At 66.0% G+C, this 56470-nt stretch carries 51 protein-coding genes and 5 pseudogenes (2 of these 56 only partly in view); 32 read left to right on the top strand and 24 right to left on the bottom strand.

The annotated features are described in order from the left end of the window. Both KHC24_RS04715 and KHC24_RS04710 read left to right on the top strand, forming a co-directional pair. A pseudogene (locus KHC24_RS04715) lies at nucleotides 1-1039 on the top strand (type IV secretory system conjugative DNA transfer family protein); its annotated part reaches 76 nt to the left of the window's first position; the annotation flags it as partial. 5 nt (nucleotides 1040-1044) lie between these two features. After that, nucleotides 1045-1491, top strand: a complete 447-nt coding sequence (locus KHC24_RS04710) for a CopG family transcriptional regulator (protein ID WP_213359786.1) — start codon at nucleotides 1045-1047, stop codon at nucleotides 1489-1491. A gap of 183 nt (nucleotides 1492-1674) precedes the next feature. On the opposite strand, the gene KHC24_RS04705 is transcribed toward KHC24_RS04710, so the two are convergent. Continuing rightward, nucleotides 1675-2586, bottom strand: a complete 912-nt coding sequence (locus KHC24_RS04705; protein WP_213359782.1) for a LysR family transcriptional regulator — start codon at nucleotides 2584-2586, stop codon at nucleotides 1675-1677. A 163-nt stretch (nucleotides 2587-2749) separates the two neighbouring features. On the opposite strand from KHC24_RS04705, the gene KHC24_RS25530 reads away from it, so the two are divergent. The 4 genes and pseudogenes from KHC24_RS25530 (at nucleotide 2750) to KHC24_RS04690 (ending at nucleotide 5808) form a co-directional block, all read left to right on the top strand. Continuing rightward, a complete protein-coding gene (locus tag KHC24_RS25530; RefSeq protein WP_309299366.1) occupies nucleotides 2750-2965 on the top strand; it encodes a hypothetical protein in 216 nt (71 codons plus the stop codon). Between the two features lie 18 nt (nucleotides 2966-2983). Then, a pseudogene (locus tag KHC24_RS04700) lies at nucleotides 2984-4030 on the top strand (serine hydrolase domain-containing protein); the annotation flags it as partial. Between the two features lie 34 nt (nucleotides 4031-4064). Then, nucleotides 4065-4946, top strand: coding sequence for an NmrA family NAD(P)-binding protein (locus KHC24_RS04695; RefSeq protein WP_213359779.1), 882 nt, complete (start codon nucleotides 4065-4067; stop codon nucleotides 4944-4946). A 34-nt stretch (nucleotides 4947-4980) separates the two neighbouring features. Continuing rightward, nucleotides 4981-5808, top strand: a complete 828-nt coding sequence (locus KHC24_RS04690) for an aldo/keto reductase (protein WP_213359777.1) — start codon at nucleotides 4981-4983, stop codon at nucleotides 5806-5808. A 197-nt stretch (nucleotides 5809-6005) separates the two neighbouring features. Here the strand turns inward: KHC24_RS04690 and KHC24_RS04685 are convergent, their stop codons facing one another. The 6 genes and pseudogenes from KHC24_RS04685 to KHC24_RS04660 all read right to left on the bottom strand — a co-directional run bounded on the left by KHC24_RS04685 (nucleotide 6006) and on the right by KHC24_RS04660 (nucleotide 12201). Further along, a complete protein-coding gene (locus tag KHC24_RS04685; RefSeq protein WP_213361137.1) occupies nucleotides 6006-7565 on the bottom strand; it encodes a DHA2 family efflux MFS transporter permease subunit in 1560 nt (519 codons plus the stop codon). Then, nucleotides 7562-8065 carry an isoprenylcysteine carboxyl methyltransferase family protein gene (locus tag KHC24_RS04680; RefSeq protein ID WP_213359775.1) on the bottom strand — a complete coding sequence of 168 codons (504 nt, stop codon included), beginning with the start codon at nucleotides 8063-8065 and terminating at the stop codon, nucleotides 7562-7564. Before KHC24_RS04680 ends, KHC24_RS04685 begins: the two co-directional genes overlap by 4 nt. 12 nt (nucleotides 8066-8077) lie before the next feature. Further along, nucleotides 8078-9205, bottom strand: a complete 1128-nt coding sequence (locus KHC24_RS04675; RefSeq protein ID WP_213359773.1) for a type III polyketide synthase — start codon at nucleotides 9203-9205, stop codon at nucleotides 8078-8080. A gap of 659 nt (nucleotides 9206-9864) precedes the next feature. Beyond that, a complete protein-coding gene (locus tag KHC24_RS04670; RefSeq protein WP_213359772.1) occupies nucleotides 9865-10359 on the bottom strand; it encodes a DUF302 domain-containing protein in 495 nt (164 codons plus the stop codon). 63 nt (nucleotides 10360-10422) lie between these two features. Beyond that, nucleotides 10423-11284, bottom strand: a pseudogene (locus KHC24_RS04665) (alpha/beta fold hydrolase). Between the two features lie 146 nt (nucleotides 11285-11430). Next, complete coding sequence (locus tag KHC24_RS04660) at nucleotides 11431-12201, bottom strand: alpha/beta hydrolase (protein ID WP_213359771.1); 771 nt, start codon at nucleotides 12199-12201, stop codon at nucleotides 11431-11433. Nucleotides 12202-12415: 214 nt separating this feature from the next. Here KHC24_RS04660 and KHC24_RS04655 point away from each other — a divergent pair, with 214 nt between their 5' ends. Further along, entirely contained in the window at nucleotides 12416-13378 is a 963-nt protein-coding gene (locus KHC24_RS04655) for an AraC family transcriptional regulator (protein WP_213359770.1), read from the top strand. A gap of 587 nt (nucleotides 13379-13965) precedes the next feature. Here the strand turns inward: KHC24_RS04655 and KHC24_RS04650 are convergent. Beyond that, nucleotides 13966-14801, bottom strand: a protein-coding gene (locus tag KHC24_RS04650) for an IS5 family transposase (RefSeq protein ID WP_373878600.1) whose coding sequence is annotated in 2 segments (ribosomal slippage) — nucleotides 13966-14399 and nucleotides 14399-14801 — 837 coding nt in all. Because the reading frame shifts where the segments join, the coding sequence is not laid out codon by codon here. 155 nt (nucleotides 14802-14956) lie between these two features. On the opposite strand from KHC24_RS04650, the gene KHC24_RS04645 reads away from it, so the two are divergent. Beyond that, entirely contained in the window at nucleotides 14957-16396 is a 1440-nt protein-coding gene (locus KHC24_RS04645; protein ID WP_213359766.1) for an IS1182 family transposase, read from the top strand. Nucleotides 16397-16540: 144 nt separating this feature from the next. Here KHC24_RS04645 and KHC24_RS04640 read toward each other — a convergent pair whose 3' ends face one another. Next, complete coding sequence (locus KHC24_RS04640; protein WP_213359763.1) at nucleotides 16541-17407, bottom strand: LysR family transcriptional regulator; 867 nt, start codon at nucleotides 17405-17407, stop codon at nucleotides 16541-16543. A gap of 155 nt (nucleotides 17408-17562) precedes the next feature. Here KHC24_RS04640 and KHC24_RS04635 point away from each other — a divergent pair, with 155 nt between their 5' ends. The 3 genes from KHC24_RS04635 to KHC24_RS04625 all read left to right on the top strand — a co-directional run bounded on the left by KHC24_RS04635 (nucleotide 17563) and on the right by KHC24_RS04625 (nucleotide 20486). Further along, on the top strand, nucleotides 17563-18399 hold the full coding sequence (locus KHC24_RS04635; RefSeq protein ID WP_213359762.1) for an oxidoreductase: 837 nt from the start codon (nucleotides 17563-17565) through the stop codon (nucleotides 18397-18399). A 19-nt stretch (nucleotides 18400-18418) separates the two neighbouring features. Further along, a complete protein-coding gene (locus KHC24_RS04630) occupies nucleotides 18419-18739 on the top strand; it encodes an EthD family reductase (RefSeq protein ID WP_246546235.1) in 321 nt (106 codons plus the stop codon). Nucleotides 18740-18992: 253 nt separating this feature from the next. Further along, nucleotides 18993-20486, top strand: a complete 1494-nt coding sequence (locus tag KHC24_RS04625) for an MFS transporter (protein WP_213359756.1) — start codon at nucleotides 18993-18995, stop codon at nucleotides 20484-20486. Here the strand turns inward: KHC24_RS04625 and KHC24_RS04620 are convergent. Next, nucleotides 20477-21715 carry an alkene reductase gene (locus KHC24_RS04620; RefSeq protein ID WP_213359754.1) on the bottom strand — a complete coding sequence of 413 codons (1239 nt, stop codon included), beginning with the start codon at nucleotides 21713-21715 and terminating at the stop codon, nucleotides 20477-20479. The two genes, KHC24_RS04625 and KHC24_RS04620, sit on opposite strands and share 10 nt — an antisense overlap. A 29-nt stretch (nucleotides 21716-21744) precedes the next feature. Between KHC24_RS04620 and KHC24_RS04615 the strand changes: the two genes are divergently transcribed. After that, entirely contained in the window at nucleotides 21745-22737 is a 993-nt protein-coding gene (locus KHC24_RS04615) for a LysR family transcriptional regulator (protein WP_246546132.1), read from the top strand. Between the two features lie 70 nt (nucleotides 22738-22807). Here KHC24_RS04615 and KHC24_RS04610 read toward each other — a convergent pair whose 3' ends face one another. Both KHC24_RS04610 and KHC24_RS04605 read right to left on the bottom strand, forming a co-directional pair. Next, nucleotides 22808-23635, bottom strand: a complete 828-nt coding sequence (locus KHC24_RS04610; protein ID WP_271180667.1) for an AraC family transcriptional regulator — start codon at nucleotides 23633-23635, stop codon at nucleotides 22808-22810. Between the two features lie 233 nt (nucleotides 23636-23868). Next, complete coding sequence (locus KHC24_RS04605) at nucleotides 23869-24486, bottom strand: TetR/AcrR family transcriptional regulator (protein ID WP_213359750.1); 618 nt, start codon at nucleotides 24484-24486, stop codon at nucleotides 23869-23871. Nucleotides 24487-24570: 84 nt separating this feature from the next. Here KHC24_RS04605 and KHC24_RS04600 point away from each other — a divergent pair. From KHC24_RS04600 to KHC24_RS04560, 9 genes and pseudogenes are all read left to right on the top strand, one after another. Next, nucleotides 24571-25536: pseudogene (locus tag KHC24_RS04600) on the top strand (aldo/keto reductase); the annotation flags it as partial. A gap of 494 nt (nucleotides 25537-26030) precedes the next feature. Further along, a complete protein-coding gene (locus KHC24_RS04595; RefSeq protein WP_246546131.1) occupies nucleotides 26031-26861 on the top strand; it encodes an ATP-binding protein in 831 nt (276 codons plus the stop codon). Nucleotides 26862-27033: 172 nt separating this feature from the next. Next, a complete protein-coding gene (locus tag KHC24_RS04590) occupies nucleotides 27034-28392 on the top strand; it encodes an NAD(P)H-dependent oxidoreductase (RefSeq protein ID WP_213359745.1) in 1359 nt (452 codons plus the stop codon). 45 nt (nucleotides 28393-28437) lie between these two features. Beyond that, the gene (locus KHC24_RS04585; protein WP_246546130.1) at nucleotides 28438-28770 is read left to right on the top strand and encodes a putative quinol monooxygenase; all 333 of its coding nucleotides are present in this window, start codon (nucleotides 28438-28440) and stop codon (nucleotides 28768-28770) included. Between the two features lie 25 nt (nucleotides 28771-28795). Further along, a complete protein-coding gene (locus KHC24_RS04580; RefSeq protein ID WP_213359742.1) occupies nucleotides 28796-29701 on the top strand; it encodes an NAD(P)-dependent oxidoreductase in 906 nt (301 codons plus the stop codon). 57 nt (nucleotides 29702-29758) lie between these two features. Then, nucleotides 29759-30754 carry a DctP family TRAP transporter solute-binding subunit gene (locus KHC24_RS04575; RefSeq protein ID WP_213359740.1) on the top strand — a complete coding sequence of 332 codons (996 nt, stop codon included), beginning with the start codon at nucleotides 29759-29761 and terminating at the stop codon, nucleotides 30752-30754. A gap of 60 nt (nucleotides 30755-30814) precedes the next feature. Beyond that, on the top strand, nucleotides 30815-31375 hold the full coding sequence (locus KHC24_RS04570; RefSeq protein ID WP_213359738.1) for a TRAP transporter small permease: 561 nt from the start codon (nucleotides 30815-30817) through the stop codon (nucleotides 31373-31375). A 5-nt stretch (nucleotides 31376-31380) separates the two neighbouring features. After that, nucleotides 31381-32661, top strand: coding sequence for a TRAP transporter large permease (locus KHC24_RS04565; protein ID WP_309299368.1), 1281 nt, complete (start codon nucleotides 31381-31383; stop codon nucleotides 32659-32661). Nucleotides 32662-32675: 14 nt separating this feature from the next. Continuing rightward, nucleotides 32676-33197 (top strand): gluconokinase, encoded by a 522-nt coding sequence (locus KHC24_RS04560; RefSeq protein ID WP_213359735.1) that lies wholly within the window; start codon nucleotides 32676-32678, stop codon nucleotides 33195-33197. On the opposite strand, the gene KHC24_RS04555 is transcribed toward KHC24_RS04560, so the two are convergent. From KHC24_RS04555 to KHC24_RS04530, 6 genes are all read right to left on the bottom strand, one after another. Beyond that, nucleotides 33124-34104, bottom strand: a complete 981-nt coding sequence (locus KHC24_RS04555; protein WP_213359734.1) for a LysR substrate-binding domain-containing protein — start codon at nucleotides 34102-34104, stop codon at nucleotides 33124-33126. The two genes, KHC24_RS04560 and KHC24_RS04555, sit on opposite strands and share 74 nt — an antisense overlap. A 155-nt stretch (nucleotides 34105-34259) precedes the next feature. After that, nucleotides 34260-35336: an isocitrate/isopropylmalate family dehydrogenase gene (locus KHC24_RS04550; protein WP_213359733.1), complete on the bottom strand. Its 1077-nt coding sequence runs from the start codon at nucleotides 35334-35336 to the stop codon at nucleotides 34260-34262. A gap of 52 nt (nucleotides 35337-35388) precedes the next feature. Then, nucleotides 35389-36888, bottom strand: a complete 1500-nt coding sequence (locus KHC24_RS04545) for a tripartite tricarboxylate transporter permease (protein ID WP_213359732.1) — start codon at nucleotides 36886-36888, stop codon at nucleotides 35389-35391. A gap of 47 nt (nucleotides 36889-36935) precedes the next feature. After that, the gene (locus KHC24_RS04540; protein ID WP_213359731.1) at nucleotides 36936-37415 is read right to left on the bottom strand and encodes a tripartite tricarboxylate transporter TctB family protein; all 480 of its coding nucleotides are present in this window, start codon (nucleotides 37413-37415) and stop codon (nucleotides 36936-36938) included. Between the two features lie 187 nt (nucleotides 37416-37602). Further along, entirely contained in the window at nucleotides 37603-38565 is a 963-nt protein-coding gene (locus tag KHC24_RS04535; protein WP_213359730.1) for a Bug family tripartite tricarboxylate transporter substrate binding protein, read from the bottom strand. Nucleotides 38566-38664: 99 nt separating this feature from the next. Next, the gene (locus KHC24_RS04530) at nucleotides 38665-39687 is read right to left on the bottom strand and encodes a PdxA family dehydrogenase (protein WP_213359728.1); all 1023 of its coding nucleotides are present in this window, start codon (nucleotides 39685-39687) and stop codon (nucleotides 38665-38667) included. Nucleotides 39688-39897: 210 nt separating this feature from the next. On the opposite strand from KHC24_RS04530, the gene KHC24_RS04525 reads away from it, so the two are divergent. Further along, nucleotides 39898-40851, top strand: a complete 954-nt coding sequence (locus KHC24_RS04525) for a LysR family transcriptional regulator (RefSeq protein WP_246546128.1) — start codon at nucleotides 39898-39900, stop codon at nucleotides 40849-40851. Between the two features lie 22 nt (nucleotides 40852-40873). Here KHC24_RS04525 and KHC24_RS04520 read toward each other — a convergent pair whose 3' ends face one another. Next, the gene (locus tag KHC24_RS04520; RefSeq protein ID WP_309299365.1) at nucleotides 40874-41548 is read right to left on the bottom strand and encodes a TetR/AcrR family transcriptional regulator; all 675 of its coding nucleotides are present in this window, start codon (nucleotides 41546-41548) and stop codon (nucleotides 40874-40876) included. A 163-nt stretch (nucleotides 41549-41711) separates the two neighbouring features. On the opposite strand from KHC24_RS04520, the gene KHC24_RS04515 reads away from it, so the two are divergent. From KHC24_RS04515 to KHC24_RS04470, 10 genes and pseudogenes are all read left to right on the top strand, one after another. Then, nucleotides 41712-42584, top strand: a complete 873-nt coding sequence (locus tag KHC24_RS04515) for an FAD binding domain-containing protein (protein WP_213359726.1) — start codon at nucleotides 41712-41714, stop codon at nucleotides 42582-42584. After that, on the top strand, nucleotides 42581-43093 hold the full coding sequence (locus KHC24_RS04510) for a (2Fe-2S)-binding protein (RefSeq protein ID WP_213359724.1): 513 nt from the start codon (nucleotides 42581-42583) through the stop codon (nucleotides 43091-43093). Before KHC24_RS04515 ends, KHC24_RS04510 begins: the two co-directional genes overlap by 4 nt. Beyond that, entirely contained in the window at nucleotides 43090-45465 is a 2376-nt protein-coding gene (locus KHC24_RS04505) for a xanthine dehydrogenase family protein molybdopterin-binding subunit (RefSeq protein WP_213359722.1), read from the top strand. Before KHC24_RS04510 ends, KHC24_RS04505 begins: the two co-directional genes overlap by 4 nt. A gap of 62 nt (nucleotides 45466-45527) precedes the next feature. Further along, a complete protein-coding gene (locus KHC24_RS04500; protein ID WP_213359719.1) occupies nucleotides 45528-46769 on the top strand; it encodes an ABC transporter substrate-binding protein in 1242 nt (413 codons plus the stop codon). A 28-nt stretch (nucleotides 46770-46797) separates the two neighbouring features. Continuing rightward, nucleotides 46798-47670, top strand: coding sequence for a branched-chain amino acid ABC transporter permease (locus tag KHC24_RS04495; RefSeq protein ID WP_213359717.1), 873 nt, complete (start codon nucleotides 46798-46800; stop codon nucleotides 47668-47670). Between the two features lie 45 nt (nucleotides 47671-47715). Continuing rightward, complete coding sequence (locus KHC24_RS04490; RefSeq protein WP_246546230.1) at nucleotides 47716-48681, top strand: branched-chain amino acid ABC transporter permease; 966 nt, start codon at nucleotides 47716-47718, stop codon at nucleotides 48679-48681. Beyond that, complete coding sequence (locus KHC24_RS04485; protein ID WP_213359712.1) at nucleotides 48678-49433, top strand: ABC transporter ATP-binding protein; 756 nt, start codon at nucleotides 48678-48680, stop codon at nucleotides 49431-49433. Before KHC24_RS04490 ends, KHC24_RS04485 begins: the two co-directional genes overlap by 4 nt. After that, nucleotides 49426-50130, top strand: a complete 705-nt coding sequence (locus tag KHC24_RS04480) for an ABC transporter ATP-binding protein (protein ID WP_213361127.1) — start codon at nucleotides 49426-49428, stop codon at nucleotides 50128-50130. Before KHC24_RS04485 ends, KHC24_RS04480 begins: the two co-directional genes overlap by 8 nt. An 81-nt stretch (nucleotides 50131-50211) precedes the next feature. After that, nucleotides 50212-50655: an SRPBCC family protein gene (locus KHC24_RS04475; protein WP_213359710.1), complete on the top strand. Its 444-nt coding sequence runs from the start codon at nucleotides 50212-50214 to the stop codon at nucleotides 50653-50655. Further along, a pseudogene (locus KHC24_RS04470) lies at nucleotides 50652-51085 on the top strand (DUF1810 domain-containing protein). Before KHC24_RS04475 ends, KHC24_RS04470 begins: the two are co-directional and overlap by 4 nt. Nucleotides 51086-51261: 176 nt before the next feature. Here KHC24_RS04470 and KHC24_RS04465 read toward each other — a convergent pair. The 5 genes in view from KHC24_RS04465 to KHC24_RS04445 are tightly spaced (at most 50 nt apart) and all read right to left on the bottom strand, a layout consistent with a single transcriptional unit that may run on beyond the window. Then, on the bottom strand, nucleotides 51262-52911 hold the full coding sequence (locus tag KHC24_RS04465) for an arylsulfatase (RefSeq protein WP_213359706.1): 1650 nt from the start codon (nucleotides 52909-52911) through the stop codon (nucleotides 51262-51264). A 50-nt stretch (nucleotides 52912-52961) separates the two neighbouring features. Next, complete coding sequence (locus KHC24_RS04460) at nucleotides 52962-54263, bottom strand: BatD family protein (RefSeq protein WP_213359704.1); 1302 nt, start codon at nucleotides 54261-54263, stop codon at nucleotides 52962-52964. After that, nucleotides 54260-54901, bottom strand: coding sequence for a tetratricopeptide repeat protein (locus tag KHC24_RS04455; protein ID WP_246546125.1), 642 nt, complete (start codon nucleotides 54899-54901; stop codon nucleotides 54260-54262). The genes KHC24_RS04460 and KHC24_RS04455 overlap by 4 nt, the downstream gene beginning before the upstream one ends. Further along, a complete protein-coding gene (locus KHC24_RS04450; protein ID WP_213359702.1) occupies nucleotides 54898-55806 on the bottom strand; it encodes a VWA domain-containing protein in 909 nt (302 codons plus the stop codon). Before KHC24_RS04450 ends, KHC24_RS04455 begins: the two co-directional genes overlap by 4 nt. Continuing rightward, on the bottom strand, nucleotides 55803-56470 hold the 3' portion of the coding sequence (locus KHC24_RS04445) for a VWA domain-containing protein (protein ID WP_213359701.1). The gene runs 358 nt beyond the window's last position; only the last 668 of its 1026 coding nucleotides appear in the window; its start codon lies off the right edge, out of view; it ends in the stop codon at nucleotides 55803-55805. The genes KHC24_RS04450 and KHC24_RS04445 overlap by 4 nt, the downstream gene beginning before the upstream one ends.

The following is a 56470-nucleotide window of genomic DNA, read 5'->3' as shown; positions in this document are numbered from 1 at the left end:
ATGAGCGCTCGGGCGTGCTCTCCACAACCATGTCCTTCCTTGGCCTCTACCGCGATCCGGTGATCGCCGAGGTGACGCGGCGCTGCGACTGGCGCATCGCCGATATCGTCGGCGGCAAGGCTCCCACCACCCTTTACCTCGTGGTGCCGCCCTCCGACATCAATCGCACCAAGCCACTGATCCGCCTGCTTCTCAACCAGATCGGCCGGCGCCTCACCGAGGATTTGCAGGTCAAGAGCGGACGCCATCGTCTGCTGCTCATGCTCGACGAGTTTCCGGCGCTGGGCGGTTAGACTTCTTCGAGAGCGCCCTCGCCTTCATGGCCGTCTATGGATTGAAAGCCTTCCTCATCGCCCAGTCGCTGAACCAGATCGAGAAGGCTTACGGCCCTAATAACTCCATCCTCGACAACTGCCATGTCCGCGTGAGCTTCGCCACCAACGACGAGCGCACCGCCAAACGCGTCTCCGACGCGCTTGGTACCGCAACCGAGATGAAGGCGATGAAGAACTATGCCGGGCACCGGCTATCGCCTTGGCTGGGTCATCTCATGGTATCGCGCTCGGAAACCGCCCGCCCGTTGCTCACCCCCGGCGAAGTCATGCAACTGCCGCCCACGGACGAGATCGTCATGGTCGCCGGCACCCCGCCGATCCGGGCGAAGAAGGCCCGCTATTACGAAGACGCGCGGTTCCGGGACCGGCTCCTGCCGCCACCAATGCTCTCTCGTGGTTCGACCGTCCAACACGATGATTGGACCGCGCTGCCGTTGGCCAGACCACAGGATGGCACCGGCGGGAGCACCGCGGACGAAGGTCGAGACGATGACCCGACCGGCTCCGAGCACCGGCATCAGCCCAAGCTCGGCCGCGTGAAGCCGGGCGAGAACATGCAGTCCATCGAGAACGAGTTCGAGTTCGACACGGATCGCGACGACGACATGGAGGACTTCGCCGCCCGGAACCGGCGCATGACCGGCCTGATGCAAGGCGTGGCCCGACAGGTCAGCCTCAATCCCAACGACGGCATGGAGCTTTGATCGCCATGGCAGGCCGCACGAAGAAAGCGCAGATCACGGTGTACCTCGAGCCGGACGTCATGGACCTGCTCGCGCAATACGCCGCCCAGCGCGACCAGTCGATGTCCCTGATCGCCCAGGCCGCGATCGCCTCCTTCCTGTCGCCGGACAGCGCCGAGCGCCAGGAGGCCGCTCTTGCCCGGCGCCTTGGCCAGATCGATCGCCGTCTCGCGCGGCTGGAGCGGGATCTCGGCATCTCGACCGAGGCCTTCGCCACTTTCATCCGCTTCTGGCTCGCCACCACCCCCGCGCTGCCCGAACCGGCCGCCCAGGCCACGCGGGCCAAGCTCTCCGAGCGCTACGCAGCCTACACCCGCGCGCTCGGCCGGCGCCTCGCGAAGGGACCGCAGCCGCGACAGGAGATCGTGGAGAATGTTGGGGGATCAGAGAAGGAGGGGAGCAACTGGAGTTGACCCATACCTGCCCCTCGACTGCCCTTTCAGCGACGTCTGCTTTGCGCCGCCATCTCGGCCGTAGAGATCGGATTGGCGATTTCCTGAAAGCAGACGTTGGCCTTTACCGCTCCGGAGGTCATGGTTGCGCCAACTCTAGACATTCGAAGCTTGCCGGAAACCCGATATTCGCACCGCCCTGGTTCACGCCGCCCCGGCGTCCAGCGCGGTGTCCCGTACGAAGTCCAGAAAGGCCCGAACCTTTGCCGGCGGCAGGTGACGCGAGGGATGATAGGCGTAGAGCGGATAAAGCTCCTCCGACCACTCCGGCAGGACCTGGACGAGGTCGCCCCCTGACAGAAGGGGTTCAAGACCCACGGCGAGGCTCTGAAAGATCCCCTGGCCCGCCACGCAGGCCGATATTGCGACCGACGGATCGTCCAGCACCAGCCGGCTCGAGACGTTGACCTCGACGAGCTCGCCGTCGCGGTGAAACCCCCAGGGGAACGGCAGACCGGTCTGCGGATCGCGGAACAGCAGCGCCTCGTGATGAACGAGGTCGTGCGGTGAACGCGGCTCCCCGTGCCGCTCCAGATAGGCGGGTGCGGCCACCGTCACCACGCGGGTGTCCAGCAGCTTGCGGGCGATAAGGGAGGATGCGTCCGGCGGACCGAAGCGCACCGCCACGTCGACCCCGGCCATCATCTCCTCGCGGTAATTGCTGGTGGAGACATCCACCGACAGCAGCGGATGGCGCTGCAGGAACTGCTGCAGCTTTGAAGCAAGCACCATCCGCGCGAACCACGGGTCCACCGACACGCGCAGCCGCCCGCGCACGACCGCCGCGGCACCGGCGGCCTCGGCAGCCGCCTCGTCGAGCCCGGCGAGCAGCGGCATCACCTGCGCGTGGAAGCGCCGCCCCTCTTCGGTAAGGCTGACCTCGCGCGGGTTGCGGTCGAACAGCCGCACGCCGACCCGCGCCTCCAGCCGCGCGACGGCCCGGCTCACCCCGGAAGGCGTCAGGCCCAGCATTTCGGCGGCGCGGGCAAAGTTGCCCGCCTCTGTGACCGCGGCCATGACGCCCACTCCGGTCAGAAGTCGCGTGTCGAACACCATGCCCCGCGCGTTCCGTCTTCAGATCAAAGTGAATCTTAGTCAACATAACACTGATAACAATGCGCGTGAATCACCTGGTAGCGCAGCGTAGAACGCCTCGATCGCAACACCATCGCGGGCAAGCCAAAGGCCGCGTTCTTGCGATCCCCGAAAGGAGCCGGTGATGAACCCGATGACTCGCAGAACTGTGCTCCAGCGCGGCGGCTTGCTGGGCGGACTTCTGGCGCTCGACGCCGCCCGCCCGGCTTTCGCCGCGACGCGACCTGCCGCATCGCTACGGAGTGCGGGCGCAATCGATGCCGCCCTGCGCGGCGGCGTTTCCCGCAACGACGTCGCCGGCGTCGTCGCCATGGCAGCGACCCGCACGGGTCTCGTCTAGGAGGACGCCTTTGGCACATCGAACGCTGCAACCGGTGCGCCGATGACGGTCGACACCGTGTTCTGGCTGTTGTCGATGACCAAGGCCTTCACCGCAACGGCCTGCATGCAGCTGGTCGAGCAGGGTCGTATCAATCTCGATGACGAGGCGTCGAAGTACCTGCCCGAACTCGCTGCGTCCCAGGTCCTGGAAGGCTTCGCTGCCGACGGCACGCCGCGCCTTCGTCCCGCCAAGCGGGCGATCACCGTGCGCCACCTGCTGACCCACACCTCCGGCTATACCTATTCGATCTGGAGCGAAGCGCTGACCCGCTATGAGCAGGTCACCGGCATGCCGGACATCGCCACGTGCAAGAACGCCGCCTTCACCGCTCCGCTGGAATTCGACCCGGGCGAGCGGTGGGAATACGGCATCAGCATGGACTGGGTCGGCAAGCTGGTCGAGGCGGTCTCCGACCAGGCGCTGGAGGTGTATTTCCGCGAGAAAATCTTCGGCCCGCTCGGCATGAAGGATTCCGGCTTCCTGATCGGCAGTGCGCAGAAGAAGCGCGTCGCCACCTTCCACAGCCGCCGCGCCGATGGCGGGCTGGAGCCCGGTCCGTTCGCGATGCCGCAGCGGCCCGAATTCTTCATGGGCGGCGGCGGCGCCTTCTCGACCCCGCGCGACTACATGACCTTCCTGCAGGCCCTTCTGAACGGCGGCGCAGTGGGCGGCGTGCGCATCCTGCGGCCGGAGACGGTGGCGCTGATGATGCAGAACCAGATCGGCGAACTGAACGTTCACGAGATGCGCTCGGCGCATCCGGCCTACTCGCGTAGCTTCGACCAGTTTCCCGGCCAGCCGCACAAATGGGGCCTGTCCTTCGACATCAACACTGAGCCGGGCCCGAACGGGCGTTCCGCCGGCAGCGTCTCCTGGGCCGGCCTGCTCAATTGCTATTTCTGGATCGACCCGGTGAAGCACGTCACCGGTGCGCTCTTCACGCAGGTGCTGCCGTTTTACGACGAGTGGGTGGTCGCGCTCTACGGCGCGTTCGAGCGCGAACTCTATGCCGGCCTCGCCTGAGCCGCGCGATCCCCAATTCCACTGGAGAACCACCATGTATGCCATCACCGGAATCACCGGCAAGGTCGGCGGCGCACTGGCGCGCAGCCTGCTCGCCGAGAACCTGCCCGTGCGGGCCCTGCTGCGCGACGAGGCCAAGGCCGCCGAGTGGCGCGCCAGAGGCTGCGCCGCCGCCATCGCCGAGATGAATGACGCGACAAGCCTTGCCGCCGCCTTCAAGGATGCGGAGGGCGTCTTCATCCTGCCCCCGTCCGAGTTCGACCCGGAGCCCGGCTTTCCCGAAGCACGGCGCGTCATAGAGGCGGTGACGCAGGCCCTTACAGAGGCTCGCCCCGCCAAGGTCGTCTGCCTGTCGACCATCGGCGCCGACGCGCCGCATGAGAACCTGCTGACCCAGCGCACGCTGCTGGAGGAGGCGGTGGGCGCACTCGGCCTGCCGGTCACCTTCCTGCGGCCCGGCTGGTTCATGGAGAATGCGCAATGGGACATCCCCGCTGCGCGCGATGAAGGCGTGCTGCGCAGCTTCCTGCAGCCCGCCGACAAGCCCTTCCCCATGATCGCGACGCAGGATGTCGGCCACACCGCCGCCGCGCTGCTGCGCGAGGACTGGAACGGAACGCGGGTCGTCGAGCTGGAGGGTCCCGCCCGCGTGTCGCCGAACGACATCGCCTGCGCCTTCGCCACTGCGTTGGGACGCCCGGTCTCGGTCGAGATCGTGCCGCGCGAGACATGGGAAGGGATCTTCCGCGCGCAGGGCACCCGCAACCCGCAGCCCAGAATCCGCATGATCGACGGCTTCAATGAAGGCTGGATCGACTTTATCGATCAGGGCCGGGCGGCGCGGAAGGGGTCCATCACCATTGAAAGCGTCATTGCCGAGATGGTGCAGGCCAGTCGCGGCAAGGCTGATGCGTGAGCTCCAGCTCCGCAAGCATCAATAGGAGAGGATCATGGAGACCATTACCACGCGGGGCGTTGCCATCCCCCGTCTCGGCTTCGGCACCTTCCGCATGCCCGGCGCCGACGCCCAACCCGTGGTCGAGAGTGCGCTCGCGCTCGGCTACCGGCACATCGATACGGCGGCGATGTACGAGAACGAGGCTGCCGTCGGCGCCGCCATCGCGGCTTCCTGCGTTGCTCGGGACGAACTCTTTGTCACCACCAAGGTCTGGCACGATCAGCTCGGCCCGGAGGCGCTGCATCGGGCCTTCGACGCCAGCCTGCGCAAGCTCGGTCTCGATCATGTGGACCTCTACATGATCCATTGGCCTTCGCGGGACATGGACATGGCGGCGACGCTGGACGCGCTGATGTCACTGCGCGAGCGCGGTCTCACGCAGGCGATCGGCGTGTGCAATTTCAACCTGCCGATGCTTCGTCGTGCTGTCGAAGAGATCGGTGCGCCGATCGCGAGCGTGCAGCTCGAGTATCACCCCTTCCTGTCGCAGGCGCCGATGCTGACCTATCTGCGCGGCCAGGGCATTCCGCAGACCGCCTATGCACCACTGGCACAGGGGCGGGCGGCGAATGATCCGACGCTGGCCGCGCTGGGCCTCAAGCATGGCTGCAGCGCCGCGCAGATGGCCATCGCCTGGCTGCTGGACCAGCCCGGTGTCGCGGTTATCCCCAAGGCCGCCCGCCCTGAGAGCCAGAGGGCCAATCTCGATGCCCTCGCCATTCGGCTCGACGACGAGGACCGCGCCGCCATTGCTGCGCTCCCGAAGGACCAGCGCTTCGTGCGCCCGCCCTTCGCGCCGGATTGGGACGCGGCGGCGTAGGCAATCCATGGACGGGGAGCGCCAGGTGCGGACATCCACCCAGGCCGCATTAGCTAACCTTCAACAGCAAGCGCCCGGTTGGATTCGTTCTTGGACCTTCTCCCGCGTTCTCAATAGAATGCCGTGCTGTTCCATCCGAATAGCGTTGGCTATCCCCTGATTAGGGCCGACCAGGCTGCCGCCAGAAGGCAACCCGCTTATTTCATTGACAAAGGGCGAGATGGCACCAGCAGGACCAGACCGCAACCGAGTAGCATGGCACCGGCAAGCATGAGCCATGCTTCGTTGATGGACTGGACCAATGCCGCCTTTTCCACCAAGGGCCGCACGAACGCCTCTATGGCCGGATCGAGTGGCACCTTGATGGCTCCGCTCAAGGCATTGGGCGGTAACCCGACGATGTCGGCGGCCGAAATATCGCCCGCCAGCAGCCGCTGCTTGAGCGCCTCAGCGTAAACGGGCGCGCGCCCAAACATCACCGTATCGATCAGCGCGATGCCGATGGCGCCGCCAAGATTGCGCATAAGGTTGAACAGGCCGCTGGCATCCGGCACTGCCTCAGGCGCCAGATTCCCTAGGGCGAGGCGGGTCGGCGGCAACAGGCAGAGCATGATCGCACCGCCGCGCACGATCTGCGGCCAGAACATGCCGTCAAAATCGGTCTCGCGGGTCGCGAACCCGCTCATGCCCAGGCCGATGCCGAACAGCGCAAACCCGGCAAGGGTGAGCAGGCGCGCGTTGCCGCGTCGTTCCAGCTCAACGGCAATGGGCGAAGTGACAAGTTGGGTGACGCCGGTGACAAGCATTACCGTACCGATCGCCAGTGGCCCATGCTCGCGCACGAAGCCTAGGAATACCGGCATCAGATACACAGACCCGTATAGTCCCATGCCGAGAATGAAGCTGAGCGCGCAGCCGATGGCAAAGCCCCGGTCGTGAAAGGTCCGCAACTGGACGATGGGTTCGGCGCTGGCGACCATGTGCCGCACAAACATTGTGCCGGCGATCAGGCTGGCGGCAAGCAACGCCAGAACCGGCATCGCAAGCCAGCCGCGGTGGGGAGCGTCCTTCAGCGCTATCTGCAGACTTGCGAGGCAGACGGCCAGCAGGGCGAGGCCGGCGAGGTCCAGCGAGCGCAGCAGGGCGCGATCGCCGACGTCCCGCGCCAACACGGTCAGCCCGAGTGCGCAGGCGAGGATCCCGGGAGCGACATTGACGAGGAATAGCCAGTGCCACGATGTGGTTTGGGTGATCCATCCGCCGACAATGGGCCCGACCGTTGGCGCCAGCACCGCCAGCATGCCGGCAAGCGTGGTCGCGAAGCCCTGAAGCCGGAACGGAAACAGCAGAAACACCGCAGAGAACACCAGCGGGATCAGCATGCCGCCAAAGAATCCCTGCGCCACCCGCGCCGCGATAAGCGGTACGAAACCTGTGCTCGCCGCGCAGCCGATGGAGGCGAGCGTGAAGGCGCTGACGGCGATGGCGAACAGCACCCGCATGCCGAGGGCGCGGGTCAGCAGGCCGGTCAGCGGGATCGCGATCACCTCGGCAATAAGATAGGCCGTCTGTATCCAGCTCATCGACTCGGCGGGTATGCCGAGCGCGTCGCGGATTGCCGGCAGCGACGTCGCGACCACCTGGATGTCCAGCACCGCCATAAACATGCCGAGACACATGGCGGCGAAGCCGACCCATGTCCGCATCAGCACCGGGTGGGATGGAGCTAGAACAAGTGATGGTCGCGCCGGGCTCATGTCGACACGCTGCACGTGCCGATACCCAAAGCAGCGTTTTCGGCACGGATGCGGACATAGAGCATGATCGCGTTCAGCACCGAAAACACGAGCGCGTAGCCGACGAGACCAAACACTAGCGGCAGAACGGCGATCTCGGCCGCAACGACGACATAGTTGGGATGCGACAGGAAGCGGTACGGCCCCCGCTGCACCAGGGAAGCGTGAGGCAGGACGATGATGCGGGTGGTCCAGCGCCGTCCAAGAGAAGCCAGCACCCAGCCCCGGAGGACTTGCAGCAGGACGTAGACGACGAGCAGCACAAGGCTTACCGGCCGCCCCGGCGCCAGCCACCACAGGCCAGCCAGCCACAGCGCATGCAGCGCGACCATGTAGGGATAGTGCTCGGCGGCTGCTTCCTGCGCGCCCTGTGAGAGCAGCCGCGTCGTGTTGTAGTTTGACAACACAAGCTCACTGAGCCGCTGCGCTGTGACGAGGCTCAGAATGAGGAGGGCTTCCATGTCTGTCCCCGCTCATGCTGTCTGGGCGAGGGAGACGCAGGAGGCGGTGAATCCCGGTCCCATCGTCACCAAGGTGGCGCGCTCCGGCAGGCCCTGGGCAATCACCCGCTCGAGGATGAACAGCACCGTCGGTGCCGACATGTTGCCGAAATCAGCGAGCACGCCGCGCTCATGATCGAGCGAGCCTTGATCGAGGTTGAACGCACGTTCGATGGCGGCCACGACCTTGGTCCCGCCGGGATGGCAGACAAACCGTCCGATCTCTTCGGGGGCGAGCCCCATGCGCCCGAGAATACTAGTGATGGCAGGCCTGAGGTTCGTCGCGGCAAAGGACGGCACGTTGGGCTCCAGAATTACGCCGAAGCTCACGGGATCCATGCTCCAGCCCATGATGCCGAGCGTGCCGGGCCACAGATGCTCGCCGGCCCCTTCGATGAGGGCAAGCCCGTGCTCCCCGGTGCGCAGCACGCAGGCGGCTGCACCGTCGCCAAACAGGGCGGTGGAGATCAGATGGGCCTTGTCCGGCCGATCGAGACGGAAGGCGAGCGAGCTCAACTCAACCGTCACCATCAGCACCGTCGAGCCCGGGCGGGCCTGCGCGAGGCGCGAGGCGATAGCGAGCCCGGTGACGCCGCCGGCGCAGCCTAGCCCAAATACCGGGACGCGTTCGATGTCGGCGCGAAAGCCCATTCGGGCGTGGACAACCGCGTCGAGGCTCGGCGTTGCTATCCCGCTGGTGGAGATAAACACCACGGCATCGACATCATCGGCTGAGCAGCCTGCAGCAGCCAGCGCCTTGTTCGCCACCTCGACGAACAGGTCTGCGCCGACCTCCATGTAGACTTCCGTGCGCTCTGGCCAACCCCGAGGCTCAAGGTACCAGTCGAGCGGACGCGCCGCATGGCGCTTCTTGATCCCGGTGCTGGCGAATATGCCGGTCATTGTTTCGGACCGGCTGAAAATCTCGGAAAAGAACTGATGCATGGTCGCCGCGACATCCGGCTGCTTAAGCACATGTGGGGGAACCGCCGTGGCGAGCGAAAGCAGACTGGGCAATTCATTCTCGCCGGCCAGAGGAAGTGGTCGTCCGATGGTTCGTAGGTTCGGCGCAGAATGTGATGACTTTGTCACTGTGAGCATGACCGTGATCTCGCCATGAGGCTTCCGACCCGACCATGCAGGCGAAGCTCGATTGCAGATTTATAATAATAAAAAACTATACCATGTAATGGCTATTCAAATTAGAAATAATTGACATTTTTATTAGCCCATATAAGGAGACTAATTTAACTTCATTTTTAATCAGGATCGACTCATGATGAAATAATACGTACGTTTACTGTCTCATACAAAGATATGATTCATTATTATCAACGGATTCATTACTATACGTAAATATCAATCACGCTACTAGATTAATAATAACTACGCTAAGGTCACGAAGTCGGCGCGGCAGCCGAAAATGAGCCGTTTACGCTCACGGGTGAATATTTCGAAGAAGCCGAACCTACCCTCACGGCATCACTGGACCGGTAACCCCACCTGCAGCCAGCCTAATAAGCTACAATCTTGGAGTTTCCGGTATTTGGAAATGGTCAGCAGAGCTACGCGGCGATGCCGATGACGTTGATTATCTGTCGCAGGTTGAGCTTTGCAGCTCGAACGACCGTTATTGAGTAATGCCGTTCCGCCGCTCAAACCTCAACCGGGCGCGACCCGGACCTGGGTCGTGCACGACCTGGAGTCCGTTGGAACAGAACCTCCAACTTGGCAATGACCCGAAGTTTCATCAGGAGAGTTTAGCCAGCGCATTCGCGCAGCAATCCTACAATTTTCGCATCGAGATTGCGCGCGACGGCAGGTGCGTCCGAATTGCCATAATGCGCCAGATAACTCTCCATTCTGTCATAGGAGAGATGCGCGCCATCTGGACGCTCATCAATGAGGACTGTGACTGGAGCGTAAGATCCAGCATCTGGAACGTGCTTGACCATTTCTTTCATAATGAGCGGATTGCCCACCAAAAACCGCGTGCTCTTGGGAGCGTCGGGTCCCGTTTCACGGCGCAGACTGGCGCCCAGGTCGAACTCCGCAAAGAGCATTAGACCTGTGCGGCCCAGGCCGGTTTCCACAATGCGTTCCAAATCAGCGAAGGACCTTGTAGCCTTCGTCGCCTTGAAAAACTCGACCATGCCAGGCTGCCCGACCGCCGACTTCAGCGCGGCCACAACGGCGTCGAAGGGTTTCGAACAAGTGAGGCTGAAACGCTCAGCCCCGACGTTTGCGACTGCCATTTCCTTCTCCGTAGCAGTTTTCATGCATAAAGGTGCGACCGATCATGCGGGTATTACAGCCGACTACGCTTCCAGAAAGGTCCGGACCTGGCTGACAAACAACTCGTGGTGCTGGAAAAGGGCGCCGTGTCCTGAATCGGGATAAAGAACCAACTGAGCGTTGCTGAGAGCCTTGAACATTACGTAGGCATTGTCAGCCGGCAGCATGGTGTCGTGGCTGCCGCTGACCACAAGGGTTGGCTGGCGGATGGCCCGCAGAATGGCGTGCTCGGGATCGGGTGTAGCGCACCAGGTGATCACCGCCTTGGCCTGCGGATCGGTTACCGCGCTGCCGCTATCGGTGTCCCGATCGTCCTTGCGCATCTTCGTCCGCTTAAGGAATTCCAGGCCGGACGACCGGCTGTCGGATGACTTCGTGAAGAATAGCGGCAGGCGGGGATCCGGCGCATCGGTATCGGAAAACGCCTCCTGGAGAACCGCCAACAGGTGTTCCTCTCCGCCCCTCGGCGCTGTGCCGGCGAGGATGAGCTTTCGGACCAGCGGCCCGTGCTCGGCAGCGATCTGCTGGGCGATGAAGCCGCCGAGGGAAAAGCCCAGCAGGTCGACCTCGGTGAGGCCGAGCAGGTTGATGAAGTCGACCGCGTCGCGTGCCATCGCCGCGACGTTGTCGGGCGTTTCACCGGTCGACCGACCGACTCCCGCGTTGTCGAAGGCGATGACAGGGCGATGGGCAGCAAGGGCGTTGACGACGGCGGGGTCCCCACGCGTCAATATTTCCCGAGAAATGCTGCAGAAGCACCAGCGGCGTTCCGGTCGCAGGGCCGAGGTGGCGATAGGCGAAGCGGATTCCCTGGCCCTCGATATATCGGGTGGGCGCCGTTTCTAGTGTCGCGGCGTTCTGGCTCGCGGTGTCAAGTTCAGTCATGTCATCCTCCGGATGCTTGGCAAGAAATAATTGAGGGGGCGTAGAAATGGTCCGATCTGGCCAGGTCTGAGCCGCTCGCGGTCCTGGGCATTCCGAGGTCCGAGCAAGCTGATGCTCCCGGCACGAAGGTGCCGGGAGCAGTATCGTCACTTGACGAGCGCGGCCTTTTCGATCACCGCGGCGACTTCCTTCGCATGGACGACGAGCGAAGCATGACTGCCGGCGACTTCCGTCGTCCGGGCCTTCATTCTGGTGGCGAAAAACTTCTGGGCCTCGGGTGCGATCACCTTGTCCTTGGTGCTGATCACGTAGAACGTCGGCTTGTCGCGCCAGGCGGCCGTATCGACCGGGGCCTCGAACGCCGTGTGGTTCAACGGAAGCTGGTGGTTGGCCAAAGATTCGGCGATCTGCGGGGGAAGGTCAGCCGCAACCGCTGACGGAAACACTTTGGGGTCGATGTAGAGGTTGCCCTTGTCGTCAGGGTGAATTGCCGCAGTGCCTTCGGTTGCCGGACCGCTCTTGGCGAGCGTCGCCAGCGATTGTCCGACGTCGGGTGCGAATGCGGAAACGTAGACGAGCGCCGAGACCTTGGGATCGTCACCGGCTTCCGTGATGACCACGCCGCCCCAGGAATGGCCGACGAGAACGGTCTTGCCGTTCTGCTTCGCGAGCGCCTGATCGGTGGCGTCGACGTCAGCCGCAAGGGAGGTCAGCGGGTTTGCGACGAGCGTGACATTGTAGCCCTTCTTCGTGAGGATATCGGCAACCGGCTTCCAGCTCGTCTGGTCGACGAAAGCACCGTGGACGAGGACGATATTGTGAGCCGCCCCCTTGGGCAGTTCGGCCGACTGGGCGGGGGCGGCGACTGTTGCTCCGGCCATGAGGATGGTGGCGACCGAGAGGAGAAGATTTCGCATTGATTGCTCCTGTTGAGATGATGGGCGACGCGGGTCCTGGGGAGGCCAGGCGTGTCGGCAAAGTCGCGCTTCTTCCATCCGCCGTTTTGCGAGATGGCTTGCCGCGCGACCTGTTGTGTCGACCTGAGATCAAGTGGGAGGGGTGGTTTTCGGACGTCAGGCCCCAATCGTCCGAATATTGTGTCCGACCGTCCGTCACATTACGATCCGTAAGATGGACATCCTTGCCCAAGTTCTCGATCGCGTCCGCCTAGGTGGGACTCTGCTCTTCCACTTCGAGCTGGGGCATCCATGGAACCTGGCATTGCCGGCGCGTCCCTACGCCCTGTTCCATTATCTCAGTCGCGGCTCAGCTACCCTGGTGCTTGAACAGGGGCGAGAATTACACATGGTCGAGGGCGACTTGGTTGTCGTCACGCGCGGCGAGCCTCACCTGATTTATTCGGACCACCGGGCGAAGCCTTTAGCGATCCTGGACCTCGACCGACCGTCCGGGCGCCTCGGCGTCGTTCGTCATGGAGGCAACGCCCAGCCACTCTCAGCGATGATCTGCGGCAATTTCACTGTGGAGCGGCCCTCGCGCGGCAGCGTTTTGAAATTGCTTCCGCCCCTGCTTCTCCTGAAGTCGACAGACGGCGGCGGAGGGCTAGAGACGATTCTGGAACGCATGGTGAGCGAATCGGCCTTCGCGCGCCCCGGCCAGGACGTCGCCCTTTCTCGACTGACAGAAATACTCTTCGTCGAGGTGTTGCGGAGCTGGATCAAGTCTCTCGATTCCGGAGAGGGCGGATGGCTGGGGGCGATGGCGGACCCGCAGATAGGACCGGCGCTTCAGTTGATCCACGAACGACCCGATCGGCCTTGGACCCTTGGCGAGCTCGGGAATCGCGTTGGGCTCGGTCGCTCAGCGTTTTCGGCTCGCTTCACCAAGCTCGTTGGCGAGTCTATGTACCGTTATCTGATCGCACGCCGGATGGCGGAGGCTGCGTTTCTACTCGAAACAAGCAACGATGGGATTGCACGGATTGCGAACCGTGTCGGCTATGAGACCGCGGCCGCATTTTCGAAGTTGTTCCTCCGACATCACGGCTTATCGCCTGGGCGATACAGAGCAGTTCGCCGTCCTGAGAGTGTGAGAAGGCAAGTAGACCTTACGGAAACAGACGTTGCCGTTTGACCTGTCGCGCTTGTCTCCGCGCCGTGATCGACAACTTCGACACGGACGGTTCTGGAAGTGTGGGCAGAGGAATTGCTCCGGCACGAGCGTCCAGTTCGGTTCTGGAAAGGTCGAAATTTAGCGCGCCAATGTTGATAAAAGTAAAAATTAGGCTTTCGCTGCGACCGTTGATTTCTGTGGAGACCTGACCCTGGATTTTCACTTGGAAGTAACCTCGGCTAGTGATGGTCCTTGGTCAGGTAGCGGTCAGTGCTCGGCTGATCATGCCAAAGATGAGATCGCAATCGACCTCACAGCCACACGCAAGGAGTTGGCCGAGGTCGAGAAACAAATTCGGAGTACAACGGCGAAGCACAACGTGTCGAAAGGAACTGGATTTGGCGGTGTTGTCAGAGGCGGATGCCTAATCGACGCGGCTCCCCTGAAGGGCCGCGGAGGCCTGACCGGAGACAATTTTTCGTTAGCCCTACATCACCTCTAATAGACCCGGAAACGCACATTCCGAACGCCCGCGATGGGTCACTTCAGGGCTCCGCGTCGGTCAACCACGACGGCCGCTTTGATTGGCCTGACGCTAGGCAGCGGACTCATAATGCGTTGATCCAGATGCGGACGGCGGCGAGCTTGAGCGCGGCGAGGAAGTTGTCCGGGCGCCGGTCGTAGCGGGTGGCGAGGCCCCGCATCTGCTTGATCCTGTTGAAGAAGCGCTCGACGAGGTTCCTCTGGCGGTAGAGCCGGGGGCTGAAGGCGAAGGTACGCTTGCGGATCGTGCGCGGTGGCACATTGGCAAATCCGCCGCGCCCCGCCATCTCGGCGCGGATGGCGTCGGTGTCATAGGCCTTGTCGGCGAGGAGGATGCCGCCCCGTGCGAGCCGGGCCAGCAACTCCCGCCCAGCCGGCGCGTCGCCCGCCTGCCCGGCGGTGAGCAGGAGGTGGATCGGCCGGCCTTCAGCATCGACCAGAGCGTGGACCTTGGTGGTCAGGCCGCCCCGGGAGCGTCCCATGCAACGATCGTCGTCGCCCCCTTTTTGATCGCGGCACCATGCTGGTGCACGCGAACGCAGGATGCGTCGATCATCACGATGTCGCCATCATAGGCGGCCGAGACCGCTTCCAGCAGCCTGTCCCAGACCCCGGCCGCCCGCCAGCGCACGAAACGGTTGTACGGGGTTGTACGAGGTCCATAGCGCTCCGGAACGTTTCGCCAAGGCGCCCCGGTGCGGAACCGCCAGAGACGGTTGTACGGGGTTGTACGAGGTCCATAGCGCTCCGGAACGTTTCGCCATGGCGCCCCGGTGCGGAACCGCCAGAGAATGCCGTTGATCATCCGGCGGTCATCTACCCGTGCGACCCCGCGCGGCTTGTTCGGCAAAAACGGGGCGATGACCGCCCATTCCTCGTCGGTCAATTCGTGGCGGCGCATCGCTCTCTCCTATATCGGGAGAGGTTGAATCATGCTCCGAGCCTGGCCGCAAATTTATGTGGCCACTGCCTAAAAGCCGACAGTCTGCAACCGGCCCGAGGCTGTGTGAAAACCCCTGACTTTGCTATGTTTAGGCACTGCTTCGGAGGTGCCAGATGGGACGTTTTGTCGAGGCTGCCGACCGTCATCAGGCGAGCTTTCTGCTCGCTTTTTTGGAGGACTATGTCGATGCGGATAATCCGGTCCGCATCATCGATGCCTTTGTCGATGAACTCGATCTTGCCGAGCTCGGTTTTGCCCGCGTGCAGCCGGCATCGACCGGCAGGCCCGGCTACCCGCCGGGCACGATGCTCAAGCTTTATGTCTATGGATACCTGCATCAGCTGACCTCGAGCCGGAAGCTGGAGCGCGAGGCGGGCCGCAACATCGAACTGATGTGGCTGACCGGCAAGCTGGCACCCGACTTCAAGACGATCGCGGACTTCCGCCATGACAATGCCAGCGCGATCCAGATCGCGTGCCGGCGCTTCGTCGCCATCTGTCGTGCACTGGGTCTTGTCGGTGGCGGCATGGTCGCAATCGACGGGTCACGCTTGCGCGCGGTGAACACGCACGAGAAGAACTACACCAAGGGCAAGCTGGCGCGCCGGAAGGCCCATGTCGAGGAAAGCATCGCGCGCTATCTCGCCGAGCTTGAGGAAGCCGACAGTGCGGAAACCAGACCGGCCACTCCCCGGATCCATCACCTGACTGAGCGACTGGCGTCGCTGCGTGGTCGGCTTCGCGAACTCGAGGAGATTGGCCAGCAACTGCAAGCCGCTCCCGATGAGCAGGTGTCGCTCACCGATCCGGATGCCCGTGCCATGGCGACCGGGAGCGACCATCGCGGCGTAGTCGGCTACAACGTCCAGGCGGCCGTCGATACCAAGCATCATATCGTGGTCACCACCACGGTGACGAACCGCGGCCATGACCGGTCGCATCTGCTTGAGATGGCCACGGCCGCACAGGCCGAGATCGGCGCTGCCGAGATGATCGTCCTTGCCGATCGTGGATACTATGAGGGCGAGCAGATCCGCGCCTGCGCCGAAGCTGGCATCATCCCGATGGTGCCCAAGCCAAATACCTCACCGGCTCAGGCGCGTGGTTTCTGGAGCAAGGCCATGTTCGTACATGAGCCTGAGACCGACACCTACCGCTGCCCAGTCGGCGCGCAGCTCCAGAAGCGCTTTGCCAGGGTGGAGGGCGGCAAGCTCATAAGCGTGTACTTCAACCAAAAGGCCTGTGGTGCCTGCGCATCCCGTGCGCTGTGCACGGCCGGCAAAGAGAAGCGCATCCGACGATGGGAGCACGAAGCGGTGCTCGATGCCATGGAGCGCAGGCTTCAAGCGACGCCCGAAGCCATGGCGGTCCGCCGCTGCACGGTCGAGCACGTCTTCGGCACCATAAAAGGATGGATGGGCGCCACCCACTTCCGAACCCGTGGCCTCAAGAACGTCTCCACTGAAGCCAGCCTGGCGATCCTGGCCTACAACATCAAGCGCGTCGTCGCCGTCGCCGGCGTTGCATCGACCCTCAAAGCGATAACCGGGTGAACCGAGCTATCGCGCGCCACGGCAACAAACCGCGCGACCCAGCCACAGTGAGTTCTCACACAGCCTCCCCCCAAACCGTCCATTCGTCCTCGCCGCAACGAGCTTCCAATTCTAGCGCTAACAATTAAGTGCCGACTGCAGCGTTCATAGTTGGAATGGTATCTTCGCAATATGATCGGTCACGACGGTTATGAAGGCCCGCAGCCTCTGAAGGCGCCGGATGTCCCGGTGATAGCCCATCCAGATATCCCGTGAGGGTGGCTCTGCCGGCAGATCGAGCTGGCGAAGACCGACGATCTGACTTCCGACCACCTGTGGCAGGACGGCGATGCCGATGCCCTGGCGGCACATCCGCCCCTGCACGTTCCGATTGTTCGACCGGAGGAGCGGCTTCGCGTTCGGAAAGCTCTCGGTGAGCCAGGCAATATCCGGAAACTGGCCGGTCGACGTGTCGTGGGTGATGAGCCGGAAGCCGGCTCCATCACCATACACCGGCTCGGGTGCGCCTGCCGCGACGTAGACGCCATAAGGAAGACGGACCAGTCGTCGCTGCACGACATCGGGGTTGTCGAACGGCACAATCCGGAAAGCGATATCGGCCTCCCGCTGAGCGAGGCTAAACAGGCGGGTGCCGGTGAGAATTTCCAGATCAACGTGCGGATAGGCCTTCGCATAATCGTCGATGATCGGCGGCAGGACATAGGCGCCAAACCAGTCGGCAGACGATATGCGCAAGGTCCCTTGAAGATTTTGCTCCTGACCGGCCAGCCGCCGTTCGATGGCCAGGGCGCCCTCCTCCATCTGCTCGGCCAGAGCGATGACGGCGTTGCCTTCTTCGGTCGGAATGAAACCGTCGGCCGTTCGCTGAAACAGCGTGTGGCCGGTGGCTTGTTCAAGAGCCCGAAGGCGGCGTCCGACCGTGGGATGGCTCAGATGAAGCGCGCGGGCGGCAGCGCCCAGTGTGCCGGTACGGGCTATGGCCAGAAAAACCCGAACGTCACTCCACTCCATCGTTACCCCCACAAATATGAACGGCGAACATACGATAGTGTCAGTTCTCGAACAAATCCAATCACCTACATTCGCCTCATCCCACGGGTGCCAAGCGCACCGGCTGTTGATTGCTTCAACTTCCGCGGCGCCCGATTGCGATGAAGGAGAATGTGATGAAGACTTGGCTGATCACAGGATGCTCGTCGGGCCTCGGCCGGCAACTGGCTGAGGCCGTAGCCGCACGAGGTGATAGCCTCGTCGCCACCGCCCGATCGACGGATAGCTTGAAATCGCTGTGCGAACGCTATCCCGAGACGGTGCGCTGCATTGCGCTGGACGTCACCCGCGCCGGCGACGCCGCTAATGCCGTGGCGTTGGCTGAGCGCGCGTTCGGCGGTCTCGACGTCCTCGTCAACAATGCCGGCTTCGGCTTCATCGGCGCGATCGAAGAGGGAGAGCCCGACGAATATCGGCCGATGTTCGAGGTGAACGTCTTCGGCCTGATCGAGACGACCCGGGCCGCTCTGCCGGCGCTGCGCAAGCGTGCCGGAGCCCGCATCGTCAATCTCTCCTCTGGTGCCGGGATCGCCGGCTCGGCGGGTTTCGGCTTCTACAATGCGAGCAAGTTTGCCGTCGAAGGCCTCTCTGAAGCGCTCGCACAGGAGCTTCGTCCGCTCGGCGTGCACGTGATCATCGTCGAGCCCGGCCCCTTCCGCACCGAGTTTCTCGGTCGCTCGATGATCACCGGGGCGCGGGAGATCGCCGCTTACGCCGAGACGGTGCCGGCGAGACGCCATTACCGCCAGACCAACAATGGCCGGCAGGCTGGCGACCCGACTAAAGCCGTCGCCGTGATGCTGCAAGCCGTCGATGCAGAGCATCCGCCGCTGCACCTCCCGATCGGGCCGCGCGCCCACGCGATAGCGGAGCAGAAGCTGGACTCCTTCCGCGCCGACATCGCCGCCTGGCGCGACATCTCCATCGCGACCGATTTCGACACGCACGACTAGGAACCCCGCCGTGACCACCATGTACGTGACCTATGCCGGCGATGCCGACACGCCCTTCGACCGCGAACACTGGATCAACGTCCATTTCCCGCTCGTGCGCGAATGCTGGGGCCCCTATGGGCTTGAAAGCCTCGCCGGCTTTTTCCCGCAGGGAGACGGCGGCGGCCTGATCGCGATCGCGACCTGCATCTTTCGAGACGAGGCGGCCATGAAGGCGGCGTTGGCCTCGCCGGAAACGGCGCGCGTGATGGCCGACGTCGATCTCGTCACCACCGTTAGGCCGCAGCGCAGTCTGGCGACGCCGCTCAGCGACAACGCGGCGGCCACGGCGAACGGCTGAGGGGAACCGACCCGGTCGACCCGCGGGAGGCTGGCCGACAGGCGGCTAAACGCCCGCGGCAAAGACAGCCAGGCTCTCTTCAACGTGATGATCGCCTCGGCCATTGGGCCATGGCCGAGGGTGCTGCCGCCAGCGCGGGCTGCCGGTGCCTGCGCCGGCCCATGCCCGGATGGGTGCGGCAGTCGGCACCGGATAGGGCGGCCCGAATTGATCGGCGGCGGCGACGTTTAGGTTCAGGAACGGAAACACACTCATGCGCGCGACAACATGTGAAGCCGCGGCCCTTGCGGCCGTTAGCGTCCGGGACGGTGACGCCCTGCTCGAGCCGCGGCGCTGGACGATGTTCGTGATCCTGCTGGTCGGCGCGTTCCTGCCGCCGCTCGACTTCTTCATCGTCAACGTTGCGCTTCCCTCGATCCGGGGGGAATTGGGCGCCTCCTCCTCTGCCGAGCAACTCGTCATTGCTTCCTATGCCGCGCTCTATGCCGTGACGCTGACGACCGGCGGGCGGCTTGGCGATCTGTTCGGTCGCGGCCGCGTGTTCTTCCTTGGCCTGATCGGCTTTGCCGCCGCCTCGACGCTGTGCGGCTTCGCCTGGTCGCCCTGGGTGCTGGTCGCCGGGCGCGCCTTGCAGGGCGTAACGGCCGCCGTGATGGCGCCGCAGGCGCTCGCTTCGGTGCAGGTTATTTTCCCGGAGAGGGAGAAGCCGCTCGCCCTCGGCATCTATGGTGCGGTCTTCGGCCTAGCCGCGGTGATCGGGCAGGCGTTGGGCGGCCTCCTGATATCGCTGGATCTCATGGGGCTGGGGTGGCGGGCGATCTTCCTATTCAACCTGCCGGTGGCGATGCTCGTCCTCATGTTCGGCATTCCTCTGCTGAAAGAGACGCGCGCGCGCGACGCACGCCGGCTGGATCTCGGCGGCATGGCGCTGTCGATGCTGACGCTCGGTGCGCTGCTCGTGCCGCTGATCGAGGGGCGCGAAGCTGGGTGGCCGCTCTGGTCCTGGCTGTCACTCGTCGGGGTGCCGCTGCTGGCGTGGCTCTTCTGGCGCCATGAGAGCCGGCTTGCACAAGCGGGAGGTACCCCCCTACTCGACCCGGGCGCCTTGCGGGCACCGGGACTGGGCCACGCGCTGCTGATCGCGCTGTTGTTCTACTCGATCGGCAGCTTTTTCCAGCTGTTCTCTGTCTATCTGCAGGACGCGCTGCATGTGACCGCGCTGCAGGCGGGCCTCGTCTTCCTGCCGTTTGGTGCCGGATTCCTGCTCGGGCCGCTCTCGACGCCCTTTCTCCGACGGTTCTGCGGCGCCTTTGTTAATCCGATCGGCATGGGGCTGGAGGTTGTCGGGTTTCTGGGCCTCGCCGGGCTCATCGCGGCGACACTGACCGGCGTGCATCCCGCATCGATGCCGCTTGCCGCCCACCTGTTTGTCATCGGCTTCGGGCAAGGGCTCGCGCTGCCCACTTTGATGCGGATGGTGACAGGCCGGGTCGCGCCGGCCTTTTCCGGCATGATCGCCGGCATCGCCAGCTCGACTCTCCAAGTCAGCACCGCCCTCAGCGTCGCCGTGATCGGTGGGATCTTCTACCAGATGCTGGGCGCGCGAACCGATCCGGCCGCCATCACGCAGGCGCTCATCGTCGCCATCCTTTGCATCGCCTTCTGTCTCACTGGCGGCGTGGCTCTGAGCATCACCCTCGTCCGGCGGGCGCCTCCTCCGCACGACGGGGCAGAGGGTCAGGTTTGAGATCCCCTCCACGACGCATGTCCAGAGACGCCTATCGCCAATGACGTGGCTCCATCGGAGCCGAGCGTCAGCGAAACGCTTCGTCGCGTCCCGGCGCTCTGGGCCTCAGATCGGTATGGCGGATAGTCGACGTAACCCTTGCTGCCGCCCGTGTAGTAGGTGGCTCGGTCAGCGGGATTGAGCGGCCAGTCGTTGCGAAGCCGGGCGACCAGGTCCGGGTTCGCGATAAAGGCCTGGCCAAACCCTGCCAGATCGATGACGCCGTTGGTGATCAGTTCGTTCGCCCGCGCCTTGGTCAGGCCGCCGTCAAGCAGGATTGCTGTATTCGGCGCAACGGAGCGCCACTTGATCAGCAGCTCTTTGATAAGATCGCTGGTCGGCTTCTGACCGACGGGCGTGTTGAAGAAGCCTGTCTGATCCATCACATGGAAATAGGCGATGCGCCGCTCGCCGAGGGCCTTGCCTAGCGCCAGATAGGTTTTCTCGGCATCCTCGAACAGCGGCACCGAACCGATCACCCCATAGGGGGTCAGGCGGATGCCGACTTTGCTTGGGCCGATCGCCTTGCCGACAGCCTCGACAACTTCAAGTGTGAAGCGCAACCGCCCTTCCATCGTGGCCGCGCCATAACGGTCGCTGCGATCGTTGATCAGGGGATTGAGGAATTGGTCGAACAAATAGCCATTGGCGGCGTGCAGCTCGACGCCGTCGAAACCGGCCTCCATTGCGTTGCGCGCGGCTTGCACGAAGTCGGCAACAACCCGGCCGATCTCTTCGGTCGCCAGAGCACGTGGCCGCGATGCCGGAACAAACCCGATCTGCCCGTGTTCGTCGCGGCCGAACGCCATCGAACCTTCGGCCATGCGATCCGTCGAACTCACCGGCTCGGCGCCATTGGCCTGGATGGAGGTGTGCGAGATCCGGCCGACGTGCCAGAGCTGGATGAACATCCTGCCGCCGACGCTGTGGACGGAGTCCGTCACCAGCCGCCAGCCCGCGACCTGCTCAGGCGTAAAGATGCCGGGATTGTAGAAGTAGCCCTGGCCTTCGATCGAAATCGGCGAGCCTTCCGAAATGATAAGCCCGGCGGTCGCCCTCTGCGCGTAGTAGAGGGCCACTTGCTCGGTGGCGGCATCCTGCGGCCCGCGAGAGCGAGTCAGCGGGGGCATGAAGATGCGGTTGGGAAGGAGAAGTCCCGATAGGTCGAAAGGAGAAAACAAGTCCGTCATGTCGAGCCTGCTGTTGTCTGTGCTGGCTCTTGACTACCAAATGGGACGATGCCAAAAAATTTTCTTTAATTCTTTTCACTACGGACGGATTTTCGCTTATGGCCTCTAGGGTGGAGAGCATCGGCGCGATGCAGGCCTTTGTTCAGGCCGCGGACAAGAGAAGCTTCAAGTTGGCCGGCCAAACCGTTGGCTTAACGCCGTCAGCGGTCGGCAAGGCCATCCAGAAGCTGGAGGATCAGCTTGGCGTGCGGCTGTTTCACCGGTCGACCCGCTCGATTACAATTACCGATGAGGGATTGCTCTTCCTTGATCGATGTCGGCGGATTCTGGCCGAAGTCGAAGCAGCGCAAGCCGAACTCGCCGTCGCCGGTGCAGCGCCCCGAGGGCGCCTCAAGATCAGCTTGCCGGTCGAGCCAACGCTCCTCCTGCCCGTGGTGTCGGAGTTCACTGAGGCGTATCCGGACATCGAGCTGGACCTCGACATCAATGATCGCTTCGTCGACGTCATCGAGGAAGGCTTCGATGCCGTCATCCGGTCCGGCGTGCCCAAGGACAGCCGATTGCTTCACCGCAAGCTCGGCACGTTTGAATGGAGGTTCGTCGCTTCACCGGACTATGTCGGCACGTACGGCGCCCCCATGGCGGCGAGCGACCTTGCCGGGCATCGCTGCCTCCGTCATCGTTACCCCGAAACAGGACGGCTGATGCCGTGGCCGGTTGAATCGGTCCTGGAAGCGGCGGCGGTCCCCGTGACGATCGCCGCGAATATGATGGGACCGCTGCTTGAACTGGCTGAGAAGGGCCGCGGCATCGCCTTCCTTCCGCATTTCGCGGTCTTTAGGAAGATTGAGGCCGGCCTTCTCGTGGAGGTACTGCCCGCTCAAAGCAAAGAAGTCGGATCTCTCAACCTTCTTTGGCCTGCGAGCCGCTATCCGCTCCCCAAAGTGCGCGTTTTCGTCGACTTCATCGCGACGCGGCTTGCTCGAGAATTCGTTGAGCTCCGGTCAACAGGTTCTGCGTGATTCGGACTGTCGCGGGCCCACCCCTACAGTGGGTCTATACTCTTGCCGCCCTATCTGTTCGACGGCGGTCTTAAGGCGACGCAGCAGGCGGCTCGGAGGGCACGGTCCGGGAGAGGATCATCGTCACATCGCGCTTCGGAGGCGCGCCGAATAAACGGCCGTACTCTCGATTGAACTGGGTCGCGCTCTCGTAGCCGACTCTGAAGGCGGCCATGCTGGCGTCTATCCGATCATTCACCATCAGCCGCCGCGCCTCGTGCAGTCGAAGATGCTTCTGGAATTGGAGCGGGCTCATCGCGGTGATCGCGCGGAAATGATGGTGCAGGGTCGATTCCCCCATACCCGCCATCGCCGCAAGTTCGTCGATCTTCAGAGCTTCCGTGAAATTCTCACGGATCCAGCGAATTGCGGTAGCGACACGGTTCGTGCGTGTTCCGAACTGGACCGCCTGACGAAGGCGGATACCGATCGGGCTCGTCTGGACGTGATAGAGGATTTCCCTTTGCAGCGAACGCGCAAGGATGGGGATGTCCTGCGGGCTGTCGAGAAGTTCCGTCAGACGCATGGTCGCCAGAGCTAGGGAGTGAGTAACAGGGCCAATCGCCATGCCCGTACCGGCGAGCTTCGTTTCCGCGCCGGATTGGGCGACCTCGGAGATGAGCTCGCGCGCCAATTCCAGATCGATATTCAGCTTGATCGAGTAGTAAGGCTCCGATCTTGAGGCATTCAGAACCTGGACGATGGTCGGAAGTCCGACTGCGGTCAGCAGGAAGTGCGATTCGTCGTAGACATAGCATTCCCTTCCCAGCACGACTCGCTTCGAGCCTCGGGCGATCAGGGCGAAGGAGGGATCGTAGAGAAACGAGGTCGGCTCGGCCGGTCCGGTCTTGCCGTGGATGGTTAGGCCCGCGCCCCCGGTTTCAGCCTGCCCCGTTCCGCACAGATGGCGCTTTACGAATATCGGCGATGCGTCCGCGCGCGAACGCGATCATCGCATTCTGGCTGGTGGTTTCGCTGTCTGCGACGGCCATCTCTGGCCTCCCGAAAACCGGCTGATGACAATGGGACGGGTTCAGATCGAAGATAAGATGAAATTGTCGCCTCGACAGCCCGATCCGCTCCAATAATTGCCTATTCCTGTCGCTCGCCAGCCCTGGCGGTCGTCCCCTTTGGGCTTGCGAGGCCGTCGAGAACCAGATCCATCATCCGCTCGGCCTGCCGGCCGGCTTCCGGCCCAGGCGCAATGCGCCAGAGGAAGCCCATCAGCAGCAGTATGTCAGCGGCCTGCACGCCCGGGCGCATGCTGCTGTCGGCGACACAGGCCCGGATCAGGGTCTCGACCGCCGACGTGACGGGGGCATAGCTGCCGCGGATCGCCTCCTGCGCCGCCGGGCTGTGCAGCGCCTCGCCTAGCCCGTGCTTCAAGCGGACATAGTCCGCGAGCGTGAAGAACCATCGGCGGAAGGCTTCGAGCGGCGTCCGCTCGGCCAGCAAGTGCGGCACCGATGCCACCAGCCGCTCGATGTCATGCTGGTAGACCGCCAGGATAAGCGCTTCCCGCGTCGGGAAGTGGCGATACAGGGTGCCCGCGCCGATCCCTGCGCGCTTGGCGATCTCGTTGAGCGAGGTCAGCCCGGATTCGGCGAAGGCATCATGCGCGATCTGCAGGATGTGCTCGCGATTCTTGACGGCGTCGGCGCGCCTTGATGCCGGAAAGCTCTCTGACACGTCCACATCCTTTACCGGCATTGGCGCTGCACGCCTGATAAACGGAGAGTTCTCCGATAAAAAGATACAAACGGAGAACTCTCCGGACGGAGCATAGGAGCCACCATGGACTATATCAAGCTAGGAAACACGGGGCTGGACATCTCGCCAATCGCCTTGGGCGCCATGACCTATGGCGACCCCACCCGCGGTCATCCCGTCTGGTCGCTGCCGGAAGAGCAGAGCCGCCCTCTGATCCAGCATGCGATCGAGACGGGAATCAATTTCTTCGATACGGCCAATCTCTATTCGCAGGGTTCCAGCGAGGAGATTCTCGGCCGGGCGCTCAAGGATTTCGCCGATCGCGACGATGTCGTGATCGTCACCAAGGTTCGCCATCCCATGCGCCCGGGGCCGAACGGCAAGGGATTGTCGCGCAAGGTCATCTTGACCGAGATCGACCACAGCCTGCGCCGGCTCGGCACCGATTACGTCGACGTCTACATGATCCATCGCAACGATCCGTCCACGCCGCTGGAAGAGACGCTCGAAGCGCTGCATGACGTCGTGAAGGCCGGCAAGGCCCGCTATATCGGCGCCTCATCGATGCATGCGTGGGAATTCTCCAAGGCCCTGCACATGCAGAAGGCTAATGGCTGGTCACGCTTCGTAACCATGCAGCACCACTACAATCTGCTGGCGCGCGAGGAGGAGCGCGAAATGCTGCCCCTTTGCAGGGACCAGGGCGTGGGCACGATGATCTGGAGCCCGCTCGCGCGCGGCCGGCTGGCGCGCGAATGGGGCGCGGCGAAAGCGACGGCGCGCTCCGGCAGCGATCCGTTCGCCGACATGCTCTATACATCTCTGACTGCGGAGAGTGACAAGGCCATCGTCGCGGCCGTTGGGGACGTCGCGGAGGGACGCAACGTTTCGCGCGCGCAGATCGCGCTGGCGTGGCTGCGTGGCAAGCCAGGGATCGCCGCCCCGATCGTGGGGGCTAGCACGATCAGCCAGATCGACGACGCGGTGGCCTCCCTGTCGATCAAACTTTCGGATGAAGAGGTACGGAGGCTCGAGGCGCCTTACACGCCGCGCCATGACTTTCAGGGCATCTCGGACGATCGTGAGCTTCAGCGCATCATGGCGCAGATCCCCAATTTCCAAACCAGAAACGCTAACGACCAACGCGATAGGGCGTGAGCGCGACAAGGTTGCATAATTGTCGCATCCTTTAGATTGGAATGCGCATAACGTTCCGGCCAGTCAAACCCGAACTGGTACACAACGCCGTGTCAGATTTCCGAAGTTTTTCGGGTCCTTCGTTTCCCGAATAACGTCACGAAACCTGTCAAGGAGGAGTTCAATTGCCGTAGCTTCCGCACCTGTCCTGCTGCCGGCGCTGTCGATGAACAGCGCCGCAATCGACCAATCTATGTGGCTGCTGCGCCGGACCAGGCAGGTACGCCGTGCGTCATGATCCGGCCAGCGGGGCCATTTTCATTATGCTGCGCAGCCTCTAAATGCACGGCATGGCGCAAGCCGTAGCCGAACTCACCGAGCAGGGCTCTCAAGCCGTCTAGACCGCCATGCCGATCCTCTCGCAACTCTTGCAGGCCGAGACCGCCGCGCGGGAGGTGAGATCGACCGCCTACCAGCCCAGGTGGCACGCGTCCCGGCCTATCGCGACCTCGCCGGCCTTAGCCAGCAACGAGGTCGATGAGGCGCTCGTGCGCCAGCTATTTCGCTGCGAGTTCCTCGACGACGTACACAACGTCGTCCTGGTCGGCAGGCCGGGTACAGGCAAGCCCCACCTCGCCACGGCTCTCGGCGTTCACGCCATCGAGCATCATCACTGGCGGTTCCGCTTGTTCTCCACCGTCGAACTCGTCAACGAGCTCAAACAGAAGAAGACCTTGGGGAAAGGCCATTTTTCCCGCCAACAGCGATTTCCACTCTATAATACGCAGCTGTGGCGGTGGCCCGTTAAGACGAGCGCCCAAGGCGGTATGATAGTGCGCTTCGTGTGTGTTCAGAGTGCTCCGGGACGGTGCCGAGCACAAAGGCATCATAGCGCGACGGCCAATAGCGGTGCGACTGAGAGGCGGCGCCTTCCAGCCGTCACCGACAGCATGCGGCCGGCATCTCCAACAGCCCGGCGGTGCAACGCCCCCGATTGTAGAAGCCGCCATGGCCAGGAACGCCAGTTTCGTGCCCAAGGCCCCGGAACATCGCCGATCGCCGGCTCGCTTCACGTCGAATGTTTAGCTGAACTAACAAGTCGGCGTGACTTTCTAAATAGCGCTAATGGCCGATTTCCTCCATGGTCGCTCTCGAGCAGCAAGAAAACAACGCTGCCACGCCGTGAACCGCAGGGTCGCTCCTGGTTCCGGCGGAGGAACATACGCCGCTTCCGATGACCCGCTTCGCCCCGACGCCGGCCGACTGGCCGCGCGTGACGGCGATCTGCGCAGAACGCAATGACGCCTCGGCACGGCCGCGGCGTGAGCGCGAACCTATGGCCGCCCCCAATGGCCGCCCCCTTGGCCGAAACGCCGTCACAGGCAACAGCATCGTATTGAGGATCGCCCGATGAATCTCTCGACCTTACTCAACGCTCGCGCCGCCAAGGGCCGCCCGGTTCGCGCCGGCCTGATCGGCGCCGGCAAATTCGGCTCGATGGTGCTGGCGCAGGCGCAGCGCATCGAGGGATTGCAGATCGTCGTCATCGCCGATCTCAATGTCGGCAAGGCGAAGGAATCGCTGGCCCGCGTCGGCTGGCCGGAAGAGCGCTACACCGCGACCAGCGCCGGCGACGCGGTGAAGACCGGCAAGACCTTCGTCACCGACGATGTGAACGCAATGTTCGCCTGCGACGAGATCGAATGCGTCATCGAGGCCACCGGCCATCCCATCGCCGGCACCCGGCATGCGCTCGGCGCCATCGACGCCGGCAAGCATGTGGTGATGGTGAATGTCGAGGCCGACGTCATGGTCGGCCCGATCCTCGCCGAGCGCGCCCGCAAGAAGGGCGTCATCTATTCCATGGCCTATGGCGACCAGCCGGCGCTGATCTGCGAGCTGGTCGACTGGGCCCGCGCCACCGGCTTCGAGATCACCGCTGCCGGCAAGGGGATGAATTTCGAGCCGCGCTACCGCTACTCGACGCCGGACACGGTGTGGGGCTTCTTCGGTTGGACCGATGAAGAGGTCAAGGCCGGCGACTTCAATCCGAAAATGTACAATTCCTTCACCGACGGCACCAAGGCCGCCATCGAGATGGCGGCGGTCGCCAACGGCACCGGCCTCGATTGCCCCGATGACGGCCTCGCCTTCCCGCCGGCCGGCCTGCACGACCTCGCCAAGGTGTTCCGCCCCGCCGCCGATGGTGGACGGATGGCGCGCTCGGGCCTCGTCGACATCGCCGCCAGCCAGGAGCCGGACGGGCGCGAGGTCTACAACAACATCCGCTACGGCGTGTTCGTCACCTTCAAGGCGCATAATGAATATGCCCGCGCCTGCTTCAAGCAGTACGGCCTGCTTACCGATCCGTCCGGCTGGTACGCCTCCATGTGGCGTCCCTTCCACATCATCGGGCTGGAGACTTCGGTCAGCGTGCTCTCGGCTTGCCTGCGCAACGAGCCGACCGGCTGCTCCAAGGAGTTCCGCGGCGATGCCGTCGCCACCGCCAAGAAGGACATGCAGCCCGGCGAGATGCTGGATGGCGAAGGCGGCTATGCGGTGTGGGCGAACGCCATTCCCGCCACCCGCAGCCTCGATCTGCGCGCCCTACCGATCGGGCTGGCGCACAACGTCAAGCTGAAGCGGCCGATCAAGAAGGACCAGATCGTCAGCTTCGACGATGTCGAGCTCACCGCCGATCTCGATGTGGTGGGCCTGCGCCGCGAGATGGAAGACACCTTCTGTCCGGGTACCAGCGTCGCCGCCTGACACGGCGGCACGGCGAGGGGATCCGGCCGCAGGATCCCCCGCCCCATGCATGAGGACATGATGACCCGTTCCGTCCACGATCACGCCTTCATCGTCATCGCCGAATTCCGGGTGAAGCCGGGCGCCATGGAGGCGTTTCTCGCCGCGGCCGGTGACGATGCCCGCCATTCGGTCGCCGACGAGCCGGGATGCCGGCAGTTCGATGTCGTGCGCCCACTGGGCGAGGCCGACAGCGTGCTGTTCTACGAGGTGTATGACAGCCGCGCCGCCTTCGACGCGCATCTGCAAACGCCCCACCTGGCGCGATTCCGCACCGCCTTCCCGTCGCTGATCGTCGAGGAGCGGCCGGTCCGCTTCGGCGAACGGCACCATCCCTGATCCCGGCGCGCAGGAGCGACCCGCCATGTCCGCAGCGCTTCCGTCCATCGGCTTCATCGGCACCGGCATCATGGGCGGCCATATGGCCCGCCGGCTGTCCGAGGCGGGCTTCCGGCTCCGCGCCTGGAACCGCACGGCGGAAAAGGCCGAGGCGCTGGCCAACCATGGCATCGAGATCGCCGCCTCCGCCTCCGCGGCGGCGGCGGGGGTGGAAGTCGTGATCTGCATGCTCAGCTCCGGCCCGGTCTGCGACGCGGTGCTGGGCGGGCGCGACGGTGTCATTGCCGCCATGCGCACCGGCGCGACGCTGGTGGTCATGAGCTCGATCCCGGTCGAGACGGCGCGGGCCCAGGCCGACGCCTGCGCCCGGCGCGGACTCGGCTATCTCGATGCGCCGGTTTCCGGCGGCGAGCGCGGGGCGCGTGACGGCACGCTCGCCATCATGGCCGGCGGCGAGGCCGGCACCGTCGAGGAGCTGGCACCGCTTTTCGCGCCGCTCGGCCGGACCACCCATGTCGGCCCGGCGGGCTCCGGCCAGCTCGCCAAGCTGGCCAACCAGCTCATCGTCGCCTCCAACATCTGCGCGGTGGCGGAAGCGCTGCTGCTCGCCGAGCGCGGCGGGGCCGACCCGGCGCGGGTGCGCGAGGCCTTGCTGGGCGGCTTCGCCGACTCGACCGTGCTGCGCCAGCATGGCGAGCGCATGGTGCGCGGTGATTTCACGCCGGGAGGCCCGGCCAAGTACCAGGTGAAGGACACGTCGACGGCCCTACGCCTGGCGCGCTCGCTCGGCCTCAGCCTGCCCATCGCCGACGCCGTCGACCGCCTGTTCCAGAATCTCGTCGATCATGGCGGCGCCGACATGGACCACAGCGCGGTACTCGTCGAACTGCGACGCGCCAATCGCTCGGCGGAGACTGCCCTCGACGCCTGACAACGTTCAATAATGTCAACAAACCGGGACAGAGAATCCCGATACGGAGGAAACGACATGACCGCCTTCTCGATCCGCGGCCTGCTGATTGCCGCCTCGCTCGCGCTCGCCGTTCCGGCCGGCGCCGAGACGCTGACCCTTTCCACACCGGATGCCGACACGTCCGAGATCACGCTTGCCGCCAATCACTTCGCCGAGCTGGTGAAGCAGAAGACCAAGGGCGAGCTGGAAATCAAAGTGTTCCCTAACGGCACGCTCTATGGCGGCGATCCGGCGGCGGGGGTGAAGCAGCTGGCGAGCGGCTCGCTCGACATGCTGTTCAACGCCACCTCGCTCTACGCCACCTTCAATCCCAAATTCACCGCGATCGCCGTGCCCTATCTGTTCGACGACGTCGAGCAGCTGCGCGCCTATCTCAACAGCCCCCTCGGCGAGGAATTGCGCGGCGATCTTTCCAAGATCGGCATTATGGGGCTCGATTTGTGGTCGCGGCCGCTGCGGCAGATCACCAATTCCAAGCTGCCCATCACCAAGCCCGACGATTTGAAGGGGCTGAAGCTGCGGGTTCCCAACAACCCGCTCTGGGTCAAGTTCTTCGGCGCCATGGGTGCCGCTCCCACCCCGATGGCCTTCGCCGAGGTCTACAACGCCTTGCAGCTCGGTGTGGTGGACGGGCAGGAAAACCCGGTCAACGTGCCGGTGAGCGCCCGCCTCTATGAGGTGCAGAAATACCTCACCATCTCCAATCACATCGCCGATGCGTGGGTCGTGGGCATCAATCCCCGGCGCTACCAGGCGCTGCCGGAGGCGTTCAAGACCGCGCTCAACCAGGCGGCGGTCGAGACCGAGGAGTGGAAGGCGAAGAACGATGCGGCCGATATCGCCAAATCGATCGCCACGCTCGAGCAGAACGGCATGAAGATGAACGAGCTGACCGCCGAGCAGCGCGCCGCCTTCGTCGCCGTCTCGAAGAGCCTCTATCCGGTCTTCCAGGGGCTGGTGAAGGACCCGTCGTTCTTCGACCGCACCACCGCCTTCACCGGCAAGAGCTGACCCTGACGGCGGCCCTCTCGGGGCCGCCCTCCCCCTTCCCAGTGGATACAGGGTGATCTCATGTCCTCCCGCCGTTTCACGCTTGGACGCTTCGTGCAGATCGTCGCCGACTACACCGCCGGCGCGGCCTGTGGCGGCATCCTCATCGTGGTGCTTCTCCAGGTGACGGGCCGCCTTGTCGGCCATCCGCTGCCATGGACCGAGGAAGCGGTACGCTTCCTCTTCATCTGGATGGTGTTTCTCGGCCTGGCCGCCGGTTTCCGCACGGTCGAGAACGCACGGGTGATCGTGTTCCTCGCCATGGCGCGCGAGGTCACGCGGCATCTCGCCGTGCCGATCTACGTCCTCTTCTGCGTCGGTTTCTTCGTGCTGATCGGCTGGACCGGCATCGCCCTGGTCGAGCAGCAGATCATGATGAACGAGGAGGCCGCGACGCTGCCGCTGCCGATGTGGGTGATAGGCCTCATCATGCCGCTGTCCTCCGCCATCGCCATCCTTGCCATCATCGAATCGGTACGCAGCCGTCGCGAGCTGATCGCGGTGCCGGAACCCGGCCTCATGCAGGACGAGTTCGCCCGCGAGATGCTCCATGCCGACGTTTCCGTCACCGGAGGGCATTAGCCATGATGAGCCTCATCCTGTTCGCCATCTTCATCGTGCTCAGCATGATCGGCGTGCCGCTGGCCATAGCGCTCGGCCTTGCCGGCGTGGCGACGCTGCTGATGTTCACCTCCATGCCGCTCGACCTGCTGACCCAGACGATGTTCTCGTCGATGAACTCGTTCCTGCTGGTCGCGGTGCCGCTGTTCATCCTGGTCGGCGCGGTGATGGAACGCGGGCGCGTCGCCGAGCGCATCTTCGACTTCGCCGAATCCATGGTCGGCTGGCTGCCGGGCGGGCTCGGCCATGTGAACGTGCTGTCCTCGGTGATCTTCTCCGGCGTCTCGGGCTCCTCGGTCGCCGACATCGCCTCGGTCGGGGCCATCGAGATCAAGGCCATGGAACGCCACGGCTTTCCCAAGGGCTATGCGGTGGGCATGACGCTGTGCACCGCGACGCTGTCCTCGATCATCCCGCCGTCGATCCTGATCGTCATCGCCGGCTCGATCGCCAATGTCTCGATCGGCACGCTGCTGGTGGCGGGGCTGGTGCCGGGCCTGTTCATCGCCCTCGCCTTCCTGGTGTTCAACCACTTCTATTCGGTGCGCTACGGCTACAACCCGCCCTCGCAGTTCAGTCTGCGCATGGTGTTCGTCACCGGGTTGCGGGCGATCCTGCCGATGCTGACGCCGCTGATCCTGATCATCGGCATCGCCAGCGGCGTGTTTACCCCGACCGAGGCGGCGGCGGTCGCCGTGCTCTATGTCGGCGTGCTCGGCGTGCTGGTGTACCGGACCATTCCGCTCTCGGACATTCCCGGCATACTGATCTCCACGGCGCGGCTGTCCGGCACCATCCTCTTCATTGCCGCCACCTCGCAGATCGCCGCCTGGATATTCGCCTATGAAGGGTTGCCGCAGAAGCTGTCGCTGCTGCTGGCGGCGATGGATCTCGGCCCCACCACCGGGATGCTGGCGATCTTCGTGTTCCTGCTGCTCATCGGCATCTTCATGGAAGCGATCCCGGCGATGTTCATCCTCATTCCGGTGCTGATGCCGCCGGTGGCGACGCTGGGCATCGATCCGATCCATTTCCTCATCGTGACGGTGATGACGCTGACCCTCGGCCTCGTCACCCCGCCGGTCGGGGGGTGCCTGTTCGCCGCGGCGCAGGTCGCCGAGATGCGGATCGAGGATGTGATCAAGGGCTCTCTGGCGCCTATGACGGTGCTCACCCTCGCCATCTTCGCGCTGGTGCTGTTCCCGGTGCTGACGCTCGGGCCGATCCGCGCCCTCGGCCTGTATTGAGCGCGGCGGCAGCGATGGACACCGCCGCAGAATTCATCATCGTGATGGGCGTATCCGGCTCCGGCAAAAGCGAGATCGCCCAGCGGCTCGCCGGCGCCCTCGCAGCGCCCTTCATCGAGGCCGACCGCCTGCACAGCGCGGAGAATGTCGCGCGCATGGCCCAGGGCATCGGGCTGACCGACGAGATGCGCTGGCCCTGGCTGGCGGCGGTCTGCGCCGCGGCGCGGGCCGAGCCGCGCCGCCCGGTGGTCATCGCCTGCTCGGCGCTGCGCCGCGTCTATCGCGACGTCCTGCGACGCGAGCTCGGCGATGTGGGCTTCGTGTTCCTGGACGGGCCGCGTGAACTCATCGCCGAGCGGCTTCGCGGGCGGCCGGCGCATTTTGCCACCACCTCGCTGCTCGACAGCCAGCTGGCGACGCTGGAGCCGCCGACCGGGGAAGCGGACGCCTTTGCCGTCCCGCTTACCCTGGAGCCGGCACAGATCGTCGACGCGGTGCTGCGGAGAGTGCGGCCGGCGGAGGCTCCGGCGCGCTGAGCGCGGCGCGGGCATTGCGCCGGCGCATCTCCCATCCGGCCCGCTCGGCCCGCAGCCAATCAAGGAACAGCCGCACCTTGCGTTGCCGCAAATGCTCGTGCGGGCACACGATCCATTGCGTCACCAGCCGTATCGGCGGCGGGGCCGCCACCGGGCAGATGAGCCGCCCGCTCTCCAGCTCGCGCTCCATCATCAGCGTGCTTTCGAGCGCGATGCCCATGCCGCCGGCGGCGGCGTCGATGGCCATGTGGCTGCGGTCGAACGACACCCGCGCCCAGCGCTCGCCCGGCTCCACGCCGGCGAGCGCGAACCAGCGCGGCCATTGCGCCTGCGATTTCACCGAATGGATCAGCCGGAAGCGCGGCAGCTCGGCGGCGGTGAGGCTGCCGGCGGGGGCGTAATCGGGCGAGCAGGCCGGAAAGAAGTCTTCCTCCGCCAGGCCCTCGACGAACATGCCGGGCCAGCGCCCGTCGCCGTGACGAATTTCGATGTCCACCACCTCGCGCCGGAAGGTGGTCGGCTCGTTGGTGCCGTCGATGCGGATGTCTAGATCGGGATTGCGGTCGAGAAAGGCGCCGAGCCGCGGCAGCAGCCATTTGTTGGAAAGCGTCGGCGTGGCGCGCACGGTCAAGGTGGTGACCGAGCGATAGCCGCGGATGAGATTGGTTGCCTCGGCGATCCGCTCGACCTCGTCGGTGATGGTGGCGAAATAGCGCTCGCCCGCCTCGGTGAGCATGACGCGACGCCCGACCTTGCTCATCAGCGTCAGGCCGAGCTGGGTCTCCAGTGTCTGGATCTGCTGGCTGACGGCGGAGGGCGTGACGCTCAGTTCCTCCGCCGCCTTGGAGATGCTGCCGAGGCGCGCGGCGGTATGAAACACGAAGATGGCGCGGATAGGCAGTTGCATCGCACACCGCTGGCTTTGGTGGCGCCATCATAGAAGCTCCCGGCGGTTCCCGGCAAACGCCAAGGGAAACGCCCCGCCCCGATGCTTCAGCACAGGCGGGTGCAGCGGCGCCGAAGATACCGCGCCTCGCCGACGTCCGGCCTCCCCGCTTTGTCTCAGGCGTCGTATTTCCGCACGGCCTCGGCAATGGCGGCGGCGGAGGCGCGGCAGGAGGCGGTGCCGCCGACATCCACCGTCCGCGTCCCGGCGGCGCCGAGCGCCCGGTCGACGGCGGCGGCGATCGCCTTTTCGGCGAGCAGGAGATCGTCGCGCCCATGCCGGGCGCCCAGCCAGCCGAGCATCATGCCGGCGGAAGTCACCATGCTGATGGGATTGGCCTTGTCCTGGCCGGCGATGTCCGGCGCCGAGCCATGCGAGGCGTTCGCCATCACATGGCGGGCACCGGCATTCAGCCCGCCGCCGAGGCCGAGGCTTCCCGCCAGCGCCGAGCAGAGATTCGAGATGATGTCGCCGATGAGATTGGTCATCACCACCACGTCGTAGCGGTCGGGACGTATGTAGATGTCGGCGTTGAAGGCATCGACGATCGCCGCGTTCCAGCGGACATCGGGATATTCCGCGGCCACCTTCACGCACTCGTCGTAGAACAGGCCGTCGGTCATCTTGAAGATGTGCTTCTTGCTGAGGATCGTCACCTGGTTGCGCCGCCGCCGCGCCCACTGGAAGGCGGAATGCGCGATGCGGTTCGACGCCTGCGCGGTGATCTTCCGCATCGAGATCGCCACACCCTCGACCGGCATCATCTCGCCATAGCCCTCGAACATGTTCCGGTCGGGATAGAAGCCCTCGGAATTCTCGCGCACCACCAGCACGTCGAGCCCCGGACGGGCGTTCGGCACGCTGGGCGAGGACCTGGACGGCCGCAGATTGGCGTAGAGATCGAGATCGTGGCGGAAGCGCCCGGGCACGTTGATGCCACCGGCCGAGGCCGGGTAGCCGCCATTGTCGCAGGGGCCGAGGAGGATGCCGTCGGCCGCCACCGCAGCGGCATACACCGCGTCGGTCAGCGTCGTGCCGTGCGCGGCCAGGCTTTCATGGCCGATGGCGTGTTCCTCGAAGGCCAGCCCGAGCGAGAAGCGCCGGTCGGCGGCTCGAAGCGCGAGAACCGCCGCCGCGGTGATTTCGGGGCCGATATGGTCGCCCGGAAGAACCGCGATCTTTAGCGAAGACATGACGTGCTCCATGCAGGCGGAGAGGTTGGGCCGGCGCGCGGGACGCGGGCGATCAGGCGACGGCGCCCTTGCGCAGCCGCATCAGCATCGGGATGACCAGCGCCGCGATCGCGACGGCCAGCAGGCCGGACGCCAGGGGATGGGTGAAGGGATTGTAGAATACCGAGATGTCGCCCTGGCTGATCGCCAGCGCCCGGCGCAGATGCTGCTCGGCCATCGGCCCGAGGATCAGCCCGACGATGCAGGGCGCCACCGGTACGCCGACAAGCCGCATGCCGAAGCCGCCAATGCCGATGATCCACAGCAGGGCCAGGTCGAACACGCTGTTGTTGATCGTGTAGACGCCCAGCGTCGCGAAGGTGAGGATGCCGGCATAGAGCCACGGCCGCGGGATCAGCAGCAGCTTCACCCACACCCCCGCCAATGGCAGGTTGAGCAGCAGCAGGAAGAGATTGCCGACATAGAGGCTGGCAATCAGGCCCCAGACCAGTTCCGGGCTGGATTCGAACAGCAGCGGGCCGGGCTGCAGGCCGTATTGCTGGAAGGCGGCGAGCATGATCGCGGCGGTGGCCGAGGTCGGCAGGCCCAGCGCCAGCAAGGGGGCGAGAACGCCGGCGGCCGAGGCGTTGTTCGCCGCCTCCGGTCCGGCAACCGCCTCGATCGCCCCGTGCCCGAATTCCTCGGGATGCTTGGCGAAGCGCTTCTCGACCGCATAAGAGAGGAAGGTGGGTATCTCCGAGCCGCCGGCCGGCAGCGCCCCGATCGGGAAGCCGATCAGCGTGCCGCGCAGCCACGGCTTCCACGAGCGGCTCCAATCCTCCCGGCTCATCCAGAACGAGCCCTTGATGGCGTAGATCTCCTCGGTCTCGTAGCGGTAGCGGGCGGCCTGATACAGCGCCTCGCCGACGGCAAACAGGCCGACGGCGACGATCACGATGCCGACGCCGTCGAGAAGTTCCGGGAAACCCATGGTCAGGCGGGCGACGCCGGTCTGGCGGTCGGTGCCGATGAGGCCGAGTGCCAGCCCGATGAGCAGGCTGGCGAAGCCGAGCGGCAGCGAGGAGCCGAGCACCGCCGTCACCGTGACGAAGGCGACCATCATCAGCGCGAAATATTCGGCCGGCCCGAAATGCAGCGAGAAACGCACCATGGCCGGGGCGACGAAGGTGAGCGCCAGCGTCGCGATGGTGCCGGCGACGAAGGAGCCGATGGCCGCCGTCGCCAGCGCCTGGGCGCCGCGTCCCTTCCGCGCCATGGCATGCCCGTCGATGGCAGTGACGATCGAGCCGGATTCGCCGGGCGTGTTGAGCAGGATCGAGGTGGTGGAGCCGCCATACATCGCGCCGTAGAAGATGCCGCCGAACATGATGAAGGCGGCGGTCGGCTCCAGCGAGGCGGTCACCGGCAGCAGCAGCGCCACCGTCAGTGCCGGACCGATGCCCGGCAGCACGCCGATGGCGGTGCCGACCAGCACGCCGATCGCCGCCCACAGGAGATTGGCCGGCGCCAGCGCCACGAGAAAGCCGTCGAGGAGAAAATGGAGGGTCTGCATGTGATCCTGGGCTCCGGATGTTCGGGCGAGCAGAACAGCAACCGAATTCAGTCGAGGAAATGCTCGACGATCCAGCCGGCCGGAAGCGAAAGTCCGAGAAGCTCGTTGAACACGTAGTAGGACAGGCCGGCGACGATCAGCCCGATGGCGAGGTTGGCCAGCAGGTTCCGGTTGCCGAACGCCCGCGCGACGATGGCGAACAGCAGCGTGGTCGCGGCGATCCAGCCCACCGTTTCGAGGACCAGCAGCTGCAGCAGCAGGCCGGCGAGGACCAGGGCGACCGGGCCGATGTCGATCTGGCTCCAGCCCTCCTCCGCGAAGGTCGCCCGCAGCGCGTTGACGACGAGCACCGTGCCGTTGACGGCAAGACCCAGCGCGATGAGGAACGGGAAGAATGCCGGCCCGACCACGGCCTGCTGCCCGGACGAGACATGGGTGATGGTGTCCGCGAAGATCGCGATCGCGATCAGCAGCATGATCCCGCCGAGAACGGCATGGGCGGTTCGCAGCTTTGCTGCCGGGTTCATCGATGAACTCCCCAATCTGCACGTTGGCCGATGTGGATGCACGACCGGAAGGCCACGCCGGGGGCCGCGGAAGATCGCCCGGAACCCGTCTCCGGACGACCTCGAGCGCGGCGAGCACGGCGCGGCGGCCACAGGGCACCCGCCGCACCGAAGCCGGCGTCCGGCCCCGGCGCAGCGGCGTCCGCCATCATTGGATCAGGCCGAGGTCCTTGAACAGCGCCTGCACCCGCGCCTGCTCCTCCTTGAGGAAGGCGGCGAATTCCGCCGGCGGCATGTAGATGTCCTGCCAGCCGCGCTCGCCGATGGTCTGCTTCCACTCCTCGGTCTTCACCATCTCCGCCACCGCCGCCTCGAGCTCGGCCCGCTCCTGTCCCTTGGGATCGGCGGAGGAGACCACGGCCCGCCAGTTCACGAACGAGACGTCGTAGCCCTGCTCCCGGAAGGTCGGGATGTCGACGCCGGGCAGCCGCTCGGGAGAGGCGATGCCGAGCGCGCGCACCTGCCCGGTCTTGATCTGCGAGGACAGTTCGCTGTAGCCGCCGGTGCCGACCGTCACATGCCCGCCCATCACGCCGGACAGCATCTCGCCGCCGGAGGTCAGAACCACATAGTTGATCTTCTTCGGATCGACGCCGGCGGCCTTCGCCAGCAGGCCATAGAGGATGTGGTCCGAGCTGCCCGGCCCCGACCCGCCCCAGGACACGGAGCCGGGATCGGCCTTCAGCTTGGCGACGAGATCATCCAGCGTCTTCAGCGGCGAGTCGGGCGCGACCACGATCGGCTGATACTCGCCGCTGAGGCGGGCGAGCGGATAGGTGTCGTCGAGCGAGACCACGGACTTGTTGGTCAGCACGGCGCCGACCAGCGCCAGGCCCACCATCAGCACGCTGGGATTGCGCTTGTTCTTGTTGACGAAATTGGCGAGGCCGATGGTGCCGCCCGCGCCCGGCGCGTTCTCGACCTGAATGCCGGAAGCCAGCCCCTTCTTCTGGAAGATCGACTGCATGATGCGGGCATTCTGGTCGTATCCGCCGCCCGGAGCGGCCGGGGCGACGATTTCGAGCCGCTTGAGTTCGGCCATGGCCGGGCTCGCGGCGCCGGTGCCGAGAACCAGCGCCGATGCGACGGCAAGGCATATCCAGTTCTTCATGTTGTCCTCCCAGACAATGGATGGGGCCCGTTTGCCGGGCTTGTCGAGCATGGGTGCGAGCATGGGCGAACGAAATCGCCGCCCTTGATCGCGTGACGGTCAGGCGGCCTTGGCGGAGGACGCCGTGGCGCCCGCCAGCTGGCTGGCCAGAGCGATGGCGCTTTCCAGCGCGCCTGTACGGGCGATACCCTGCCCGACGATGTCGAAGGCGGTGCCGTGCGACGGCGTGGTGAAGATCGTCTCCAGTCCGGCGGTGACGGTCACGCCGCGGTTGAAACCCTTGAGTTTCGTCGCGATCTGGCCCTGGTCGTGATACATCGCGACCACGCTGTCGAACTCGCCGCCGAATGCCCGCACATAGACGGTATCGGCCGGGAACGGGCCGCGCGCATCGATGCCGGTCTGCGCCACCTTCTCGACGGTCGGGCGGATCAGCTCGATCTCGTCGCGGCCGAACAGGCCGCTCTCGCCGGCATGCGGGTTGAGCGCGGCGACCGCGATGCGCGGGCGCTCGAAGCCGGCCTTGCGCAGCATCCGGTCGACCAGCACGATCGAGTCGGTGATGCTGGTCTCGTTGATCATGTCGAGCGCCTCGCGCAGCGACGTATGGCCGGTCACCCGCGACATCCACTGATTGTCGAGGACGTTCATCTCCGAGAAATAGGCGGTATGGCCGAGGAGATGGGCGAACATCTTGTGTTCGTCGGGAAACTTCCAGCCGCCGTCGAACATGGCGCGCTTGTTCAGCGGCGCGAAGGTCACGGCGTCGATCTCGCCGGCCTGGGCGAAGGCGATCGCCGCCGCCAGCGTGTCGCCGACGAGCCGGCCGGATTCCGCGCTGGCAATCCCCGGCGGGAACAGCGACGGGTCGGTATTGGCGAGGTCGATCAGCGGCACCGCCGGGTTCGACCAGTCGGCCAGCTTCGGCGAGGCGATGGTCGCGACGTCGAACGACACCCCGGCCTGCCGCATGCCGAGCGCCAGCACCCGGGCGTCGCCGACCACCACCAGGCGCGCCACCTGCGCCATGCGCCCGTCCGCCAGGATCTTGGCGGTCAGTTCAGGGCCGATGCCGGTGCAGTCTCCCGGTACCAGGGCGATGATTGGCCGCTCTTTGGTCATTGCAGTCCTCTTCGATGTGAAGGGCGGAGGAGAGATCGTCGATCGCTGCCATCATCCGCAGGCGGCACGCGCCTGCCGGCGCCAGCTTGTCGCGCTTGCGCCGAGCCTGACCGTCTCGCTCTCGCTCGATGCCGTCCCGATGAGCGGACAATAGCGACGCCGGTGGCGGCATGGTAATAAGGGTATGACATCAATTGATGCGTTGTGCGCATGGATCTGGAACTTGGCTGGCTCAAGGACTTCATTGCCGTCATCGATGCCGGCGGCTTCTCCCGCGCCGCCGAGAGCCGGCACGTCTCGCAGCCGGCGCTGAGCCGGCGCATCCGGGCGCTGGAGGAATGGCTGGGCACGCCGCTCTTCGAGCGCAACACCCATTCGGTGCAGGTGACGCCCGCCGGCCGCAGCTTTCGGCCCTTCGCCGAAGACATGCTGCGGCGGGTGGAGGCCGGCCGGGAGCGAGTGCTGGAAACCGCCCAGGCGACGTCGGAATCGGTGCAGTTCTCCTCGACGCATGTGCTGTCGCAGCGCTTCTTCCCCAACTGGATCCGCAAGATCCAGAGTCGCGAACCCGGCATCACCATCCAGCTCTTCGCCGCCAACATGTCGATCTGCGAGCGCCTGCTGATCGACGGCGAGGTGCATTTCCTGCTCGCCTATGACCACCCGGCGACGCCGACGCGGCTTCAGGCCTCGCGATTCCATTCCATCGTCCTGGGGAGGGAGCAACTGGTTCCGGTCAGCGTTCCGCGCGAGCCGGGTTCCGCCACGCCGCGCTTCGAGCTGCCGGGCAGCCAGAAGGAGCCGCTGCCCTATCTCACCTATCATTCAGGCTCCGGCGTCGGCCGGATACTCGACAATTTCCTGAGAACCCGCGAGAAATCCTCGTCCTTGGCCCCGGCATTCACCGGCCCGGCGACCTTGCTCGCCGAAATGGCGCTGGACGGCGCCGGCCTCGCCTGGCTGCCGACCGTGCTCATCCATCAGGACCTCGACGCCGGCCGGCTGGTTCACGCCGGATCGCCGGCGTGGGAGGTGGCGGTCGAGATCCGCCTGTTCCGTCCGCGCTCGCGGCTGAAGAAGTCCGCCGAGCGATTCTGGACCCAGGCCAAATCGGCGAGCCTCACGGATCCCGCCCCGGCGGCGGCAGACAGCGGGCGCGCATAGCCCACCTCTCACTAGAGACGCCTCACCCGCCGCGTCGCACGATGTCCGGCAACACCTCGCGGGCGCCGATCACGAATATCCGCACCGCATCGGCGATGATGTCGTCGAGATCGCGAGGGGCCGGCGCCTGGTACACATAGCGGCGGATCGCGATGTAGAAGATGCGGCCGTGCAGACCCCAGAACATTTCGGTCTCCCGCTCGGTAAGCGGCGCCTGCTCCACGTCCGGCAGGCCGAATTCCGCCCGCAACTCGGCGCAGGCGGGCTCGATGACCTCGCGCCGCACGATGTCGAGGTAGCGGCTGGTGATGTCGACGGCCCGCAGGCCGGAGAACACGAAGATCCTCACCCAGTCATGGTCGAAAACCTGCTCGACATATTCCCGGTAGAACTGCTCCAGCCGCTGGTCCAGCGGCCGTGACCGGTCGGCGATCAGCGGCCCCCAGGACGCCTTCCAGCGGCTCACATAGACATGCTCGTAGACGCGTTCGATCAGCGCTTCCTTGCTGGGGAAATGCCGGTAGATCGCCGAATGGGTGATGCCCATGCGCTTGGCGAGCTCGCGGGTCTGCCCCTCGAAACCCTGTTCGGCGAAAAAGCGGATCGCCGCGTCCAGAATGGCCTGTTCGCGCTCCGGTGCGCGCATGTTGCGCCGGCGGGGACGCGCCGCCGTCAGCTCGTCTTCAGAAATCGTCATTCGCCTTCTCGTTATGCATTAACAAATATAGCGCTTTGATTTGCCTGCGCAATCTTGTGACCATTTGGTCATTTTATCTTGACGCCCTGCTTCTGTCGTGCGTTCATTTTGAGACCAGATGGTTACAAATCTGGATGGAAACGCAGCCAGGGAGTTCGGTGCCTTGAAAGCCCGAGCCTTCGATTATATCCGCCCCGCCACTGTCGCGGAGGCGCTTGCGGCCTTTGCCGAAGCGGAGGGCGACGCCAGCTATATCGCCGGCGGGCAGAGCCTGATCCCGGCGCTGGCGCTGCGGCTGCAGGCGCCGGCGCGGCTGATCGATATCGGCCATATCGCCGCGTTGCGCGGCATCGCCGTCGAGGATGGCTGGCTGCGGCTGGGCGCGCTGACCCGCCATGTCGAGGCCCATGACCACCCGCTGATCGCGGTGCATGCGCCGCTGCTGGCGCTCGCCGCCCCCTATGTCGCGCATCCGGCGATCCGCAACCGCGGCACGCTCGGCGGCAGCGTCGCCCTCGCCGACCCGGCGTCGGAATTCCCGGCGATGATGCTCGCCATGGCTGCCGAGATCGAGATCGTGGGCGCGGAAGGCACAAGGCGCGTTCCGGCCGACGCCTTCTTCCAAGACCTCTACCAGACGGCGCTGGAACCCGGCGAACTGCTCGCCGCCCTGCATATCCCCGTCGCGCGGCCGGAACAGCGCTGCGCCTTCGACGAAATCGCCCGCCGCCGCGGCGACTATGCGCTGGTCGGCTGCGGCATCCGGCTAACCATGCCGCGGGACAGGGTGGAGGAGGCCCACATCGCCTTCCTCGCCGTGGGGCCGACGCCGATGCGGGCGCCGGCGGCGGAGGCGGCGCTCATCGGCGCACGCCTCGATGCCGAGGCCATTCGCCGGGCGCAGGCGGCGCTGGCGCGGGATCTCGATCCGCCGGAGGACGGCGAGGTGCCGCCGGCCATGCGGCTGCATCTCGCCCGCGTGCTGCTCGGCCGCCTGCTCGGCCGGTTGCAGGACCAGATCGCGGAGGCGGCATGAGCGCGCCCCTGCCCGTCACCCTCACCGTCAATGGCGAGACGCTGAGCCACCTGATCGAGCCGCGCGAGACGCTGGCCGATTTCCTCCGCCGCGATCTCGGCCTCACCGGCACCCATACCGGCTGCGAGATGGGGGTGTGCGGCGCCTGCCTCGTCATGCTCGACGGCGTGCCGGTGCATGCCTGCCTGATCTTCGCGGTGCAGGCCGCCGGCGCCGACATCGCCACCGTGGAGGGGCTGACGGAAAGCGCCGCCGTCGCCGATCTCCAGCGCGCCTTCCATGAGCGCAACGCCCTGCAATGCGGCTTCTGCACGCCGGGCATGCTGATCACCGCGCAGGGGCTGCTCGCCCGCACATCGGTGCCGAGCCGCGCGGAAATCCGCGACGCGCTGTCGGGAAATTACTGCCGCTGCACCGGCTATGAGGCCATCGTCGACGCCATCGAGACCGTCGCGCACAAGCGGGCGGCCGGCGAGGCCGCGCCGCGCTTCACGGAGGAGCCGGCATGAACGCCCCGCTCGGCAGCCTCGACCGCCCGAATTCCTATATCGGCCGCTCGGTCGCGCGGCCGAACGCCAAGCGCCTGCTGGCCGGGCGCGGGCGCTATGTCACCGATCTCGCGCTGCCGCGCATGCTGCACGCCGCCTTCCTGCGCAGCCCCTATGCCCATGCCCGCATCGTCGCCATCGATGCGGAGGCGGCGCGCGCCATGCCCGGCGTCCGGCTCGTCGCCACCGGCGCCGATCTGGCGACGCTGTGCACGCCATGGGTCGGCACGCTCGATCATTTCACCGGCATGAAGTCGGCGCCGCAATTGCCGCTGCCGCTCGAGGAAGTGCTGTGGGCCGGCCAGGCGGTGGTCGCCGTGGTGGCCGATACCCGCGCACAGGCCGAGGACGCCGTCGAGGCCATCCTCGTCGAGTTCGAGGACCTGCCGCCGGTGGCCGATATCGACATCGCGCGCGAGTCCGGCGCCGATCGCGCGGCGCTGGCGGTCGAGGACAATCTCTGCTTCCGCAGCCGTCTCGACACTGGCGGTATCGAGGCGATCTTCGCCGGCGCCACCCATGTCGTCGAGGAGGAATTCCATTTCGGCCGCCACACGGCGGTGACGCTGGAGCCGCGCGCCATCCTCGCCGACTGGGACGCCAGCGAGGGCAAGCTCACCGTCCATCACGCCACCCAGACGCCCTACCAGTTCCAGGATCTGTATTCCCGCCACTACGGCATCCCGGAAGCCAGCGTGCGGGTGATCGCGCCCGATATTGGCGGCTCGTTCGGTATGAAGCTGCATGTCTATCACGAGGACATGGCGGTCATCGGCCTCGCCCTGCTGTGCCGCCGCCCGGTGAAATATGTCGCCGACCGCATGGAATCCTTCGTCTCCGACATCCACGCCCGCGACCATCGCGTGCGCGCCCGCATGGCGGTGGATGGCGACGGCAGCATTCTCGCCATGGATGTCGACGACGTCACCGCCATCGGCGCCTTCTCCGCCTATCCGCGCACCAGCGCGGTGGAGGGCAATCAGGTCATCCGGCTGATGGGCGCACCCTACGGCTTCCGCAACTACCGGGCGGAACTGGCGGTGGTGTTCCAGAACAAGGTGCAGACCAGCCAGTACCGCGCCGTCGGCCACCCCATCGCCTGCGCCGTCACCGAGCGGCTGGTCGACATGGCGGCCACCCGCGCCGGGCTCGATCCGGTGGCTATGCGGGCGAAGAACCTCATTCCCGACGAGGCCTATCCCTGCGCCTCGCCCACCGGCTATCGGTTCGAGGCGCTGTCGCATCAGGCGAGCCTCGCCAGGCTGAAGGCGTTGATGGACTATGACGGGCTGCGCGCCGAGCAGGCGGCGCTGCGGGCGTGCGGCGTGCATCGTGGCATCGGCCTCGCCGCCTTCGTCGAGATCTCCAATCCCAGCCCGGCCTTTTACGGCATTGGCGGCGCCCGCATCTCGGCGCAGGACGGCGCCACCCTCAGCATCACCCCCTCCGGCGAGGTGCGTTGCCTGATCTCGGTGACCGAGCAGGGCCAGGGCACCGAGACCATCATCGGCCAGATCGTCGCCGACCAGCTCGGCGTGGTGCGGGAAAAGGTGCGGGTCATCACCGGCGACACCGAGACGACGCCGCATGGCGGCGCGACCTGGGCCTGCCGCGGCGCCGGCATCGGCGGCGAGACGGCGTTGCAGGCCGCCCGCCGGCTGCGCGACAATGTGCTGGCGCTCGCCGCCGCCATTCTGCAGGCCCGCCCCGGCGAACTCGACCTGCGCGATGGCATCGTCGTCGACGCGCTCTCCGGCGCCGAGCGGGTCAGTCTCGCCGAGGTGGCGCGCATCGCCTATTTCCGCTCGGATACGCTGCCGCCGGATGCCAGCGCGCAGCTGTCGATCACCCATCACTACGCGCCGCAGGGCTACCCCTTCGCCTTCACCAACGGCATCCAGGGCTGCCATGTCGAGCTCGACGTCGACACCGGCCTCGTCAAAATCCTGAAGCACTGGGTGGTCGAGGATTGCGGCCGCATCATCAATCCGCTGCTGGTCGACGAGCAGGTGCGCGGCGGCGTGGTGCAGGGGCTCGGCGCCGCCTTCTTCGAGGAGTGCCGCTACGACGCCGGCGGCCAGCTCACCAATGGCTCGCTCGCCGACTATCTGGTGCCGATGGCGGGCGAGATGCCCGACATCGTCGTCGGCCATATCGAGACCCCGACCGCCGACACCGTGCTCGGCGCCAAGGGCTGCGGCGAGGCCGGTACCGCCGCCGCCGCGGCAGCGGCGCTCAATGCCGTCAACGACGCCATGGTCCCCTTCGGGGCCAGCATCGCCCAGATACCGATGACACCGGCGCGACTTCTAAAGTCGCTCGGCAAGATCTGACGCCAAGCCACTGACAACAAACAAAACGACAATGACAAAAATGACAATCTGCGGAGGAAACCATGACCAAGGGCCTGCCTACGCTTCCCATCACCCGCCGGCACGCGCTGGCCGGCCTCGCCGCCGGCACCGCCACGCTCGCCATGCCCGGCCTGCTGCGCGCGCAAAGTGAGACCATCCGCATCGGCTTCCCCACCCCGCTGACCGGCCCCTATGCCGCCGAGGCGAAGGACCAGGTCCGCAGCGCCGAGCTCGCCGTCAAGCTGGTCAACGACAAGGGCGGCATCGCCGGCCGCAAGGTCGAGCTCCTGGTCCGCGACGACAAGCTGAACGCCGGCGAGGCCGCCACCCGCACGCTGGAGCTGATCGAGAAGGAGAAGGTCCACGCCGTGGTCGGCTCGCTGTCGAGCGCGGTGCAGCTGGCGATCAACGAGGTCACCCGCGCCCGCGGCGTGATCTTCGTCTCGATCAGCCAGTCCGACACCATCAACGAGGTCAAGGACTTCAGCCGCTTCACCTTCCACGAGGCGCTGAACCCGCACATGACCACGGCCGCCGTCGCCAAGCACACCTTCAAGCCCGGCATGAAGATCGCCTATCTCGTCGCCGACTACGCCTTCGGCCATGAGATCCTGCGCGGCTTCAAGCGGGCGCAGGCGGCGATCGGCGCCACCAGCGTCGGCGAGATCCTGCACCCGATCGGCGCTCCCGATTACTCGACCTTCATGCCGCGGCTGCGCGCCATGAAGCCGGACATATTGTGCATCTGCAATTTCGGCCGCGACCAGGCCAATTCGATCAAGCAGGCGGTGGATTTCGGCCTCAACAAGCAGGACAGGATCGTGGTGCCGGTGCTGCTCTACACCCAGCGCCTCGGCATCGGCGCCGAGGCCTTCGAGGGGGTGGTCGGCGGCGCCAACTACTATTGGCGGCTCCAGGACACCCTGCCCTCGGCGAAAGCCTTCAACGACGCCTACAAGGCCGCTTATTCCGGCGCCTACCCCACCGATTACGGCGCCTATGGCTATACCGGCGTCTCCTCGCTGCTGCTCGCCATGGCCAAGGCCGGCGGCACCGACACCGACAAGGTGATCGCGGCGCTGGAGGGGCTCACCTACGACGTCGCCAAGGGGCCGCAGCACTACCGCAAATGCGACCACCAGTCGGTGCAGTCGGTGCTGGTGCTGGAATCGAAAGCCAAGGCCGACACGCCGGAAGAGGCCGATCCGTTCCGCATCCTGGCGGTCGAGCCGGCGTCGGAGGACATCCTGCGCAGCTGCGCCGAGCTCGGCTTCCCGTCGTGAACCGCCACCTCGTCAGGGAGGCGCCGTGATGGATGCCGAACTCATCGCCATGCAGTTGTTTTCCGGGGTCGCGCTCGGCGCGATCCTGGTCATGGTCGCGCTCGGCCTGTCGATCATCTTCGGCATGCTGGGCGTGGTGAACTTCGCCCATGGCGCGCTGTTCATGGTCGGTGCCTATGCCGGCCTCTGGATCGCCTCGCTCACCGGCAGCTTCTGGTGGGGGCTGCTCCTCGCCCCGCTGCTCGTCGGCGCCTTCGGCATGCTGATCGAGCGGGTGCTGATCCGCCCGCTCTACAAGCGCTCCATCGACGATCCGCTGCTGCTCACCTTCGGCCTCGCCTATGTGCTGGTGGAGGCGGTGCGCATCCTGTTCGGCAATGAGGGCATGCCCTTCCCCACCCCGCCGGAGCTGGCGGGCGTCGCCGATCTCGGCATCGGCTACTTTCCCATCTACCGCCTGTTCGTCGTCGGCGTGGTGGCGGTGGTCCTGCTGCTGCTCTGGCTGGGGCTGGAGAAGACCAAATTCGGCCTGATCGTGCGGGCCGGCGCCCGCGATCCGCAGATCATGCGGGTGCTGGGCGTCGATGTCGCGAAGGTCTGGCTGCTGGTGTTCGGCCTCGGCGTCGGGCTCACCGCGCTCGGCGGCGTACTCGCGGCGCCGATGCGCAGCGTCGATCCGGAAATGGGGGCGCTGGTGCTGGCGGAGGCCTTCGTCGTCACCGTCATCGGCGGCATGGGCTCGCTGGTCGGCGCCGTGGTCGCCGGCCTGCTCATCGGCATCGCCATCAGCATGACGGCGCTGTTCGCCCCGGAAATGGCGACCATCGTGATGTTCGCCCTGATGGCCCTGGTGCTGCTGGTCCGCCCGCAGGGGCTGTTCGGCAAGCCCGGACGGGCGTGAGGAGATCCCGACATGACCGCCTCCGTCCACTCCATCGCCGAGGTGATGACCGGGCCGACCGGCCATCGCGGCTGGCGTGCCCGCCTCACCGCCTGGCGGGTGCCGCTCTCCATCCTGGTGCTGTGCCTGCTGCCCTGGGTGCTGCCCTCGCAGGCGCTGGCCGTCAACGTGCTGATCTACGGGCTGCTCGCCGTCGGCTACAACCTGCTGTTCGGCTATACCGGCATGCTGTCCTTCGGCCATGCCGCCTTCTTCGGCGCCGGCGCCTATGCCGCCGGCCTCGGCATCGGCCAGCTCGGCCTGCCATGGTACGCGGCGATCCCGTTCGGCATGCTGGTCGGCGGCGCCTTGGCCTTCGCCGTCGGCCTGCTCTCGATCCGCACGCGCGGCATCTACTTCTCGATGGTGACGCTGGCGCTGGCGCAGCTCGTCTATTACGCGGCGCTGCAATCGTCCTCGATCACCGGCGGCGAGAACGGCCTGCGCGGCTTCACCGTCGCCCGGATCGAGCTGTTCGGCTGGTCGGTCGATTTCCTCGATCCGGTCAAGAAGTACTACGTGCTGATGGTGTTCGCCGCCGTCGCGCTGTGGCTGGTCTCGCGCGTGCTCGCCTCGCCCTTCGGCGCGGTGATCGAGGCCATCCGCGAGAACGAGACCCGGGCGCGCGCCTGCGGCTACGATGTCGAGCGCACCAAGGTGATGGCCTTCACCCTGTCGGGGCTGGTCTGCGCGCTGGCCGGCACGCTGTTCGCGCTGCACCTCGCCATCGTGCCGCTGGATACGCTGAGCATCCAGACCTCCGGCATGATCGTGATGATGACGCTGCTCGGCGGCGCCGGCAGTTTCTTCGGCCCCTTCGTCGGCGCCCTCGCCTTCCTGTTGATGGAGGACGTGGTGGCGCTGTGGACGCCGCACTGGCAGATCGTGGTCGGCACCGTGTTCATCCTGTTCGTGCTGTTCCTGCCCAAGGGCATCTGGGGCACGCTCATCGCCTGGAGGGCCGGCCGATGAGCACGCCGCTTCTCGCGGTCGAGAACATCGGCCGGCGCTTCGGCGGCTTCGTCGCGCTGGAGGGTGTCACCGCCGCCTTCGAGCCGAACAAGGTCACCGCGATCATCGGCCCCAACGGCGCCGGCAAGAGCACCTTCTTCAACCTGCTCTCGGGCGTGCTGGCGCCCTCCACCGGCGCGATCCGCTTCAAGGGCCGCGACATCACCGGCACGCCTCAGCACCGTTTCGTGCATCTCGGCATCGCCCGCTCCTACCAGATCACCAACATCTTCCCGGAGCTGTCGGTGCACGAGAATGTCCGCGTCGCCGCGCAGGCCTTCCGCACCCGCTACGACATCTGGCGCAACCGCGCGGCGATGACCGAGCTCGACGACAGCGCCGATGCCGCGCTGGCGGCGGTGGGGCTCGTCGGGCGGCGGGCGGTGACGGCGAAGTTCCTCGCCCACGGCCAGCAGCGGGCGCTGGAGATCGCCATCGCGCTGGTCGCCGATCCCGAATTGCTGCTGCTCGACGAGCCGACCGCCGGCATGGGACCGGAGGAGACCCGCGACATGGTCGCGCTCCTGGAGAAGCTGGCGGCCGACCGCACCATCCTGCTGGTCGAGCACAAGATGAAGATGATCCTCGGCCTCAGCGACCGCATCCTCGTGCTGCATCACGGCCGGCTGATCGCCGATGGCAGCCCGCAGCACATCCAGACGGACCCCGAGGTCCGCCGCGTCTATCTGGGACAGAACGATGGCTATGCTTGAGATCGAGGGCCTGAACGCCTGGTATGGCGCCAGCCATGTGCTGCACGGCCTGTCGCTGGCAGTGGAGCCGGGCGAGATCGTGGCGCTGGTCGGCCGCAATGGCGCCGGCAAGACCACCACCATCCGCTCCATCATGGGGCTGATGCCGAAGGCGACCGGCGCGGTGCGCTTCGCCGGCACCGAGCTGTTGGCGCTGCCCGCCCATGCCCGCTTCCGCCTCGGCCTCGCCTATGTGCCGGAGGAGCGGCGGATCGTGCCGGGGCTGTCGGTGCGGGAGAACCTCCAGCTCGGCCTGCTCGCCGCCAAGGGGGCGATCGACGAGCGGGCGGCCATCGACGAGATCGCCCGCACCTTCCCGCGGCTGAAGGAACGGCTGGACCAGCAGGGCGTCACCCTGTCCGGCGGCGAGCAGCAGATGCTCGCCATCGCCCGCGCCATGATCGCCGGCCCGCGCATGATCCTGCTCGACGAACCGTCGGAGGGCATCATGCCGGTCCTCGTCGAGGAGATGGGCGCGCTGTTCCGCCGCCTGCGCGATGAGGGCGTGACGCTGCTCCTGGTGGAGCAGAACGTCGAATGGGCGCTCAGGCTCGCCGACCGCGCCGTCATCATCGACCAGGGCGAGATCGTCCACCACAGCACCGCGGCGGCGCTGCTCGCCGACAAGGCCATTCAGGAACGCTACTGCGCGGTCTAGAGCATTTTTGAGCGACGTGGATACCGGATCGCGTCGAGAGAACGCGATCCAACAAGACTTGGGCGGCTTCGGAGGACATCCATGGATATTACCGGCGAACACCGCATCGCGGCGTCGCGCGAGGCGGTCTGGGCCGCGCTGTTCGACGTCGAGGCGCTGAAGGCCTGCATTCCCGGCTGCAAGGAGCTGGAGCGCACCTCGCCGACCAGCTTCAAAGCCACGGTGCAGCTCAAGGTCGGCCCGGTCTCGGCAACCTTCGCCGGCACCGTCGAATTGCAGGACATCGATGCGCCACAGGGCTGCCGCATCGTCGGCCAGGGCAATGGCGGCGTCGCCGGCTTCGCCAAGGGCGCATCCGAGGTGACGCTCGCCGCCGATGGAGAGGAAACTGTGCTGAGCTACGTCGCCAGGGCCGAGATCGGCGGCAAGCTCGCCTCGCTGGGCGGGCGCCTGGTGCAGGCGACCTCGCGCAAGCTGGCCGACCAGTTCTTCTCCAGCCTCACGGAGCGGCTGGCGGCGACATGACCGATGCGGATCTCCTGCGCTTCGTCACCGCTCAGAACCCGGTGATCGGGCAGGTCGAGGCGGAGCTGGCCGCCGGCCGCAAGCGGACGCATTGGATGTGGTTCGTCTTTCCGCAGCTGGCCGGTCTCGGCTCCTCGCCGAACGCCCGGTTCTTCGCCCTCGCCGATCTCGATCAGGCGCGGCGCTATCTCGCCGATCCCGTGCTCGCGAACGCCTGCGGCGCCATGTGCGCGCGCTGCTCCGGCACACCGGCATGCCGGTTCGGGAGATCCTCGGCACGCCGGACGATCTCAAGTTCCGCTCCTGCCTGACGCTGTTCCGGGCCGCGGCGCCGGCGCCGGACGATGCGCAGCTTTTCGAAGCAGGGCTGCGCCAGTTCTATCAAGGCGCGCCCGATCCCGGCACGCTCGAACGGCTGGCCGCGCCCTGACGACATCGGGCCACCTGATCGCCTGGTGAACGGCGCTGCCGAGCGGATCGCAGAGACATCGACGAACCGCCCGCCACGGCCCCGCCGGATGGCACCGGCCAGCAGTCAACTCGGGACCTCGCCGAAGCGTGGCGGCAGCGATGAGCCGCCGCCACGCCATGCGCAATGGTCGACGCCTAGCGCGGGGCCAGCCGCTCCACGTCCTGCAGGCGTTTCATGGCGGCCTGCTGCTTCAGCATCCCGTAATTGATGCCGCTCGGATTGAGCGTGCTGCCTTCCTGGAAGGGGTAGTCGTTGAAGTCGGCAAAGAGCTCCTTGACCTTGCCCTGGATCGGCACCAGCAGCCACATGTTGCGGGCAATGAATTCCATCGCGCCGCCGCCTTCCTTCGATCCCCGCTCGTAGGGGTCCATGCGCAGGTTCTCGATAAGCGCCCAGCTCGGCTGCTCACGGGTGGCGGTGGCGATGTTGCCCTCGCTGGCGACGGCGAAGCTGAGCTTCCAGTCGTTCCAGCGGATGGCATTGAGGTTGCCGCCCTGGTCGAAGTAGTACATCACGTCGCGCGGCGGCGTCTGCGCGGTGCCCTTCAGCAGGTCGGTCAGATCATAGCCGTCGAGATGCACCTTGAAGGTCTTGGAGCCGGCCTGGAAACCGGTCTTCATCTTTTCCTTCAGGTCGGGAAGGCCGCCCGCGGTGGCGAAGGTCGGCATCCAGTCCATCAGCGTGACGATGTCGTTGATCTGCGAGCCCGGCTTCACCACGCCCGGCCAGCGCACCATCATCGGGATGCGCATGCCACCTTCCCAGGTGGTGCCCTTCTCGCCATGGAACGGCGTCATCGCCCCATCCGGCCACAGCGCCAGCTCGGCGCCGTTGTCGGTGGTGTAGAGCACGATGGTGTCCTCGGTGATGCCGAGGTCGTCGAGCTGCTTCAACAGCTGCCCGACATGGCCGTCATGCTCGACCATGCCGTCGGCGTGGATGCCCTTGCCGGTCTTGCCGTTGCTGTCCGGCTTGAGGTGGGTGAAGACATGCATGCGGGTCGAGTTGAACCAGACGAAGAACGGCTTGTCCGCCTTGTGCTGGCGGTCGATGAAGTCCTTGGCGGCGCCGAGAAACTCCTCGTCGATGGTCTCCATGCGCTTGGTGTTGAGCGGCCCGGTGTCCTCGATGCGGCCGTCGGCATAGGAATGGATCACCCCGCGCGGGCCGTATTTCTTCCGGAACTCCGGATCCTTCGGGTAGAAATAGCCTTCCGGCTCCTCCTCGGCGTTGAGATGGTAGAGATTGCCGAAGAATTCGTCGAAGCCGTGATTGGTCGGCAGATGCTGGTCCTGGTCGCCGAGATGGTTCTTGCCGAACTGGCCGGTGGCGTAGCCGCGCGTCTTCATCACGTCGGCGATGGTCGGCATCCAGTCGGCGATGCCATGCGGGTCGCCCGGCATGCCGATGGTGAGCAGCCCGGTGCGGAACGGCTCCTGCCCGAGGATGAAGGAGGCGCGGCCGGCGGTGCAGCTCTGCTGGCCGTAGGAATCGGTGAAGATCGCGCCTTCCGCGGCGATGCGGTCGATGTTCGGCGTGCGATAGCCCATCAACCCCATGGTGTAGGCGCTGATCTGCGAGACGCCGATGTCGTCGCCGAAGATGACGAGGATGTTCGGCGCCTTGCCGGAAGGGGAAGCGCCGGCGGCGGGCTGCCCCTGCGCGGCAGCCTGCGACGCCGTCCCGATCGCCGCCGCGGCGGCGACCAGCGCGGTCGAACCCGCCAGCAGCGAGCGGCGGCTCACTCTGCCATTCGCGGGCGTGCCAGTGTTGTCCGTCGACATATGTGTCTCTCCTTAATGTCCTGCGGGGGCTTCGATAATTTTCTTGTTTTTCATGAACTTACCTTCCATCCGACCCCGTGGGCCGGCGTGGCGGGATTGAGCGGCGGCAGCGCCGCCGGCGGGCCGGCAGGCGGGTGCCGCCGGCGAAGCGTCTCGAGGCCGGCCAGCAGAAGGCGCGAGTCCTCGTGGGTCCATGGCGGGGTGCCGGCGGCGAACAGCGCCGCCTGAAGCGTGCCCGCCTCGCAATTGGCCGCCTGGCGCCGCTGCGGCGGCAACTGGCTCGTCCAGGAGGAGAAACGGCGATAGATTTCGTCGGCATCGGTCCCGGCGCAGGCGCGCCGCAGCGCGGCGAAGGCGGCGCGCTCGGGATCGGCGCCCCGCGCCCGCCGCCGCGCCCTCACCTGCCATGCTCCCCAGGCCAGCACGATCAGCACGGCCAGGCCGATTGCCGGCCAGGCCAGGCGCCTCCAGCTCCCGTGGCCGGCGCCGCCAGCCGCCGCCGGTGTCGCCGCGACATCCACCGTCACCGCCGCCGCCGCCGCGCTCTTCAGGCTGCGCGTGCCGAGATCCCACCAGGGCTGCGCCATCGCCGGCAGCACGAAGCGGCCGCCCTGCGCGAAGACATAGGTGATGCGATCGACCCTGCGGCCGGTGACGACGCCGCGATTGCTGCGGTCCTCGATATCCGGCGGATCGGCATAGACCCGCACGCCGTCCGGCGCCGCGATGTCGAGATCGCGCATGGCGAGGCCGGGAATGTCCTCGGCGCTGCGGGTGACGGTGCGCACCACGGCATCGCCCGCCTTGAACCGCCCCGTCGGCACCGGCGCCCATTGCTCGTCCAATGTCAGCCGGCGGGTGGCGACGACAGGCTGCGAGGCATCGACGCCCGGCGGCACGCTCACCTCGAGCCGCGCCTGCTGGCCCTGCGCGCTGCCGGTCTCGCCGCCCTCGCGGTCGAGCAGCGTCACCGCGGCGGGCGGAATGTCGAAGCCGCCGCCACGGCGCGGATACAGGGCGAACTCGAAGCGCTGGCCGACATAGGCGTTGCCGCCGATGCTCTCGCGCATCGTGGTGCCCTGCGTCTCGAAACGGATGATCTGCAGGCCGGGCACGTCCGGCAGGCTGACGCGCGGCGGATGCGCCATGGCGCCCGGAAACAGCACGTCGACATGCAGCGTCACATGCTGGCCGACCACCGCGCCCGAAGCCGGGTCGAGCCCCTCGCGCACCACCACCGGCGGCGCCGCGGATGGAGCCGCAGCGGGCGACGCGGCAGCGGAGGGCGCGGCCTCCTGCGCCGCGAGCGGGCCGGCCAGCATCAGCAGAAGCAGAGCCAGCATCGTTCTCATGGCGCACCGCTCCCTTTCTGCGTGCCGGCCTGCTGCTCCAGCTGATAGGCGAAGCGTGCGCGCAGAAAATCCGCCGGCTCGGTGCGCACCCGCTTCAGCCACAACGCGCGCACGGCTTCATCGTTCATCAGCGCGCCGGCTGTTTGCGTCTCCTGGCCCTCCGGGTTCTTGGCGTCCTTGTCGTAGACGATCTGGTCGGCGCCCTCGCGCTGGTCGCCGGCATCGGCGCCGGGCGCCTTCAGCCGCTCGGCGCGCAAGGCGGCGATCTCGCGATTGGCCTGCGCCTCAGGCCAGCCCGGCCGCCGCTCCAGCGCGTGGTCGTAGCGCTTTACCGCCTCGTCATATTTACCGAGCATCACCAATGCATTGGCTTGATTATACGCCCCGTCGGCGGTGTCGACGCCGGCGAAGGAAGCCTCCGCCGCCTTGAAGTCGCCGGCGCGCATCTGCGCCACGCCGCGCCACATCGGGTCGCGGAAGGCATTCGCGGCATCGGCCCAGCGCTGGTGCTCGAAAAGATATCGCCCGCGCTGGTCGGCGCTGGCCCAGAGCGGCTTCCAGCCCATCGCCCAGACGCCGGCGCCGAGCGCCGCGACCAAGGCCATGCCGACAATGGCAAAAGCGCGCCATGTGCTCATGCCAGCACCCATCCGCGCCGGAACCAGAGCAGCGCCAGAAGGGCGAGCAATGGCGTCAGCCAATAGCCCGCCTCCTCCCACTGCACGCCCTCGCCCGGCGCCGGCGGCGGCGGCCCGGCGGTGGCGAGGATATGCGCGAGATCGCCGACATCGCCATCATCCAGGGTCAGATCGACGACGTCGGCATGAAGCGCCGCCGCCGCCACCGCGATCGAGGGGTCGGCATCGCGTCCGGGCGGATGCAGGGCGTACAGCGTCACCGGCGCTGCCGCTGCGCCGTCGTCCAGCGCCGGCGCCGCATCGGCGAAGACCAGCACCGAGCCGCCCTGCCCGCCGCGCCGCAGGGCGTCGGAAGCGAGCGTCACCGCATCGGCCAGCGCGTCGCCCTGGCGCGGCATGAGATCGGGCGCCAGCGCCGCCGCCATCGTGCCCACCACCGCGGCATCCGGCGTCGGCGGCAACACCAGATGCGCCGAGCCGGCATAGGCGACCAGCCCGGTCGGCGCGCCCTCGCGCAGCTTCAGCAGGTCGGCCATCTTCTGCCGGGCGCGGTCGAGGCGGGTCGGGGCGAGGTCGCGCTCCAGCATGGAAGGCGTGACCTTGACGACGAACATCGCCGGCCGCGCTGCCTGGGCGAAGGGCGATGGCAGCTGCCGCCATGTCGGGCCGGCCACGGCGAGAATGCCGACGATCCAGGCCGCCAGCAGCAGGTTTTCCGGGTTCAGCCACCGGCGGGCGTCGCCGCCGATAATGAGATGGCGCAGCAGCGCGGGATCGATGGCCCGCCGCCAGCGCGCCGTGGTGTCGGCCTCGCGCCGCCCCAGCCACCACAGGCCCAGCGCCGGCAGTACCAGCAGCAGCCACCACGGGCGCAGGAAATGCAGTTGCGCGAGCCCGTCCATCATCGCGCCGCCTCCGAGGACGAGGACGAGGATGATGGCGTCGCCTCCGTGCGCCGGCGCGGCCAGCGCAGCAGCCGCAGCGCCTGCACCAGCATGGACAGCGCCGTGAGCGCCGCCAGCGGCAGCCAGAACAGCTCGACCTTGGGCTGGAACGACACCGTATCGACCTTGCGCGTCTCTATGCTGTCGAGCTGGGTATAGATTCCGGCCAGCTGGTCGCGGTCGAGCGCGCGGTAGAAGCCGCCGCCGGTCAGTTCGGCAACCTGCTTGAGCGCCGCCTCGTCGAGCTTCTCCTCGCCCGCCGCCGCCGGATCGCCTACGGCGACAGTGTGGATGACGATGCCCTTGTCATGCGCCACCCGCGCCGCCTCGGCCGGCGGCACCTGGCTGGCGGTGTCGTTGCCGTCGGTGAGCGCGATGATGGTCTTGGCCGGCACCGTCGAGCCGGCGAACAGGTTGATGCCGAGGCCGATGGCGTCGCCAAGGGCGGTGCGCGGCCCGGCCATGCCGACCTGCATCTCGCCGAGCAATTGCCGGGCGAGCCCGAGATCGGTGGTGAACGGCACCAGCGCGAACGGCGCATTGCCGAACACGGCGACGCCGACCCGGTCGCCCTGCCGGCGGGCGAGGAAATCGTCCAGCACCTGCTTCACCGCGACGAGCCGGT

The organism is Ancylobacter defluvii (assembly GCF_018390605.1).
Lineage (GTDB): Bacteria > Pseudomonadota > Alphaproteobacteria > Rhizobiales > Xanthobacteraceae > Ancylobacter > Ancylobacter defluvii.
Note: the sequence above shows the minus strand (reverse complement) of the source record. Positions and strands in the feature narration are given on the sequence as shown.

Coding starts and splice junctions, on each gene's coding strand:
- KHC24_RS04505 (WP_213359722.1), top strand. CDS start 43,090: ATGAACGCCCCGCTCGGCAGCCTCGACCGCCCGAATTCCTATATCGGC.
- KHC24_RS04540 (WP_213359731.1), bottom strand. CDS start 37,415: ATGAACCCGGCAGCAAAGCTGCGAACCGCCCATGCCGTTCTCGGCGGG.
- KHC24_RS04450 (WP_213359702.1), bottom strand. CDS start 55,806: ATGATGGACGGGCTCGCGCAACTGCATTTCCTGCGCCCGTGGTGGCTG.
- KHC24_RS04580 (WP_213359742.1), top strand. CDS start 28,796: ATGTCCGCAGCGCTTCCGTCCATCGGCTTCATCGGCACCGGCATCATG.
- KHC24_RS04690 (WP_213359777.1), top strand. CDS start 4,981: ATGGAGACCATTACCACGCGGGGCGTTGCCATCCCCCGTCTCGGCTTC.
- KHC24_RS04520 (WP_309299365.1), bottom strand. CDS start 41,548: ATGACGATTTCTGAAGACGAGCTGACGGCGGCGCGTCCCCGCCGGCGC.
- KHC24_RS04710 (WP_213359786.1), top strand. CDS start 1,045: ATGGCAGGCCGCACGAAGAAAGCGCAGATCACGGTGTACCTCGAGCCG.
- KHC24_RS04645 (WP_213359766.1), top strand. CDS start 14,957: ATGGGACGTTTTGTCGAGGCTGCCGACCGTCATCAGGCGAGCTTTCTG.
- KHC24_RS04535 (WP_213359730.1), bottom strand. CDS start 38,565: ATGAAGAACTGGATATGCCTTGCCGTCGCATCGGCGCTGGTTCTCGGC.
- KHC24_RS04625 (WP_213359756.1), top strand. CDS start 18,993: ATGCGCGCGACAACATGTGAAGCCGCGGCCCTTGCGGCCGTTAGCGTC.
- KHC24_RS04490 (WP_246546230.1), top strand. CDS start 47,716: ATGACCGGGCCGACCGGCCATCGCGGCTGGCGTGCCCGCCTCACCGCC.
- KHC24_RS04630 (WP_246546235.1), top strand. CDS start 18,419: ATGTACGTGACCTATGCCGGCGATGCCGACACGCCCTTCGACCGCGAA.
- KHC24_RS04570 (WP_213359738.1), top strand. CDS start 30,815: ATGTCCTCCCGCCGTTTCACGCTTGGACGCTTCGTGCAGATCGTCGCC.
- KHC24_RS04585 (WP_246546130.1), top strand. CDS start 28,438: ATGCATGAGGACATGATGACCCGTTCCGTCCACGATCACGCCTTCATC.
- KHC24_RS04545 (WP_213359732.1), bottom strand. CDS start 36,888: ATGCAGACCCTCCATTTTCTCCTCGACGGCTTTCTCGTGGCGCTGGCG.
- KHC24_RS04560 (WP_213359735.1), top strand. CDS start 32,676: ATGGACACCGCCGCAGAATTCATCATCGTGATGGGCGTATCCGGCTCC.
- KHC24_RS04635 (WP_213359762.1), top strand. CDS start 17,563: ATGAAGACTTGGCTGATCACAGGATGCTCGTCGGGCCTCGGCCGGCAA.
- KHC24_RS04575 (WP_213359740.1), top strand. CDS start 29,759: ATGACCGCCTTCTCGATCCGCGGCCTGCTGATTGCCGCCTCGCTCGCG.
- KHC24_RS04620 (WP_213359754.1), bottom strand. CDS start 21,715: ATGACGGACTTGTTTTCTCCTTTCGACCTATCGGGACTTCTCCTTCCC.
- KHC24_RS04590 (WP_213359745.1), top strand. CDS start 27,034: ATGAATCTCTCGACCTTACTCAACGCTCGCGCCGCCAAGGGCCGCCCG.
- KHC24_RS04455 (WP_246546125.1), bottom strand. CDS start 54,901: ATGAGCACATGGCGCGCTTTTGCCATTGTCGGCATGGCCTTGGTCGCG.
- KHC24_RS04550 (WP_213359733.1), bottom strand. CDS start 35,336: ATGTCTTCGCTAAAGATCGCGGTTCTTCCGGGCGACCATATCGGCCCC.
- KHC24_RS04695 (WP_213359779.1), top strand. CDS start 4,065: ATGTATGCCATCACCGGAATCACCGGCAAGGTCGGCGGCGCACTGGCG.
- KHC24_RS25530 (WP_309299366.1), top strand. CDS start 2,750: ATGAACCCGATGACTCGCAGAACTGTGCTCCAGCGCGGCGGCTTGCTG.
- KHC24_RS04475 (WP_213359710.1), top strand. CDS start 50,212: ATGGATATTACCGGCGAACACCGCATCGCGGCGTCGCGCGAGGCGGTC.
- KHC24_RS04510 (WP_213359724.1), top strand. CDS start 42,581: ATGAGCGCGCCCCTGCCCGTCACCCTCACCGTCAATGGCGAGACGCTG.
- KHC24_RS04460 (WP_213359704.1), bottom strand. CDS start 54,263: ATGAGAACGATGCTGGCTCTGCTTCTGCTGATGCTGGCCGGCCCGCTC.
- KHC24_RS04655 (WP_213359770.1), top strand. CDS start 12,416: ATGGACATCCTTGCCCAAGTTCTCGATCGCGTCCGCCTAGGTGGGACT.
- KHC24_RS04500 (WP_213359719.1), top strand. CDS start 45,528: ATGACCAAGGGCCTGCCTACGCTTCCCATCACCCGCCGGCACGCGCTG.
- KHC24_RS04555 (WP_213359734.1), bottom strand. CDS start 34,104: ATGCAACTGCCTATCCGCGCCATCTTCGTGTTTCATACCGCCGCGCGC.
- KHC24_RS04530 (WP_213359728.1), bottom strand. CDS start 39,687: ATGACCAAAGAGCGGCCAATCATCGCCCTGGTACCGGGAGACTGCACC.
- KHC24_RS04675 (WP_213359773.1), bottom strand. CDS start 9,205: ATGCTCACAGTGACAAAGTCATCACATTCTGCGCCGAACCTACGAACC.
- KHC24_RS04605 (WP_213359750.1), bottom strand. CDS start 24,486: ATGCCGGTAAAGGATGTGGACGTGTCAGAGAGCTTTCCGGCATCAAGG.
- KHC24_RS04705 (WP_213359782.1), bottom strand. CDS start 2,586: ATGGTGTTCGACACGCGACTTCTGACCGGAGTGGGCGTCATGGCCGCG.
- KHC24_RS04565 (WP_309299368.1), top strand. CDS start 31,381: ATGAGCCTCATCCTGTTCGCCATCTTCATCGTGCTCAGCATGATCGGC.
- KHC24_RS04595 (WP_246546131.1), top strand. CDS start 26,031: ATGCCGATCCTCTCGCAACTCTTGCAGGCCGAGACCGCCGCGCGGGAG.
- KHC24_RS04680 (WP_213359775.1), bottom strand. CDS start 8,065: ATGGAAGCCCTCCTCATTCTGAGCCTCGTCACAGCGCAGCGGCTCAGT.
- KHC24_RS04495 (WP_213359717.1), top strand. CDS start 46,798: ATGGATGCCGAACTCATCGCCATGCAGTTGTTTTCCGGGGTCGCGCTC.
- KHC24_RS04660 (WP_213359771.1), bottom strand. CDS start 12,201: ATGCGAAATCTTCTCCTCTCGGTCGCCACCATCCTCATGGCCGGAGCA.
- KHC24_RS04640 (WP_213359763.1), bottom strand. CDS start 17,407: ATGGAGTGGAGTGACGTTCGGGTTTTTCTGGCCATAGCCCGTACCGGC.
- KHC24_RS04465 (WP_213359706.1), bottom strand. CDS start 52,911: ATGTCGACGGACAACACTGGCACGCCCGCGAATGGCAGAGTGAGCCGC.
- KHC24_RS04480 (WP_213361127.1), top strand. CDS start 49,426: ATGCTTGAGATCGAGGGCCTGAACGCCTGGTATGGCGCCAGCCATGTG.
- KHC24_RS04525 (WP_246546128.1), top strand. CDS start 39,898: ATGGATCTGGAACTTGGCTGGCTCAAGGACTTCATTGCCGTCATCGAT.
- KHC24_RS04485 (WP_213359712.1), top strand. CDS start 48,678: ATGAGCACGCCGCTTCTCGCGGTCGAGAACATCGGCCGGCGCTTCGGC.
- KHC24_RS04670 (WP_213359772.1), bottom strand. CDS start 10,359: ATGGCAGTCGCAAACGTCGGGGCTGAGCGTTTCAGCCTCACTTGTTCG.
- KHC24_RS04685 (WP_213361137.1), bottom strand. CDS start 7,565: ATGAGCCCGGCGCGACCATCACTTGTTCTAGCTCCATCCCACCCGGTG.